The organism is Parvularcula oceani (genome assembly GCF_000733125.1).
GTDB lineage: Bacteria > Pseudomonadota > Alphaproteobacteria > Caulobacterales > Parvularculaceae > Parvularcula > Parvularcula oceani.
On sequence record NZ_JPHU01000009.1, the window covers coordinates 1 to 54,882 of the forward strand.

Genomic DNA, 54,882 nt, shown 5'->3' on the forward strand with positions numbered 1-54,882 from the left:
CGCCGCCCTCTTCGTGCTCCTCGTCCGTGCCTTGGCCGATCGCTGTCTCGGCGTCAGCTTCCGGTTCCTGGGAATTGCTGTCGCCGCAGGCGGCCAGGGCGACGAGGAGGGCGATCATGGATGCGGTTCTGAGCACGGTCATCGATCCGTCTCCTGACAGAATGTAGGTGAGAATGGCGGTAGTCCGGCCAGGGCGCTGACGTCCGCTTCAGCGTCCCTGGCAGCGAAGCCAGCAGCGATGACGGCGCGCTGAACGCCGATGAAGGTCGCCTGCGCGTCGAGGGCCGTCGTCAGGTCGAACTTGCCGGCGCGGTAGCCGGTCCGGGCCGCGTCGGCTGCGGCCCGGGCGGCAGGCAATGCCTCATCGGCCAGCGCCGCGCGCCTCCTGTCCGTCGTGCGAGCGGTGACAAGCGCCCTCTGGGCCTGACCCATCAGCCGGGCAGCCGTAGTGCCCGCACGATAGTCCGCGCCGCGGGCGCGAGCCGCTGCGGCGCGCCGGTTGCCCTGGTTCCGGTCGAAGAGCGGCAGAGGAACACTCACTCCAGCGACAAGCGCTTCCGTCCCGTCACCTTCGAAGCGCCTGACGCCAAGGGTCGCCGTCAGGTCGGGATAAGCGTTCGCCCTCGCGGCCCGCCTCTCGGTGAAGCGAGCCTCACGGTCGGCCTCAGCGAAACGCAGCTCTGGATGGTCTCGCACCCGCTCGGCTACGAGACTGGGCGAGGGCAGAGTGATCGGCGCCAGGAGGTCGGCGGTCTGGATGGCGGCGGGCTCGCTGCCGCCCCAGAAGCTCGACAGCGCAAAGGCGAGCGCCTCGGCCTGAGCCCGTGCGGCCGCTGCAGCAGCGTCTGCGTCTGCCCGAGCGGCGACAGCGCGGTCGAGCGCGGTGCCAGGGCTTTTTCCGGCCTCGACACGAGCGCCGACCGCGTCGGCAAGTTGCCCAGACAAGACAGCGGCTTCTTCGGCGAGTGCGGCTGCCTGCTCGGCAGCGGCGAGCTCGTAGAAGACGGACGCCGCCTCGCGCTCCAGAGCCCGCAACGTCGCGTCGCGGTCAGCCTCGGCAAGGGCGGCGCGAGCGAGCGCGGCACGCCGCTCTGCACGCCGCTTCCCGCCCAGACGGAAAGTCTGGCCGATCGACACCGTCGTCTCGGCGAAGTCGTAGCCCGGTAGAGGACTTGCGCCGCCGAAAGCGTCACCGGCAAAGTTCTCAGCTTCGACGGAGAGGACAGGGTTGGTCCACAGACCGGCCTGCTGAGCCTCATGGCCCTGCGCGACAGCTTCCAGGGCTGCGCTTTGCACCTCCGGTGATGCGGCGCGGACGGCTTCCAAAACCGCTGGCAGGGAATATGGCTCGTTCGCCGGCAAGAGGTTGCCGATCTGTTCCGTCGCACCGGAGCAAACCTCCTGTGCGACCGCTGGCACGGCCGTCAGGTTGGCGAGAACCGCGATCGCGGCTCCGCCAAGATAGGGGGATGGCATAGAAGTTCCTTCGCGTGAATGACCATTGGACGCGCCAGATGGCGCAGCGTCAGGTCAGACCCGCGGGGGACGGAACAGGCCGTTCGGCAGCGACAAGCGAATGCCGAAAGCATCAGTGAAGATCGTTGCAATCGAGCGCGGTGGTGAGAGCCGAACCACATGGGTTGCAGACCCTAACGCGTGCCCATGACAATGACCGCATGCGGTCTGCGCCGGATGATCGTGCCCGTCGTTGTCGCTGTGTCCACGCAGGTCGTCGATCTGCGAAGACGCAGCGCAAGCGTCATCGGTCGCACCCCTCTCAGCGGCTCCCACTCCCATTGGGGCAGCAATCATAGCGACGGCCAGAAAGGCCGACAGCCAGATCCTCAGGACCGACAGGGGCGGGCGGAAGCTCATCGGGAGGCAGTTATCCGATCTTCGTCAAAGAATGTTGACTCAATGTCTAACCCCTACAGCCGCTGGAGGGTCAACCGTTTTCTCGGTTCGGTATCACGCTCGCGGAACGATCGGTGCCGTGCGGCTGGGTGCAGTGCCGGTGATCCGTCAGGCTCTCCATGACCGTGCACGTCCCGACCGTGCCGCCCTCGCAGGTCGTGAGCATTCGTTTGAGTTCGGCCTCGAGGGCTTCGAGGCGGTTCAGGCGCTCGCGCACCGCAGCGAGCTGACGCCGCGCAATGGCGTCGACCGCGGTGCAGGCGCTGCCGGGCTTGGTCTGAAGCGCGATCAGTTCTTGGATCGCCTCCATCGAGAAGCCAAGGTCACGCGCGTGTCGGATGAAGCCCAAGCGGTCCACGGCGTCGGTGCCGTAGACTCGCTGGCCGCTCTCGGTGCGGCCCGGATCATCGATCAGGCCAATCGTCTCGTAGTAGCGGATGGTCGTGACCTTCACGCCGGTCTCGCGGGATAGGACGCCAATCGTGCGCCGTCGCGCCATGAGAACTCCGTTCCTTGCTTCTACAGCGGCTGTAGGGGTTAGGAGCTTTCCCTTCAACGCGAAGGAGTACCTTCATGAGCGATTGCTGCGGCCCGAAGACGTTCGACGGCGCCTCATCCGCCTACAAGCGCGTCCTCTTGGCGGTCATCGCCATCAACGCGGTGATGTTCGCCGTCGAGATGTCCGCGGGCTTCGCGGCGCAGTCCCAAGCGCTGAAGGCGGACGCGCTGGACTTCGCCGGCGACACCGCGACCTACGCGATCAGCCTCGCCGTCATCGGGTCGAGCCTGAAGGTCCGGGCCCGGGCCTCCTTGTTCAAGAGCGCTTCGCTCGGCGTCATGGCCGTAGTCATCCTCGCCTTCGCGATCAGTCGCTTCTTCGGCGACACGGTGCCCGAGAGCGGTACGATGGGCGTGATCGGCCTTCTGGCCCTCGTTGCGAACGTCGCGAGCCTCCTGCTCCTCCTCCGCTGGCGGCAAGGTGACGCCAACGTCCGCTCGGTCTGGTTGTGCTCGCGCAACGACGCCATCGGAAACGTCGGGGTGGTCGCCGCCGCGGGGCTGGTGGCGCTGACCGGCTCGGCGTGGCCCGACCTCGTCATGGCCGCCCTACTTGCAGGGCTCTTCCTTCGTTCCTCTTGGACGATCCTAGGGCAGGCGCGGGCAGAACTTCGCAGGGAGGAAAAGGACGAGACATCATCACGAACGTCAAGCCATGCAGCAACATCCTCAAGAGCGAGAATCGTATAAGGCCGACCTGATCCAAAAGCAGTGCGATCGCACTTGCGTCGTCGTCGCCATCGGTCGGCTCCTACTCTTCAGAGATGCACACCATTCTAGCGAAGACCGAAGAGGGGGTAGAGCCTCCTACAAAGAAGGAAAGCCGGTCCGTCAGAGGTAGAACCACGCCGACTATGGGGCCGGGAACAAGCTTGGCGACACGATTGAACGAAATGATGTGTTGTAGGGGGACGACCCCTGCTACTGGCGCGCCCGTTGGCGTGAGGTGACACGCTCAAAGTGGTCCAGATCGTAGGTTAGTTTTCGGGCGGCTCCGACGAGGAGAAGGAGGTCGCCATGAAGCGCAAGAGGTACTCGGTCGAGCAGATCGTCGCGGTGTTGAAGCAAGCGGAGATGGGGATGCCGGTGGCGGACTTGGTCCGGCAGACGGGGATCACCGAGCAGACCTTCTACCGCTGGAAGAAGAGGTACGCCGGGCTCGAGAGCGATCAGGTTCGCGAGCTGAAGCAGGTCCAGGAGGAGAACGCTCGGCTGAAGCGGCTGGTCGCGGATCTGAGCCTTGACAAGGCCGTGCTGCAGGACGTCCTGTCAAAAAAGTTCCCGGACCGGCGCTGATGAAGAAGGTCGTCGCCTACGTGGTGGAGAGCCACGGCTACAGCGAGCGTCGGGCCTGCAAGCTGACGCGGCAGCACCGGTCCACCCAGCGGAAGGTCCTGACGACCAACCCGCTTCTCGAGTTGCGGCAGCGGATGCACGAGATCGTCGCCACGAGGGTCCGCTACGGTTATCGGCGCGTCCACACACTGCTCAGGCGAGAGGGCTGGGGCGTCGGTCGCAACCGGCTCTATCGAGTGTATCGCGAAGAAGGCCTGGCGCTGCGGTCGAAGCGGCCGCGGCGCCGGAAGATGGCGATGCACCGCGAGGTGCGGTGCCAGCCGACGGCAGCGAACGAGGCATGGAGCCTGGACTTCGTCCACGACCAGCTGGTGAGCGGGCAGAAGATCAGAGCCCTCACCGTGATCGACGTCTTCACCCGCGAGTGCCTGGCGATCGGGGTTGGCTACCGGCTTCGCGGCGAGAACGTCGCCGAGGTGCTGAACCGCCTGGTTCGGCTCCGGGGTGCGCCGAAGGCTCTGTTCGCCGACAACAGCCTGCCCCGGACCTGATCCGGGGGCGCGGAGTTCACCGGTCAGATCGTCGATCTGTGGGCCTACCACCACAAGGTCCGCCTCGACTTCTCCCGCCCCGCAACGCCGACCGACAATGCCCATATCGAGTCGTTCAACGGGTCGCTCCGGGACGAGTGCCTGAACGTCCACTGGTTCGAGACACTGGTCGAAGCCCGCCAGCAGATCGAGAGCTGGCGGGTCGACTTGGGCGAGAGCCGGCCTCACATGGCGCTCGGCAACCTGGCTCCTGCACAATACGCTTTGCAGACCAGGCAACCGCGTGAGACGATGAGATCATCAGCCCCCGGAAACTAACCCTGGGACCGGACCACCAGACCCAAGCGCCTCATCCAAGCTCCATCCAAACATATCGTCCGGACCACTCAGAAGGGAGCAGGCCAGCAGGGCTGAGGAGATGAGTTCGGCCGGGGGGGTCAGCGCGCAAAGCTGAATGCGCTTCGTTGGCGCGGCGTGCGGATCACGTCGGTCTCTCGAAGCCGACTGCCTCGCCGCTTCGGCCGTCCCCCTGCCGTGAGGATCTCCACCTCGCGCTCTCCCGCGAGCGCCCAGAGTACGTCGCCGAGCTGACGCTTCGTCGCGGCGGTGCGGTTCACGCGGCCTGCCAACCACGTGCCGAGTTGAAGTCCGTCCGCGGCCCCATCCTCCCAAAGCGCTTCGGGCACTTCCTCAAAGAGGGAGGAGTGAAGCTTGTTCTCTGCGAACGGGTCGAAGCCGAAGTCGAACATGGCGAGCTGGTCGAGATCGGTCTTGTGCCCGAGCATACGAAGGGAGCCCGGACCTTGGTGCAAAACGCCGTTTCCGAGTGCCCAGTGCTGTTCCAGCATGACGTCGCGGGCTTTCGGGTGTGCCGACAGGTGGATGATCCAAATCGCGCGGTGTGCGTCATCACCATGGACGAAGAACGGCGTCGTGAAGGTCGCTCCGATCCGCTCCGTGATCAAGTCGAGGAGGACCTGCTGCATGAGAACGCGTCCGCCCGCAGCGCCCTTCAAAGCCAGCAAGCGGTCCACATCGTTACGCGTCAGCCCGACCGGTTCGACGGCCTTCAGGAAGCTTGGCGCGTCGGCGACGTAGTCGAGCAGCCAGTCCGCCGCGAAGGTCAGGATCACCTCGCTCGTCGGAAGTTCCGTCAAGATGCGGCGGACTTGATGCAGGGAGGCCTGATTGTAGCCAGTCTGGTCGAGGAGGAAGATCGACCGCCCGGTCCGGTGCTGCATCTTCGCTCGTTCGATGATGCCGTCGAGTTCGGCTTCGAACGTACCACGGATCAGTGCGCCGCACGGCCCAAGGCCGTTCGCAAGCCCGCGTATGGCCAAGGTCTGCTTGAGATGTTCGAAGGTGTCCCGCCGCTTCTCGACGAAGACGTAGCTCGCTTCGATATCGAGCGGCTTGTGCCGGCCATCGTTCAGCACGCGAGCCGCGCGTTCGATCTCCTCCATCATGATCAGCGGCGTGCCGGGCACAACCTTGCCGTGACGGGTGAAGAGGCCGCCACCTGCGAAGCCGTCGATCAAGGTCAGGCGCATCCGGTCCCGTCGCCGGTCGCCGCCCAAGACTTCCAGGTAGCGTCGAAGGTACCGACGGATCAGAGCCAGCTTCCGCTCGCTGTGATCCTGAAGGGTAGGGGGCGGGGCGTCCGGTGCCCACTCGAAGCTGTCACCCTTCACCTGAAGTGCTCCACGGGCTTGGGGGGCGCGGGCATCGCGTCGTGTAACTTTCCGTCGAGGAGCCTGCCGCCCGCTTTCGGCGTGAGGCCACCCCACTGCTTGAAGAAGAACGGGACGGACGCCGCCGAGCACTGATCGCGAACCGAGCGGACCCAACTTGCCTCGAGCGGCCTCGCCTTCGGTCCCGACTCTCCGCCGACGATGACCCAGTGGATGCCGTGGAGGTCGAGCGTTCCGACGTCTTCGAGGAGGGGTTCGACAGAGAGGAAGCGGACTGCTGCCGGTGTCCTTCGAAGCTCTGCGATCCGCGGAACGCCGTAGCGCCTGTCCTCCACGGAGACGCCAAGCCACATGTTCAGCGGGACGCTTCGCGCATCGAAGAAGTCCCGAAGCCGTTCGCCCCGCTTCGTCAGCACCTGGAACACGTCGAGCGGTTTCTGCCGGATGACATCGATCACCCGCTCGACGTATTCGTCTGGGATCGCGTCGTGGAACAGGTCAGACATCGAGTTGACGAACCACATGGTCGGCTTCTTGCGCCGGAGTGGTTGGTTCAGCCGATCCGGTTGCAGCGTGACTTCGAAGCCGTTCTCATACCCCGGCGTTCCCATGGCTGTCAGGCGCTTGGACAGGGTCAGCGCGTAGCAGTGCTTGCATCCCGGCGAGACCTTCGTGCAGCCCGTCACCGGGTTCCACGTTCGCTCCGTCCACTCGATACCGGTCGTGCCGCTCATCGCACCGTTCCGCTTCTACCTGCCTGCCGCGCTTGCCAACAGCGAGACGAACGCATATTTCACTTATTGCACTTACCCACAGTGGGGTGGGTTCGGCAAGGGAGGATGGCGTGGCGAACGCAGCGCTCGATCAGAGGACACCGACGGACGAGGAGGTTGCCGTTGCCTCGCAGGCGGCAAGCCTGATGGCATCTGCGCTCACCGCGAAGGGTCTTCCGTTCACCGTACTGCGTGACGGAGAGAACGTGCGCGTCGACCTCTCGCCTTCGGTGGGACAGCTCGTCTTAGACGTCCTCACCCACGTGGGACGAGGCCGCATGGTCACTGTCCTTCCCTACGACGCGGACCTGACGACAAAGGAGGCGGCCGACCTCCTCAACGTCTCCCGGCCGCACCTAACGAAGCTCCTGACGGACGGACACATTCCGTTCCACAAGGTCGGCTCGCACCGGCGCGTAAGGGCCGAGGACGTGATCGCGTTCCGTGAGCAGCGCGAGGCGGATCGTGCGGCGGCGCTCGACGAGCTCCAACGCCTCGGCCAGGAGTTCGACGCGAGCTGACCGCTCGCGTCGCCAAGCTGACCAGTGAGCCATGTCGCAGACCGCTTCGTCGTCGTTCTCGACGCAAACGTCCTTTGGCCGTTCCGGACACGGGACGCGCTCCTTCGCTTCGGCGCGGCGGGTCTGTTTCGTCCGCGGTGGTCCGAGGCGATCCTGGACGAGTGGGTGCGGACGTTAATTGGTGCGAAGCCGCATCTCGAAGAGTCTGTCCGGTCGCAGCGGTTCGCCATGGCTCGCGCCTTCGAGGAGGGCCTCGTCGAGGGATGGGAGCCGTTGGTCGATGGGATCGACCTGCCGGACCCAAACGATCGGCACGTTGTGGCTGCTGCCATCAGAGCGGGTGCGGAGCACATCGTGACCGAGAACGTCCGGGACTTTCCCTCTGCCACGCTCGAGCCGCTCGGGATCGAAGCCGTCCGTGCGGACGACTTCCTCGCTGCAACCTTCGAGCTCTATCCCGCCGAAGCAGTAGGCGCGCTTCGCACGATGCGGAAGGCCTACCGGAACCCCTCGATGGCATCGCTCGACTTCGTATTCGACCTTCAGAAGAGCGGCCTGCCCAAACTCGCGTCGCTCGCGAAGGAGCATGTCGACGTACTGTAGCGAGCAGGGCTCCCGGAAAAACATCACCTTCGATGTCGACCCTTGGTCCCGTGGTGTGAGCCGTTACCTGAGGGTGAGCTTCTTCGATCGAACCAGACGACCTTAAAGTCAGCGCGGCAGGGGTCTACGCTTGACCGCCTCGAATGTTCGCTTCTGCGGAAAGCGGACATTCCGTAAACGTAGCATTTGCGACAAGCTGCATTGTGCGACCGAGCTCAACGTCCTGGCCTACCGAAGCTTTTGTGCTTCGCTCGGCGCTCCGCCGACCGAGCCAGTCTAGCCTCTCGCGACCGCTGTTTCGCCGTAGGCGGAGCTGGCTCGAGCGGTTCCAACAGCACGTTCTCGGACGCAGCGGCGTCTGGGGTCGTCTGAGCCGGCTTGCTGCGGGCGTTTAGGATTTGCCGAGCCTGCTCGACCGCCGAAAGCGAAGGCTCAGACGGCGCTGCTGTTGCCGCTGCCTCGGCTTCACGCTGCCGCTTCGCCTGTTTCAACTTGAGGATCGAGGTCCCGTTGGCGTGACCCTGCCTCCGACCGTTGCTCACGTAACCATTCTTCGCCGACGGGCGATAGGTCGCCGGTGCTGGCATGTTGTCCCGCTGCGCCTTGATCCGTTCGACGGCGGCGGTGAGATGCTTGTTCTCGGTGATGGACGTATGAAGCGTCCGCCCCTGGCGTTTATCGAACTGCTTGAAGGGCAACGACGCGCCCTTCCATCGGACCTCGATCCGCCCGTCTGCGTAGTCGTGGACGTCGACCCACTTACCAGGCAGACCATCGCTGACCTCGTTGCGCTCTAGGATCACCAGTGTGTTGTCGTGGCGGAGGGTAATGTCCTTGGTCACCCGCCGTTGGGACTTTACGCAGAGAACCTCGCGGAGCCGGTACGGGGGTTGGGCGAGCGGCCGATGCAGGTCGTCGGACTTCGCAGGCGGCTTCGCAAAGCGGTCGTTGTAGGCTGTGACGAACGTCTTCGCGTAAGCGTTGCCTGCCTGCATGTCGTCGATGCCTTCCAGGCGAAGCAGCTTGACGAGCCGGTCCTGCAAAGTCCGGTTCGCGCGTTCGACACGCCCCTTCGCCTGCGGGGTGTCCGCACAGATGATCTCGATCGACAGCTCCGACATGGCCCGCCCGAACTGCGTCATCCCATGACCCGACTTCTGGCTCTTCCGGCCCAGACGGAAGACCGTATGCTTGTCCGAGTAGAACGCGAGCGGGCGACCGTGCGTCGTCAGATACGCCTCGGTCGCGTCGAAGTAGGACGCCGTGCTCTCGGACTCGCAGAAGTGCAGGTGCAGCAGGCGGCTGGTCGCGTCGTCGACGAAGACGATCAGGCTGCAGGACGGTCCCCGATCCTCGAACCACCGATGGGGCGAACCGTCGATCTGGACGAGCTCGCCCACGCGCTCACGGCGCAAGCGGGGCTGGTGGATGCGACGCCGAGCCTTGCGCGTCGTCCACATGCCTTCTGCGATCATCCACTTGCGCAGCGTCTCCTTGCTGACCGTGACGCCGTCGCGATCGGCCAGCATCTCGGCCGCGAGCGTCGGACCGAAGTCATCGTACTGCCGGCGAACCAGGCCGAGGATGTACTCGCGCTTGTCATCGTCGAGCTTCCGGTTGGACGGCCGACCGCGAAGGCCGTGTCCGAAGCTGGCGGCGCCGTGTGTCTTCAGCTTCGCCGCTAGGCGGAAGACCGTCCGCTCCGATACGCCGAGGATTGAAGCCGCGTCCGCTGGCTTCAATCGGCCGGCCTGCATCTGCCCGATGGTCTCTATGCGTTTCAGTTCTCGTTCGCTCATGATAACCAGGCCCATGTCGCTCTCCCGTGACTGGACAGGGGAGGCTGACATTTCTAAGTTGATACCTGATGACAATTCTACGTTGCTGCTACATCGACTATGCCGCACAATTCGCATTGTCGAAAATTTGCTATCGGCCGGGGTGGTCGGGCCGTGCCGCTATGACAGGCGTCGCGCGGTGATCCGCCCCGTCGCGGGAACCTCGAGCGAGAATGTCGACGAGACCACGACCTCGACGATCTTGTATGGGCGGAATGCCGCGACATTGACGCCGCCCAAGAGGCGGACGCTGTCATAGACGATGCCGTCCGCGCCATCTGCCCGGAGGCGTTCGCCCAGGCGCTGCCCAGCGGACCAGTCGCTTGGATCATAAATGGCGGGCAACTGCCCGGCGGCGCCCCTGAGATCGGCATAGCCGTCGCCCTCGAGCGTGGCGAGATAGGCGCGATAGGTCCCTCCGAGGCTGCCGAGCCCTGCCCGCCGCGCCTCCCGGCGCAGGCCCGCGGCGACTTCGGCAATCGCCGCTCTCTCCGTCAGCGAAGCGTACCATGCGCCCAGCTCCGGCCCGCTGAAGCGTCCGCCGGCAGGAGAAGCGTGCAGGAAGGCCGCCATGACGATACTCGAATTCGGGCGGCCATAGACCCGCTCGGCAGGCGGAATCCGCGCGGCACGCTCCGCCACGAGCCGGTCATTCGTCCATCCTTCGAGCTCCATCACCGCATCGAGATCCTCCGCACGGGCGACATCGTCGAATGCGGCGATGGGAGGAAACCGCGTCGGGATGAGGCGCATGGTGCGGTCCGGGACCGACGTCCGCGGGAACGCTGCCTGATCGTCATCACTCGCGGTCACGGTCGGCGCGGCTCAGACGATTTGAACATCGGCATCGGTCAGCGGCGCCTCGGCGGGCTCGCCGGCCTCGGGCGCGGCGAACATCCCGCCGCGCCAGGCATCGAGATGCCGCCGCAGGAGGAAAAGGCCTTCCTGCGTTCCGTTCGTCATCAGGGTCAGAGGCGCCTGTCCGCCGAAGAGCGGCCCGGAATTGTCGCTCCGCATCCAGCGCAAGGCCGTTTCGTCATCCGTAAAGACGATCCGGAGCGCCTTCCAGATGCCGAACAGCAAGGACAGCCGCAGCAGCGCGTCGAGCGGCAGCGTCACGGCCTCGCCGCGCCGGGCCTTGTCGAGCCAGCCATAATAGGTCGACCGGGCGGGGCTGCCGATCAGCCGCAGCCGCTCCGCCTCGTTCAGATCGAGCGCCTCCGCGATGCCGGTGAATGTCCGAAGCGCCGGACCGCTCAGTTCCCGCCGCTTGGCAGGCTTCTGAAAGGCGGGCCGAACGAGATCGGCGGCTTCCTCATGTCCCGATCCACGGGGCCTTGGGCGTACCATGACCATGGGCTGTTCCTTCCGTCCATATCTGGACTATAGGATGCGTGGCAGGATTTGTCCAGATGTGGACAGACTTTTCCACATCTGGACGTTTTCCACACCGAGCCTCGCCCGGGGCGCCTTCGCTAGACCGCGGCCGGCAATCCGCCCTTCGCCTCCTGCTCGATCAGACCCGCGAGAATCTTGTCCGGCGTCGCCGGCAGATCGCGGATGCGGACGCCGCAGGCATTGTAGATCGCATTGAGGAGCGACGCCCCTGCCCCGCAGATCCCGAGCTCGCCGATCCCCTTGCTCTGCAACGGGTTCGCCCAGTCTTCCCGCTCTTCGAGGAAGGCGATTTCGATCTCCGGCGCGTCGAGGTTCACCGGGACATGGTACTCGGCCAGGTCATGATTGACGATGTGCCCGTCGCGGGGGTCATGAACGAGGTCCTCGAGCAGCGCTTCGCCGACGCCCCAGATCATGCCGCCCAGGCATTGCGAGCGCGCGGTGCGGGCATTGAGGATGCGGCCGGCCGAAAAGACGCCGAGCATCCGCCTCACCCGGGGCTCTCCCGTGACCGCGTTCACCGCCACTTCCGCGAAATGGGCGCCATAGCTTGCGAGGATGCGCTGCTGCGAGGCCGTGCCGGGCTTGAAGTCGCCGGTCGCGGCGATCGGGCCGTCCGCCGTCAGCTCCTCGATGCGGGCGCGTTGATTGCCGGCGACCGCCTCGCCATCCTTCAGGCTCAGCTCGCCCGGCCGGACGCCCATGCGCAGGCAGATGCCTTCGCGGACCGCTTCGCAGGCGAGCAGCACCGCCGATCCCGTCGAGCCTGCGCCCCAAGACCCGCCGGAGCCCGAGCCCGGCGGAAAGTCGGTATCGCCGAGGCGCACCTCGACCCTTTCGGGCGGCAGGCCGAGCATCTCGCCGGCGATCTGGGTGAGGATCGAATAGGTGCCGGTGCCGATATCGGTCATGTCGGTCTCGACGAGGGCGGAGCCGTTCTCGCGCAGCGTCACGCGCGCCTTGGCGGGAGACGACATGTTCGTCCGCGCAGCCGTCGCGACCCCCAGGCCGATGAGCCATTCCCCCTCGCGCCGCGCTCCGCGCGCCTGCCGCGCATCCCAGCCGAAGCGTGCCGCCCCCTGTTCCAGGCATTCGGCGAGCTGCCGCGTGCCATAGGCGGTGCCGTTCTCGGGCTGGGTCTGAGGAAGGTTCCGCTTGCGGAATTCGATGGGATCGAGCCCGCACGCCTCGGCGAGCTCGTCCATGGCGCATTCGGTCGCCATGAGGCCCGGCGCCTCGCCCGGCGCGCGGACGGAGCCGGCGCATGTCCTGTTCACGCGCGCAATCTCGTGCGCCACCTGCCGGTTCTCGCCCGAATAGAGGAAGTGCGATGTCATCGCGACCGGTTCGGAGAAGCTTTCCCCGGGCAGGTTGGAGACGCGCGACTCGTGTCCGAAGCCGCTCAACCGGCCATCGGCATCCGCGCAGAGGCGGAAACGCTGCCGGGTCTCCGACCGCCGGACCGTCATCTCGAAGACGTGCTGGCGGGTCATGACGACGGCCACGGGCCGCTCCAGCTCCCGCGCGGCGAGGGCTGCCGCCACGGCTTCGGGGGCGATCCCGAGCTTGGAGCCGAAACCGCCGCCGACATAGGGCGCGAGCATGCGCACCTTGTCCGGCCCGACGCCCACGGCATCGGCCAGCTCCTTCTTGTTGAGCTGGAGCATCTGGTAGGAGCCGCGCAGGGTCAGCGTCCCCTCCTCGTCCCAGGAGGCGACCGAAGCGTGCGGCTCCATCGGGGCGCTCGAATCGGGCGTCGTCCTGTAGGTGACATCGACGCTGTGCGCCGCCGCGGACATCGCGGCGTCGAGGTTCCCCTGATCGAGCTGCTTGGCGTCGGGGCGCTCGACCGGCGTGTCCTCGGCTTCGGGATCGAAGGCCGCGTCCTGCTCCTGCGCGTAGTCGACCGCCATCGTGTAGGCGGCATGCCGCGCCTGCTCATAGGTCTCCGCCACGACGAGCGCGATCGGCTGGCCGAGATAGGAGACCTCTCCATCCGGCTGGACCGGCGCCTGGCCGGCGCCGCCCTGGGCGGGATTGCGCAGGAAGGCCTCGCCGGAGAAGACGCCGAGCACGCCCTCATTCGCCTTGGCGCCGTCTTCGTCGAGAGAGACGACCCGACCCTTCGGGATCGTGGCGCGGACGAGGACCCCGAAAGCCGCGCCTTCGGGCAGGTTCTCGGCGGCGTAGGTCGCGCGGCCGGCGACCTTGAGCGGGCCGTCGGGGCGCAGCATGGGGGTGCCGATGAGGTTCTGGCTCGTGAGGTCGAGCAGGCGCCGCTCGTCGGGGCCCGTCATCTCGAGCTGCCGGATGATCGTCTCGCTCATTGCGCAGCTCCTTCCGCCGTCAGCTCGGTCAGCACCGCCTTGAGGGTGCGCCTGAGAAGCGGGATCTTGAAATCATTCGTGCCCTGCCCCTTCGCGTCCCGAAGCAGCGTGTCGGCCGCAGCCTCGAAAAGGTCGGGCGACGGCGCCTGTCCTTCGAGCTGCCGCTCGACAGCCTCGTTGCGCCACGGCTTGTGGGCGACGCCGCCAAAGGCGAGGCGTGCAGCCGCGATCTTCCCGTCCTGCATGTCGATGACCCCGGCGACCGAGACCAGCGCGAAGGCATAGGACGCCCGGTCCCGCACCTTGCGGTACGCCTGCCGGGCTCCGCGCGGCGCAGGCAGCAGGACGGCGGTGATCAGCTCGCCCTTCCCCAGCACCGTCTCGATCTGCGGGCTGTCGCCCGGCAGCCGGTGGAAATCGAGAAGCGGCACGGTGCGGCGCTTTCCGTCCTGCCCTTCGATCTCGATCTCGGCTTCGAGCGCCTGCATGGCGACCGCCATGTCCGAGGGGTGCGTGGCGATGCATTTGTCCGACGCGCCCAGGATCGCATGGATGCGGTTATACCCGCCGATCGCGCCGCAGCCCGAACCGGGCTCGCGCTTGTTGCAGGGCATGGCGGTGTCGTAGAAATAATAGCAGCGCGTTCTCTGGAGCAGGTTGCCGCCGGTCGTCGCCATATTGCGAAGCTGCCCCGTCGCCCCCGACAGGAGCGCCCTGGACAGGACCGGATAGTCCGCCCTCACCCGCTCATCGGCGGCGAGATCGCTATTGGTGACGAGCGCGCCGATGCGCAGGCGGTCATGCGTCTTCTCGATGCCCCCGAGGTCGAGCCTGCCGATATCGACGACCCGCTCCGGCGTCATCACTTCGAGCTTCATCAGGTCGAGAAGATTGGTGCCCCCGGCCACATAGGCGGCCGCGCCCGGCGCATTGCCCGCCGCCCCCTGTCCGGTCGCATCTTCGGAAGAGGTGGCGCGGTGGTAGTCGAACGGCCTCATTCCGCGCTCCCCGCCACGTCCTCGATCGCATCGACGATATTGGGATAGGCGGCGCAGCGGCAGAGATTGCCGCTCATCCGCTCGCGGATCTCGTCACGGCTCAGCTTCGGCGCCTCGCTCATGCTGTCCGAGACATAGGACGGCCAGCCGGCCTCGGCCTCCTTGAGCATCGCCGTCGCCGAGCAGATCTGACCCGGCGTGCAATAGCCGCACTGATAGGCATCGTGCCGCACGAAGGCGTCCTGCAGATCCGAAAGGTCGCCGGGCTCTCCCAGCCCCTCGATGGTGGTGATCTCGTCCCCCTCGCACATCGCCGCCAGCGTCAGGCAGGCATTCACTCTCCGCCCGTTCGAAAGGACGGTGCAGGCGCCGCACTGGCCGTGGTCGCAGCCCTTCTTCGAGCCGGTCATGCCGAGCGTGTGGCGGAGAGCATCGAGGAGCGTGACGCGCGGGTCGAGGTCGAGCGAGTGGCTCGAGCCGTTGATCGAGAGTGTCATCTTCATCCTGCCGCAACGCATGACAGAGGCGGAAGTTCCCTGCGCGAGGGCGAAGAACGCCTGCTCCGCCCGAGGGAACGGGAGCGGCCGGCGCCTGTTCGCGGAGCTGAAACGCTTTCACGGACCGGATCATGACCAGCAGACGCACCTTTCTCGGCGGTGCCGCCGTCACGGCGGCCGCGACTCTCCTGAACGGCCCCGCAGCGGCGCGGACGCAGCGCTCGCCCGCCACATTGCCGCGCAATGAGGGGCAGAACGGACGTTTCGTGCCGGGCGGTCGGTTCGGCATGGGCGGCACCCAGGCGGGCAGCGTGCATTTCCGCACCCCGGCCGAGCAGGCCGCCGAAGCGCTCCAGGCGTCATGGGACGAAGGCGTGCGCTATTTCGACACCTCGCCCTGGTACGGGCTCGGCCTGTCCGAACGCCGCTTCGGCACCTTCTTCGACGACAAGCCGCGGGACGGCTACATCCTGTCGACCAAGGTCGGACGCGTTCTCATCCCCGACAGCTCCGTCGCGGGAACCGAGGTCAGCATCTGGGCGCAGGTCCCGCCTTTCCGGCACGAATACGACTACAGCGCGGACGGCATCCGCCGCTCCATCGAGCAGAGCCTGCAAAGGCTCGGCCTCGCGCAGCTGGACGTCGTCTTCATCCACGATCTGTCGCCGGACAATGCGGACCTCGGCGAGGACTGGACGGAGCATTTCGATGTCGCCCGGCGCGGCGCGATGCCGGAGCTGACGCGGATGCGCGAAGAGGGGATCATCAAGGCGTGGGGCATGGGCGTGAACACGCCGGAGCCGATCCTGCGGGCCCTGGAGGTCTCGGACCCGGACATCATGCTGGTGGCGACGCAATATTCGCTCGCCCTGCACGAGCCTGCGCTGAACGGCGTCATGCCCGCCATCGCGGAAAGCGGGGCCACCGCCGTGATCGGCGCGCCGCTCAATGACGGCTTCCTCGCCGGGCGCAACCGGTTCAACTACGGCCCGATCCCGCCGGACATGCGTGCCAAGCGTTCCCGGCTCGACGCCATCGCCCAGGCGCATGACACGGACCTGCGCACGGCGGCCCTGCAATTCGCCGCGGCCCACCCGGCGGTGTCCTCGATCATCCCGGGCGCCCGGTCCGCGAGCCAGGCTCATCAGAACGCGCAGTCCATGCGCAAGCGGATCGATCCTGCCCTGTGGGAAGAATTCAGGGCCGAGGGCCTGATCGCGCAGGACGCGCCGGTCCCGTCCTGAACGGCGCGCGCCGCCGCGCCTTCAGCGCCTGAAGCCGATATCGACGCGATGGCGCAGGCTGTCATCCTCAAGGGTATAGGGCGCATCGGAGAGCGGCATCGCCGCCTCGTAATGCAGCGACCAGCCGGACCGGCCGAGCAGCCGCACGCCGCCGCCCGACGACCACAGGGCCTTGCCGTCCGCGCTCAGCCCTGCGCCCTTGTTGGAGGTCACGCCGGTATCGGCGAAGACATAGGGCTCGATCGTGGACAGCTCGCCCTTCATCGGGATCGGCCGCGCCAGCTCGACGAAGCCGGCCGCGCCGTGATCGCCGAGAACCTCTCCGAAATCATAGCCTCGCCCGAACCGGCCGCCGCCGAGCGCGAACTCCTCCGCGAACAGAAGAGGCGAGTCCGAAAGCTGGCCGCTGGCGCCGAGGCGGCCGACCACCCCCCGCGGCAGACGGGCGGACAGGTCGGCGGCGAACGAGACGGTGGTGAAGACCGCCTCGCCGTCGGGACGCGATGAGCCGCCTGCATTCCCAAGGCCGAGGCCCCGCTTCAGCTTGGCCCGCCCAACGGCGAGGCCCGATCGCCCGACCTTGCGCCGCCCGAGGATCTCCGCGGTCAGGATCTGGAGTTCGTCGGCGTAGAGAGTATCCTCTTCCTCCTTCTCGACCGAGCGGGAGGCTTCCAGCCCGACTTCGAGATCGACGCGCAGGCCCTCCCGGCGCAAAAGCGGTTTCGTGATGCCGATTTCCGCCCGCCGCAACTCGCCTTCGACATCCCGCCCGTCGAGTTCGCTTCGCGGCGACGCGTTCGAGGCGGCGAGCGCGAAATAGGGCTTGAGGCCGGTCGAGAACGGCGCGGCGTCGTAGCGCATGCGCATGAAGACCAGCTCGCCGGGCGCCTCCGGCCGGGTGAGGAGGGCGAGGCTCGTCCTGTCCCCGGGCTGGAGGACCGATCCGACTTCGCCGCCGAGGAATGCCTTCCACGGCTTGTCGCGGCGCGATCCTCTATTCGTGGCGAGACCGCGGAGGCCCGACCGCTCATAGGTTCCGGCCACCTCCAGGACATAGGCATCGCCCCCTGTCCGGCGCGGCCGCACCGCCTTGATCTTCAGGCCGGGAATATCGTCCAGGAGCGCGATCGCGCGCCGGAACGTGCCCTCCTTCGCCGGGCGTTCGGCGAGCAATGGCGCGAACACCCGCTCCACGATGGGCAGCAGGCTCTCATCCGCCTCGATCGCGGCCACATAGCCTTCGGACATCCGGACTTCGAGGATTCCGTCCGAGAGGTCCTGGACCGGAATGTCTGCGCGGCAGAGGAGAAGCCCGCCGCCCTGGCAGGCTTGGGACAGGGCATCGGCCAGGGCTTGGAGATCGTTCCGCCCGAGCGGGCGGCCGGTATAGCCGTCGGCCGTTCCCGAAAGTAGGCGCATCGGTGCGGCCTCGCTTGCCGAAAGAGCGACGCGCTGGACAAGCGCCGAGCCCTGCTCCGACGAAGCGCCGGCCGCAGGGGCGCCCGTGCCGGCGAGGAGGGCGGCGGTCGCCAAGATCAGTGCCCTTATTTTCATCAGCCATCCGCGGATCGTCGGACGCTACGACCACCAGAAATTCCTAAATGAAGCGTGGAAGAGAAGCGCTATGCTTAAGGCGAGTTCACCAAGCCCTGTTTCCTGTTTTCTTCGGCTTAAGGGGCGGGCCCTAAATTCGCCCTATTCGGAGGAATTAAAATGTTCAGATTCCTGCTTTCCACCTTCGTTGCTGCGCTCGTCCTGCTCTTGTCTCCGGCCTGGGCGCAGGCGCAATGGACCGTGGCCGACGTCACGGGAACGGTCGAGATCAACGGTGAGAAAATCGCCGAGGGCGAAGTGCGGACATTCTCCGGCGGGTGGATCGCGACTGGACCGGAAGGCGCGGCTCGGATCACGCGCGGGCAGCAGCGCATCGTTGTCGGGCCGAGCGCTCGGCTCTCGCTCGCAGAAGGGAATTCGGCGCGATCGACGTCGATCCAGCAGGACAGCGGCCGCGTCGCCTATACGGTCGACCGGCGCGACAGGAAGCATTTCTCCGTGCGCACGCGCCGCGTCGCTGCGGTCGTGAAGGGCACGCAGTTCATCGTCTCCGCCGACGGGGACGCCCATCAGGTGCAGGTGACGAGCGGCCTCGTCGAAGTGACCGCGTCCCGCTCCGGGGACATGCAGCTCGTCGGGGCCGGACGCCTCGCCACGGCGGCATCCGACGGCAGGCTCGTCGTCACCGATACCCCCGCGGATCCGGGCGTCGCAGCGGCGGCCCGCCCGGCGGAGGAGAAGGCCTCGGACGAAGAGGAGAAGGAGCCGGAGCCTGCTCCCGCCGAAACCGATCCGCAAACGGATGACCCGCAAGACCAGGATGGCGGCGATCCCGTCGCAGGAGACGGCGGTCAAGGGGCGGGGCAGACGCCCTCCGAAGCGCCTGCCGGCCGGTCCGAGGACGAGGACTACGCCGATCAGGACGAGGATGGCGATGACGCCGGCGACGAGCCCGAAGCGGGCGGCACCGGCGGTGAAGAGCCCTCCGAGGACGGGATGGGCGATGGCGAGGCGGATGACGACACCGACACGGATTCCGGGCGCGAAGATGGAAAGGGCGGCGCCGGCGACCCCGCGACGAAAGGCGGCCAGGGTGAGGGCAATGGCGGCGAAGCCGGAGAAGGCAGCGGCAATGGCAACGGCGAAGGCGCCGGACCGCCCTCAGACCCCAAAGATGACGGGAATCCGGGAGAAGGCAACGGAGAGGGTCCGCCGGCCGTGAAGCCGGGCAACGGAGAAAAGGGCAATGGCGGCGATAAGCCGGAGCCCGGCAATGGCAGCTCCGAAGGCGGAGGCATTGAGCCTCCGGCGGGCAATCAAGGCGGCTCCGGAAACGAGGGAGAAGGCCGGCCTGAGGAAGACGGCGAGGAAAGCAGCGGCGAGGCGGGCGGCGGCAACATCGACCGCGGTGCCCGGAACAGCTTCAACGGCAGGGACAATACCGCCGAAGGCTATGACAACATCGTCGTGGGCGGGAACAATTCGATCCAGGGCGACAGGAACGATGTCGAGGGCAACGGGAACGAGATCCTGTTCGTAACGAACGAGGAGGCGCTCCGCGGCTCGAACGACAACACGATCCTGGGCGACGAAAACGTCCTCACCGGCTCCGGGAACGACATATTCGGCCGGAACAATGCCATCACCGGCGAGCTGAACTTCGTCACCGGCGACAGGAACACGGTCTCGGGCTTTTCCTCCATCGTGTTCGGCGAAAGCAACACGGTCTCCGGCAGCAATAACAGGATCGGCTCGACCCTCGGCGGCTTCCGGGACAACGATGTCCGCGGCACCTGGAACAACATTCAGGGGAACGGAAACACGGTCGAAGGCGACTTCAACGCGGTCACCGGCGACAGGAACACGGTGATCGGCAGCAGCAACACCGTCGAGGGCGACCAGAACCGGGTCACCGGGGACCGCAATGCCGTCATCGGAAGGCTCAACGTGATCGACGGCGACGACAATGCGGTCACCGGCGACCGCAACGCCATCGAAGGCGACCGGCAGGTCGTGATCGGCAGTGGCCGCCGGGTCGGGGCCGACTGAGCCTCATGGCGGCCTTGCGCAGACATCTCGCCGAGCAGTGGCAATGCCTGCTCGGCGCTGCGCTGGCCGTCCTCGCCGGCTGGCAATTGGCGGACCGGCCATTCCTTCACAATGCCGATCATGCGCTGAGCGAGCTCTATTTCGAGCTGACGCCGACGAGCCGCGACTTCGATTCGGTCATCGTCGGGATCGATACGGCGAGCCTGAGGGCGGATCCTGACTGGCCATGGCCGCGCGACCGCTACGCGAAGGTCCTGCGCGAACTCGAAGCCGCAGGCGCGGCGCGGGTGGCCTTCGACATCGATTTCAGCACCCGCCGGGAAAACGACGACGAGTTCCGCGACGCGATCCGCGAGGCCGGGATTCCCGTCTATCTCGCCAGCTTCCGCCAGCCTTACGAGAACATGCCCGAGGTCGTCGCGGAGGTCCGCCCCCACGCCGCTCTCGCCGAGCATGCGCGCGTCGTCTCGACGACCTTTCCCGTCGATGCCGACGGCGTGGTCCGGGCGATGAGCGCCTACGAACCCTTCTCGGACGGGCCGGTCCCCAACCTCGCCCTTGCGCTTGAGGGGCATGCCCCCTTCAGCGGATTGCGGGGCGTGGACTTTGCCCAGGATCTCGATGCGCTGCCCGTCATCCCGTTCACGGACGTTCTGGCTGGACACGTTCCCGCTTCGGTCTTCGCAGGCCGGACCGTCTTCGTCGGGGCCACCGCGCCGGAACTGGGCGACGCGTTCGCCCTGCCCCTCCTGGGTCTCCGCAGCGGCGTCGCGCTCAACGCCCTCGCCTACGAGACGCTGCGGCGGGATGCGGAAAAGTCCGTGGCGCCCGACGTCATGATGCTGCTCCTGATCGCAGTGGCAGCCGCTGCCGCGCTCCAGCCGGTCTCGCAGGTCGGCATCCGGGCCTATGCCGCTCTCGGCCTTTTCGTCTTCACGACGATCTTCCTTCTGGGACTGGCCTATCAGGCTTGGGCCGACACCCTCCTGCCCACCGCGCCTGCGCTCCTCATCCAAGCCTTCTGCACCGCGCTGATGCTCTGCGTGGCAGCCGACCGCTATGCCGCCCAGCTGTTCCGGTCCCGCATGGAAAAGCGCGGCCAGGCAGCCGTTCTCGAAGCGATGATGAAGGGCAATCATGACGGGATCCTGCTCGCCAGCCGCTCGGGCCGGATCGAGCGGTGCAATGAGCGCGCGGCGGAGCTTCTGGGAACCACGGATGTCCTCCGCCAGGACGCGCTTCTCAAGGACGCCGCGCCCGCCCTTTGCACGCTCAGCGCCGACGAGCCGCCCCGGCTCCTCGAACTCAAGCACACGGATGGCGATCGCCGCCATGTCGAGGCCAGCATCATCGACGTCGAGATCCCGCTCGGCCGGTCCCGGTATGAAAGGCGCCGGGTCCTGCGGCACGTGACGGTCTACACGCTTCACGACATGACCGCCCAGAAGCAGGCCGAGGATCTCGAACGGAAGGCCAAGGACATGCATGCCGAAGCCTCGGCGGCCAAGTCGACGCTGATCTCGACCATGGGTCACGAGCTGCGCACGCCGCTGAACGCGGTCTGCGGATTTTCCGAGATGATCGCGGACGAAGCCTTCGGCGAGCATTCCTCGCCGGAATATGCCGAGTTTGGCCGGCTGATCCGCTCCAGCGGCAATCAGCTTCTCGGCGTGGTCAACGACATGCTGCTCGCCGGGCGCCTCCAGACGAGCGGCCTCGAGCCGAAGGCGCAGCGTTTCACCTTCGGCGAGGCGGCGTCCGCGGCGCTGGACCGGGCCCGCGACAGGCAGGCCTGGACGGATCCCGACATCGTCATCCGCGGCGAGGCGGAGGCGCTCGACGCGGAGTACGACCTGATCGTCACCCTCCTCTACCACCTGATCGACAACGCCTCGAAGTTCGGCGGCGGGTCGGGCACGGTGACGATCACGGCCGAGCGGGCCGAGGCCCTGCGCATCCGGGTCGAGGACGAGGGCCCCGGCCTCGCCGGCGCCGATCCCGAAAAGCTCACCCAGCTCTTCGAGCAGGGCGACGGATCGAAGAGCCGCAGCTATGAGGGATGCGGCCTCGGCCTGTTCCTCGTCGAGCGCATCGCGCTGCTGCATGGCGGCACGCTGGTTCTGCGCGACCGCGAAGGCGGCGGGTGTGCGGCCGAGGTGTCCCTGGCTTCCGCCGAGGCCGTCACCGCGCCTCCCGCGCTGGTCGCGTGACCCTCGCCGCTCTCGAGGGCAGCGGCACGAAGACGAAGAGCAGGGGCAGGATCCACGGCACGAAACGCTCGAAGGGGTCGCCGTCGAGATGGCCGAGCGCGATCAGCCACCCCTCTCCCTCCAGCGTCCCCATCGCATAGAAGAACACCGTGACGAGGAAGCCCGAGGCGACGGCGAGGCCGCTGCGCAGGGCATCCGGCCTGCGCCCCGCGATGCGGGCGAACATCAGCGGCCCGAAGGCCGCGCCCAGCGCCGACCATGCGAAGAGCACCCGGTTGAAGATCGTGTCGGGCAGGGTCAGCGTGAGGATGACGGCGAAGGCGGCGATTCCGACCATCACCCCGCGCGAGATCAGCAGCGCCCGTTTCGGATGCCGCCGCGTATAGCCGAGATCGTGCGCGACGGCGGCCGCGGCGCTCAGCAGGATGGAATCGACCGTGGACATGACCGCCGACAGGACGGCTGCGATGACGATGCCCGCGAGGACCGCGGGCAGGACATCGGCCGCGACGCGGTAGAACAGGACTTCTCCGTCCACGAGCGCACCGCCCGTGAGCGCCCGGCCCGCCAGTGCCAGGGCCGCCATGCCGAGAAAGACCAGCACGCCCCAGCCGATCGCCATCGCGAAGCCCAGACGCCGCGCCCGCTCATCCTTGAGCGACATGAGCCGCGCGTGAAGGTGGGGCTGGCCGAACGTGCCGAGCCCGATCGAGGCGACGCCGAGGATGAAGCCCAGAAGGGCGAAGAGCCCTCGCCCGCCGCTCGCAGAGAGATAGCCCTCCGGCGCATTCCGCAGCGCCTCGGCGATGCCCGAGGGTCCGCCCGCCGCGATCACGGCGATGAGCGGCAGGCCCACGGCGACGAAGACCATGACGAGGCCCTGGAGCGTGTCGGTGACGCTGACCGCCCAGAACCCGCCCATCAGCGCGTAGATCACGATGATCGCCGCGCCGAGCAGCACCGCCTCGGCCCAGCCCATGCCGAACTGGTCCGCGAAGGCCTTGGCCGCCGCGTCGAACTGCGCCGCGATGTAGAAGACGAAGCAGAGAAGGATCAGCGCCGTCGAGAGCAGCGCCAAGGCCCGCTTTCCGCTCTCGCCGAGCCCGTCGGTCAGAAAGTCCGTCAGCGTGACCTGCCGCTTCGCCCGCGCCTCCTCGCTGAGGCGCGGCGCGACGACGGCCCACATGACGATATACCCCGCCCATGTGCCCGGCAGCATCCACAGGGCGGACACGCCGACAGCGTAGACGAAGCCCGAATAGCCGAGCAGCACCCAAGCCGAGGACGTGCTCGCCGCATAAGACAGCCCCGACACGACACCGCCCACCCCGCGCCCGCCGACGAAGAAATCGTCCTCGTCCCGAATGCGCCTCTGCGCCCAGACGCCGATGCCGATCAGCACGACCTTGTAGGCGATCAGGGTGACAAGGACGGCAGCTTGCTGGGACATGGCGCGACGCTAGCAGCAGCCGGCGCGGCACCGCCAGCCGCCTGGGCCCTTCAGGCCTCGACGATCATGCCGTCATAGGCGGGTTCGACCCCCTCCGGCGTTTCCTCGGCGACGGTGCGGTAATCCATGTCGACATGCAGATTGGTCAGCACGCCGCGCGGGATGCGCAGCCGCTCCAGCCAGTCGAGCGCGCGGCCCAGATGGACATGGCTCGGATGGGGCCTGTAGCGCAGCGCGTCGAGGATCCAGACCTCCGACCCTGCCACGATCTCGAAGCTTTCCGGCGGAAGATCGTTGAGGTCGCTCGAATAGCTGATCGGCCCCGTGCGGAAGCCGAGCGAGGGCACCGTTCCGTGCTCTTGCAGGAAGGGCGTGACGGGAACGGGTCCTGTCGGCCCGTCAACTTCGACCGTCTCGCCCGGGGCAGGCATGCGGCGCGCGTCGAGAATGGCCGGATAGGGGCTGTCCTGCGCCTGTTCGAAGCAATAGGCGAAGCGGTCCATGAGGTCCGGACAGGTCAGCGGGTCGACATGGACCGGCACCCGCTTGCCGGTGTTGAGCGCGAGGGCGCGGAGGTCGTCGATGCCGTGGGTCTGGTCGGCGTGATCATGGGTGAAGAAGACCGCATCCACCCTGCCGCAGCCGACGGAGGTCAGCTGGAGGCGGAGTTCGGGGGCCGTGTCGATGAGGACCGTCGTCAGCGCCTCCGCGTTCCAGCCCCGCTCCTCGCAGGCGCGCTGGACGAGAATCGAGCAGCGCGTGCGCCGGTTCTTCGGCTCCTGCGGGTCGCATTCGCCCCAATTGCCGCGCCCGTCGGCCCCGCCGATGCGCGGCACGCCGCCCGACGAACCGGATCCGAGAATGACCGCGCGAAGCTTCATGAGGCCAGCTTGGCGCGGCGGAACAGGCGGAAGAAATTCTCGGTCGTCGCCGCGTCCAGCGTTTCCCGGTCCACGCCCTGAAGCTCGGCCAGCCTGTCGGCGACACGGGGCAGGTAAGCCGGCTCGTTGCGCCGCCCCCGGTGCGGAACGGGCGCGAGGAAGGGGCAGTCGGTCTCGACCAGCAGGCGGTCCAGCGGCACGCGCCGCGCGACCTCCCGCACGGCTTCGGCCTTGTTGAAGGTCACGATGCCGGAAAAGGCGACATAGCCGCCCATAGAGAGCGCCGTCTCCGCGAGCGGCCACTCGCCGGTATAGCAATGAAGAAGCGGCGTGAAGGCTCCCTCCTCCGCCTCCTCGCGCAGGATCGCGGCCACCGCGTCGTCGGCATTGCGCGCATGGATGATGACCGGCAGGCCCGTCTTTCGCGCGGCGGCGATATGCGCCCGGAAGACGGGCTCCTGCATTTCGCGCTCCGAATATTCGTAGTGGAAGTCGAGCCCGCACTCGCCGATGCCGACGACCTCTTCGGGTTCCGCGAGTTCGACGAGCGTCTCGGCGGCAAGACCGGGATAGTCCTTGGCATGGTGCGGATGGACGCCGACGCTGCGCCAGAGATTGGGCCGCCCGCGCACGATGTCGGCGATCTCCTCCGTCAAGGACAGCCGGTCGGAAATCGCCAGCATGGCGCCGACGCCTGCCGCCTCGGCCCGGGCGAAGACCTCCTCCAGGTCTTCTTCATAGCGTTCGCCGTGCAGATTGACGTGGCTATCGACCAGCATCGGTCCTCCGCATTCCTTTCGCCAGAAGCCGCCCGAGCACGAGAGCGGTCTGCGTCCTGTCGCCGTTCAGCGCCTCGGAGCGCGCACTGAGCGCCCGCGCCTCGTCCAGCGCCTCGAGAAGCACCGGCCCGGCCGCATTCGAGAAGACCGGATCGCTCTGGCCGCGCAGCGCGCCGCCGATCCGGTCGAGCACGATCTGGCGGGCCTCGGGCCAGGCCGCATCATTGGCCTTGGCGCCGGCCGCCTCCGCGACAGCCAGCAGATCCTCCTGCCCCGCCACTGCCGCAGCGAACCGTTCGGCCAGTTCCCGCGCCGCCTCGGCCTCTCCGTCCAGAAGCGACAGCGCCCGTCCGGGCGCGCCGGCCGACAGCCGCGCCGCATCGCGGCCTTCCGCTTCACCTATGCCGGTCTTTCCCGAAAGCCAGCCCGCCAGCGCGTCTTCGTGAAGCGGCGGCAGGGGCAGGAGGCGGCAGCGGGAGCGGATCGTCGGCAGGAGGCGGCCCGGCGTCCGGGACAGGAGGAGGAATGCCGTTCCCGCAGGTGGCTCCTCCAGCGACTTGAGAAGCGCGTTCGCCCCGGCCCGGCCGAGCTCGTCGGCCGTGTCCACCACCACGACCCTGCGGCCCGAACTCGCCTTGGTCGAAAGGCGCGCCGTCGCGGCGCGCACATCATCGACCGCGATTTCGGTCTTGAGGCGGCCCGTGCGCTCGTTCTCGCGCCGCTCGAGGATGACGAGGTCGGGATGGCTCCGCTGCGCCACGAGGCGCGCCGTGGTCTCATCCGCTTCGCCCAGCCGCTCTGCCTTCGAAAGAAAGGCCCGCGCGATCGCGAATGCGAGGGTCGCCTTGCCGACGCTGCGCGGTCCCGTCAGCAGCCAGCCGCCTGCCAGCGCGCCGGCGCCGAGCGCGGCATCCACCCGCTCGCGCACTCGCGGGGCTATGAGGATGTCCTGTGTCTGCTCGGGCGCGTCCATCAGGACGCAGCTAGCAGGTCCGGCAGCCGGTCGGAAACCGCGGAAAGGATTCGGTTCTGCACCGCCTCAGGGCTGCCGCTCGCATCGATCAGCACGGCATTGTCCCGCTGCGCGATCCGCAGGAACCGGGCCCTGACCTTCTCGTGATAGGAAAGCCCCTTGGCCTCGAACCGGTCGGCGGCCCCGCGGGCGGCGGCGCGTTCCAGCCCCGTCTTCACGTCGATGTCGAAGACCAGAACCAGATCGGGTTCGACCGGACAGACCCATCGCCGCAGGGCGTCCACGATGTCCTGATCGAGGCCCCCGCCGCCGCCCTGATAGGCGTCGGTCGAGTCCGCATAGCGGTCGCACAGAACGCTCGTGCCGGCCCGCAGCGCCGGCAGGATCACTTCCTGCACATGGGCGTCGCGCGCGGCGTTCATCAGCAGCGCTTCGGCGAGCGGCGTCCATGCGGCATCGGGGTTGAGGAGCGCGCTGCGCACGGCCTCTCCGCCCTTCGTGCCGCCCGGTTCGCGCGTGGTGAGAAGCGCGCCCGGCAGCGTTTCGGCCAGCCGCGCGATCTGCGTCGTCTTCCCCGCGCCCTCAGGCCCCTCGAAGGTGAGAAAGCGTCCGCTCATTGGAAGGCGTCCGCTTCGGGCGGCGTCAGCAGCGCCTGAAGGCCGAGGCCGATCTTGGACCATGCGCTGAGGCCCTTCACCCGCTTCGCCGTATAGAGCGGATATTCGCGCGGCTCCTCGCCCGGCATGGTCAGGTGCAGGATCGCCACCTGCGCCCCCGCCTTCACCGGCGCGGGCAGCGGCCCCTGATAGGTGATATGGGCCTTGGCGCCATCGAGCGAGCGCTCGTGCAGGGTGAAGCGGATATCGGTGTCGAGCGCGAGCGGCACGGTCTCTTCCTGCCCGGCGAAGACCTCCGCCTCGCCCACCACGTCGCCCTTCTCGAAGAAGGTGCGGGTATCGAACTCCTCGAAGGCGATGCGCATGATCCTGTCGGCTTCGCTGCGGCGGGCGCGTTCGTTCGCAAGCCCGTGCAGGACGATGATCCGTGTCTCCCCGTCCCGCTCTGCGAGGCCCACCACGCCATAACCCGACTCATCGGTGTGCCCCGTCTTCATGCCCTTGGCGCCCTCGAAGACGCCGAGCAGCGGGTTGCGGTTGCGCTGCGTGATCTCTGACCAGGTATAGTCGGGCAGGCCGAAGATGTAGCGATAGTCCGGATGCCGCTCCCAGATGCGCTGCGCGAGTTTGGCGAGGTCGTGCGGGCTCATCCACTGCTGAGGGTCCGGCAGGCCGGTGGGATTGGCGAAGTGGCTTTCCGTCAGCCCCCACTCCTCTGCCTTGGCGTTCATCAGCTTGGCGAAGGCCTCTTCCGATCCTGCGATATTCTCGGCGACGACCACGCTCGCATCGTTCCCGGACAGGACGATGATGCCCTTGAGAAGCTCGATGACCGGGATCTCGGTGTCGACCAGCACGAACATCTTCGAGCCGCCCCGCCGCCAGGCGTTCTCCGACACCTCGAAAAGCGTGTCAGGCCCGATCGTGCCACGCTCGATCAGGTCGAGCACCACGGCCGCCGTCATCAGCTTGCTCATCGAAGCGGGCGGCATGGGCTCGTCCGCTTCCTTGCCGAAGAGGACCTGCCCCGTTTCGTAGTCGAGGATGATCGCCTGATCGGCCTGCGTGCGCACGAACTCCTCTGCGGCGAACGCAGGAGCGGCCGCCGAGAGGATGACCCCCGCCAGAATGCCCAGCAGTCGCCCCGTCATCGCGCGCTCACGATATGCGCGTCCGGAAACCCTGCCTTCTGCGCCACGCGCAGCGCCTCCCGCGCCGGGAATTCGTGCTCATAGGGGCCGATGCGCAGGCGGTGCAGCGGCACGGAGGACTGCTCGTCCGTGCTCAGCGAGATCGGCACGGCGCGCGGCAGGCGGGCGCTCGCGCTGGCGGCATTCTCCGGCGAGGTGAAGGCGCCGATCTGAACGTAGTATTGCTGCGGCTCCGGTTCCGGCGCGGGGGCGACCGGCACTTCGACCACCGCTTCCTCCGCCTCCGCGACGACCACCGCGATGCCCCGCACGGTCTCTCCTTCGAACTCGCCGCCCTCCTCGATACGGGTCTCCACCGTCTGAGGGATGGCGCCGACCTTGGGCTCTTTCACCATGGCGTAGCGGCCGTCGCGATAGGCCTCGGGTTCTCCCACCCGGGTGATCGCCTCGCGCATCGAGCCGGGGCCGAGATACTGAACGCGGACACGGGCCAGGCCTGCCTGCCGGCTGCCGAGCTCGTCCGCGGCGGCTCGCGAGAGGTCGAGGATCCGGTCGCTGGCGAATGGCCCGCGATCATTCACCCTGACGACGACCTGCCGCCCATTGTCGAGATTGGTGACGCGCACGAGCGAGGGCAGCGGCAGGGTCGGATGCGCCGCCGTCAACCGGTTCATGTCGAATACTTCGCCATTCGCGGTCAGCTTGCCATGAAATTTCGGCCCGTACCAAGACGCGACGCCCATGCGGTCATAGCCGGGGTCGTGTTCGGGCCGGTACCAGACGCCGTTGATCTTATAGGGCTTGCCGATCTTCTGATGCGGGTTCGCCGCGACGTCCGGAAGGCTGGAACGGCTGCCACCGCCCCCGGCGCAGGCGGCGAGCGCGAGCAGAACCGAAGCGGCAGCGAAGCGGCGGAGCATGGCCTGTTCCCGATCTATGCAGGATCAGACCCTTGCACCCCTTATCCTTAATCGCCGCTTAAGCGCCCCGGACCTCGCCCGGATCAGCGGTCGATTTCGCCGAAGACGACGTCGAGCGTGCCGATGATGGCCGAGACGTCGGCCAGCAGGTGACCCTTGTTCATCCAGTCCATCGCCTGGAGGTGCGCATAGCCCGGCGCTCGGATCTTGCAGCGATAGGGCCGGTTCGAACCGTCCGAGACGAGATAGACGCCGAATTCGCCCTTGGGCGCTTCGACCGCCGTATAGACCTCGCCCGCCGGGACCTTGGGCCCTTCGGTATAGAGCTTGAAGTGGTGGATCAGCGCTTCCATCGACGATTTCATCGTCGCGCGCGGCGGCGGCGCGATCTTGCCGTCCTGGATCGCGATGGGCCCGGGCTCGAGCAGTTCCGCGCATTGCAGGATGATGCGCAGGGACTGCTTCATCTCCTCGATGCGGAGGAGATAGCGGTCATAGCAGTCGCCGTTCTTGCCGAGCGCGATGTCGAAATCGAGTTCGTCATAGATCTCGTAGGGCTCGGCCTTGCGCAGGTCCCAGGGCACGCCGGAACCGCGCAGCATCGGGCCCGAAAAGCCCCAGGCGAAGGCGTCTTCCTTGGTGACGATGCCGATATCGACATTGCGCTGCTTGAAGATGCGGTTGTTCGTGATCAGGCCTTCGATCTCGTCGAGCACCTTCGGGAAGGTGCCGCACCACGTGACGATGTCCTCGATCAGCTCGGGCGGGCAGTCCTGGTGGATGCCGCCGACGCGGAAATAGGCCGCGTGCATGCGCGCGCCCGAGGCCCGCTCATAGAAGGTCATCAGCTTCTCGCGCTCCTCGAAGCCCCAGAGCGGCGGGGTCAGCGCGCCGACATCCATGGCCTGGGTCGTCACGTTGAGGAGGTGGCTGAGAATGCGTCCGATCTCGGACCACAGCGTGCGCAGGATTCGCGCCCGCCGCGGCGGCTCGATGCCCAGAAGCTTCTCCGCCGCGAGGACGAAGGCGTGCTCCTGGTTCATCGGCGCGACATAGTCGAGCCGGTCGAAATAAGGAATCGCCTGCAGGTAGGTCTTGTGCTCGATCAGCTTTTCGGTGCCCCGGTGCAGGAGCCCGATATGCGGGTCGACCCGCTCCACGACCTCTCCGTCCAGTTCCAGCACCAGGCGCAGAACGCCGTGCGCGGCCGGGTGCTGGGGGCCGAAATTGATCGTGAAGGGGCGATCGGAGGACGCGTCGGAGAAACTGTCCTCAACTGTGAGAGTCCGGGTGCTGCCGTCGGCCATGCCTGCGTGTTCCTAGCGCAATCGATCTTTGGGGCTATCTCCCCGGAGATAACGCTCGGCGCAAGGCCTTCCAACGGATCGAGGAGAGAAGATCGCGTCCCGGACCCGTTGTCGCAGGCATCAGGACCGGTTCTGCGGCTCCGCCGTGCCGCGCACCGGCAGGAGCCTGTGATCGGTGATGCGCGGCGCGAGTTCGGCCTCCAGGATCTCGAGGAGGTCCTGTTTGAGGTCGGGAGGCAGTGGCCGCGGCAGGCGGCTGAGCGGGCTGTGAAGGTGCGGTTTCATCATGCGCCTCCCCGATCAGCTGAGCGCCGGTGCGGCGATGCCGGGATCGGCGAGAAGAGAGGCGACCTGCGGAAACGCGTCATAGGCCGTCCAGCCCGCCATCGCCGTCAGCACGAACACCAGTCCGAAGACGAGGCGCTCGAGCTGCCGGGCCTGGCGCCGCGCGGGCGCCATCGCGCCGCGTGCCTTCTTGGCGAAAGCCCCGGCGGCGTAGGACTGAGAGTTTCTGTGGCTCATCATGGCAGTCATCGGCTTGTTCCTTCATCCGGTACATGGCCCCCCGGATGATGCCGTTGTGCTGCCTGTGCTTGTCGAATTTGCGCTGCGGCTGAGGAGTCTTTGCGACAGCGTCAGCGGGAGCTTACGACGATCGGTAGAATTCGACCGATAGGCGCGAGGCTCAGGCCTTGTCCGTCCCGGTATCGCTCTTCTCGTCTCCGGGAAGGTCGTACTGGCTGCCCTCCCACGGCGAGAGGTAGTCGAAATTGCGGTATTCCTGCTCGAGCTTGACCGGCTCGTAGACCACGCGGCTCTGCTCGTCGTCCCAGCGCACCTGCGTGAAGCCCGTCAGCGGGAAGTCCTTGCGCAGCGGGTGCCCCTCGAATCCGTAATCGGTGAGGATGCGGCGCAGGTCGGGATGGCCTTCGAAGACGATCCCGTAGAGGTCGAAGGCCTCGCGCTCATACCAGTCGGCATTCGGGAAGGCGTCGATCACCGAGGGCACGCTGTCGCCGTCGGCGACGGAAATCTTGACCCGGATGCGCTGCACGTCCTGCAGTGACAGCAGGTGATAGACCACGTCGAACCGCTTGCGCCGTTCGGGATAGTCGACGCCCGCGAGGTCCTGGAGCTGGATGAACCGGCACAGCGGATCGTCGCGCAGGAACCGGAGGACCTCGACGATCTTCGCCGCCGTCACCGTCACCGTGAGTTCGCCATAGGCGATCTGCGAGGCGACCAGGGTTTCGCCCAGGGTCGCGTCGATGTGCTCTTTCAACTCCTGGAGGTTGTCGGTGGTGGCGGTGAGGGACATCGGCTTTCTCTCAAAGGCGGCGCAGGACGGAGGCCTCCGTCCCGACGGCTTTCGCGACTGCGATGCCGCGCGGCGGCGGCGGGGTCAAGGCCCCGCCCCGCCCGCAAGGCCCGGTCAGCCATCCAGGAGGTCGGTCTTCACATCCATCAGCACTTCGGCGAGTTCGGTCTCGACGCAGTCCTGAAGCTGCTTGGCTTCGTCGCGCTGACTCTCGGGGCCGAGCCAGCATTTCTCGCGGGATTCCTTGTCGGGCCACAGCGCATAGGCCGCGTAGCTGCCGTCGTCGCATTTGTGCAGCGTCGCGCCATGGGCGCCGCAGCGCTCTTTTCCGTCCTTGGTGACCTGCTCCCAGGCGGCCTCGAAATCCTGCTCCCGGCCGGACTTGATTTTCCAGTGATAGAAGACGGCATGCTTCATGGGGTGCTCCTAGTTCATCGTGTCGAAACGCATGACCACGGGAACACCCGTCGCGGTCACGCGTTCGCCGCCGACCAGCGCAGGGCGGTAGCGCCACTGGCTGAGGGCGCGCACGCTGTAGGGCACGAAACAGTCATGGCTGGCCGAGGCGACCGCGATATTCGCGGGGACGCCGGATGCCAGCAGATCGAAGGTCAGGTCCACGCTCTGCCCTCCGCCGCCAGCAGTCCTGTAGCAGTGCTCGAAGCCCTCGGGCGGGACCCAGCGGGTCACCCGCTGCGGCCATGCGTCGCTGATCTCGGAGGCCGGCACGGTGGGCCCGCGAAGCGCGACCGGATTCATCCAGTCGCTGGCCACCACCGCCTCGGGCGCCTCGCGGCGCGTCTCGGTGGTGGCGCAGGCCGCGAGGAGCGCGAGCGGCACAAGGGCGCAGAGACCCTTTCTCACCGCTCGATCGTTCCCTCGCGGCGAATCTTCTTCTGAAGCTGGAGCAGGCCGTAGACCAGGGCTTCGGCGGTCGGCGGGCAGCCCGGCACATAGACGTCGACCGGCACGATCCGGTCGCAGCCGCGCACCACCGAATAGGAATAGTGGTAATAGCCGCCGCCATTCGCGCAGGAGCCCATGGACACCACATAGCGCGGCTCGGGCATCTGGTCGTAGACCTTGCGCAGAGCCGGCGCCATCTTATTGGTGAGCGTGCCGGCGACGATCATCAGGTCGGATTGCCGCGGAGAGGCTCGCGGCGCCATGCCGAACCGCTCCATGTCGTAGCGCGGCATGGAGGCCTGCATCATCTCGACCGCGCAGCAGGCGAGGCCGAAGGTCATCCACATCAAGGATCCGGTGCGGGCCCAGTTGATGACGGCGTCGGCGGGCGCCGTGAAGAAGCCCTTATCCGCCAGCTCGTCCGAGACGTGGCGGAAGAAGGGATCTTCGGCGGTCGGGTTGTAGCCCTCGACGCCGGCGCGCCCTTGCGTGCCGTAGCCGACATCGCTCGGGCCGACCGTCGTCGGCGGAATGCCGGGCTGGATCTTGCCGGGAATCGTTTCCGCAGGGCCGCCGGTCTTGCCGATATCGGGCGAGGCCAGAACCCGCTTCTTGCCCTCTAGCGCCATTCCAGCGCTCCTTTCTTCCATTCATAGGCGAAGCCGATGAAGAATACGCCCAGGAATACGAACATCGACCAGAAGGAGAAGATCTGGAAATCACGGTCCAGACCGAGCTCCGGATTGAACAGCGTCACCGCCCAGGGAAACAGGAAGGCGACGTCGAGGTCGACGATGATGAACAGGATGGCGACGATGTAGAACTGCACGTCGAACTTCATCCGCGCATCCTCGAAAGGCTCAAAGCCGCACTCATAGGTCGAGGTCTTCTCCGGATCGGGATTGGAAGGCGCCAGCACCATGGGCAGCACCATGAAGGCGAGCCCCAGCACGGCCGCCAGGCCGGTGAAGATCAGGATCGGAAGATAGTTCAGCAGGAACTCAGAGGAGGCCATGAGGGTCCTTCGGGATATGTCTGCCACATAAGGCTGCGCCGCGTGCGCACCAAGAAGGCGATGCGCCGCACGCTGCGGGGTCTAGAGGGTTTGCGCCCGAAAGGGAAACCCTTCCGGGACGCCTGTCAGCCGTTGAGGCCCTGGCGGCCGATCTTGAGGAACTTCTCGCGCCGCGCAGCGACGAGGTCCTCGCCCGACAGTCCGCCCAGCGCGTCCAGCGCATTCACGATCGCGTCGCCCAGCGCCTCGACCATGGCGGCCGGATCGCGATGCGCGCCGCCCTCGGGCTCCTCGACCACCTCGTCGATCACGCCGAGCGCGAGAAGATCCTGCGCCGAGATGCGCATGGATTCGGCCGCGTCCGGCGCCTTGTTCTCGCCCTTGCCCTGCGCGTCCTTCCACAGGATCGACGCGCAGCCCTCGGGCGAGATCACCGAATAGACCGAATGTTCGAGCATCAGCACGCGATTGCCCGCGGCCAGAGCCACCGCGCCGCCGGAGCCCCCCTCGCCCACGATGACCGAGACGATGGGCACCCGCGCGCCGAGGAACTTCGCCGTAGAGCTTGCGATGGCTTCGGCCTGGCCGCGTTCTTCGGCCCCCAGGCCCGGATAGGCGCCGGGCGTGTCGACCAGGGTGACGACCGGCAGGCCGAAGCGTTCGGCCATGTCCACGAGGCGGATCGCCTTCCGATAGCCCTCGGGCCTGGCCATGCCGAAATTGTGCGCGATGCGGCTCTGCGTGTCCGTGCCCTTCTCGTGGCCGATCAGCATGACCGGGCGGCCGCGCAGGCGGGCCGGCCCGCCGAGGATCGCCGCGTCCTCGCCGAATGCGCGGTCTCCCGCCAGCGGCGTGAAGTCCGTCGTCAGCCGGTCGGTATAGTCGCGGAAATGCGGCCGGTGCTGGTGGCGGGCGACCTGCGTCTTCTGCCAGCGGCTGAGATTGGCATAGGTCGTGTTGAGCAGCTTCCCGGCCTTCTCCTCCAGCTTGGTGATCTCGTCATTGACGCCGAGCTGCTCGTCGCCTTCCAGCGCGCGCAGCTCGTCGATCTGGCCTTCGAGCTCTGCGAGCGGCTTCTCGAAATCGAGGTAGGTTCTCATGGCGAATCCGTTAGCCGAGCGGGGCGCGCGTGACAAATGCTCACGCTCACGCGGCATTGAGTGGGTGCTTCTCTTCGAGAACGCGCGCCAGCCGTTCTCTCGTGACATGGGTGTAGATCTGGGTCGTCGTGATATCGGCGTGGCCGAGCAGCTGCTGGACCGCGCGAAGGTCCGCGCCCCCTTCGAGGAGGTGAGTCGCGAAGGCGTGGCGAAGGACATGCGGGGAGACCCGCTCGCGCGCGATGCCTGCGCGGCTCGCCGCGTCCTTGAGGAGCTGGGCGAAGCGCGCGGCCGTCAGGTGCCCGTCCTTCCCGTTCGAAGCGAAGAGGAAGGGATTGTCCGGCGCCTTGGTGAAGCGCGCCCGCCCCTCTGCGAGATAGAGCGCGGCCGCCGAGATGGCCTCGTCGGTCAGGGGGACGAGGCGTTCCTTGTCGCCCTTGCCCACCACGCGCAGCCAGGGCTCGCCGTCGCGCAAGGCGACCCTCGGGAGCGAGACGAGTTCCGAGACCCTGAGGCCCGTCGCGTAGAGGATCGTCATCAGCGCATGAAAGCGCAGAGCGCCCGGCTCGCCGCCCGCCGCCTCGGCCTCAGAGAGGTCGAGAAGGCGGCCGACCTCTTCGGGCGACAGCGTCTTGGGCAGGGGGCGGCGCGTCTTGGGCGCCTCGATCGTCAGCGTCGGGTTCTCGCTCGTCGCGCCGTCTTCGAAGGCGAAGGCATAGAACTGGCGCAGGGCCGACAGGCAGAGCGCCGCCGTCGCGGCGCTGCGGCCGGTGTCGTGGAGATGCGCGAGATAGCCGGCGACATCGTCCCGCCCGGCTTTCGTCAGCGATGTCTTCTTCTTCGAGAGCCAGGCGCCGAAGCGGCCCACATCGCGGCCGTAATTCCGCACGGTGCGTTCGGAGGCGCCGCGCTCGACCAGCAGCATCTCGCAGAAACTCTCGGCGAGAGCTTCATCGGGGGAAGGCTTGGTGCGGCTCACTGCCCCTCCGGCTTGAGGCGGGGCACCGGCTCGCCGGTCTCGGCCTCGGCGGGATCGTCCTGCGTCTCGTCCGTCCCCTGCCCGACCGCGGCGGCGGCCAGCTCGTCGAAGGACAGGCGGCGGGCAATGCTGTCGGCATGGCCGGACTGGCGCAGCATGACCTCGACCAGGGTCGTGCGGAAGGCCTCGGTCTCCTCGGTCGCCTCAGTGCCGAGCCCGGTCAGCGCGGCCAGGGCCGCGGCGCCGCTGCTGCCGGAATGCGCGGCGGAAAGAGCAAGCTCCAGAAGGCCCGCCAGATCGGTGCCCGCCTGCGCGGCCTCGTCCGCGAAGAGGAGGGTCGGCGGCACGGGCTCGACCGTCAGCTGCGCCCGCTCTGCAAGGCGCTCCGCCGCATCGGGGTCGAGCACGGAATAGAGCCGCAGGAGATCCTCTGGCGGCAGGGGCGTCGTGCTGTCGGTCCCGTCGGCGAGGACCGCCCGCAGCCAGCGCTGCGCGGCCCCTCCTTGTCCGTTCGCCATGGCGGCGAGGGCGAATTCGCCCGCGAAGGGCGCATAGCCGAGCGTCGGCCGCGTCTCCTCGACGATATCCGCGAACAGCGCCGCCCGCGCCCTGTAGGCGTCCCAGCCGCTCGCCGCGCGCAGCGATTCGGCCAGCGCCGTCGCCTGGTCGAGCGAGCCTTGATCGCGTTCGATGACCGTCGCGACTTCCTCGGCGAGAGCATTGTTGCCGAGCTGGCTGACCAGAGTCCGCGCCTCCTCGCCTTGCAGGAGGCCCAGAGCGAGGGCCCGCTCTATGGCATCGGCGCGCAGCGAGGACGTCGCCGCCGCATCGCGCGCGATCGCCGTGACGAGCGCGCCGGGCGCCTCGCCGAGCGCGGCTGGGGCCACGGGCATCCCGGCCATGCGCGCGGCGGCGTATTGGAAGGCATTGGCGGGCGAGACGGCCGTCTGCGCGCCGCCCCCGGCGAGAAGCGCGGTGAACAGGCGGTCATCGCCTTCAGTCAGCGCATCCTGATCACGCAGGAGCCCGAGCGTCAGATCGGCAGCGGGTCCTTCGTCGTTCTCCACATAGCAAAGAAAGCGCAGCTTGAGCCAGAACGGGTCCTGCCGCCCCACGCGCAGATTGGCTCCGCGCGCGCAGGCCTCTGCCATGTCGCCGTCCAGAAGCGCGGCATAGGCGACGACTTCGGACAGGGCGGCCTCGGTCCTGAGGCCGGGCGCGATTTCCGCGAGGCCCGCGGCGTCGCGGTAGAAGCCGAGCCGCGCCGCAGCCAGCAGCTTCGCGCCCGCAAGCGCATTGCCGGCTCCTTCCGGTCCCTCTCCGGGCGAAAGCAGCACCCGGCGCGCCAGATCGAGATAAGCGGGTTCGGCGAAACGGTCCGGCAGCGCCGCGAGCAGCCCGGCGACCGTATCCGCGTCCGCCCCCTCCCACAGATCGGCCGGCAGGGCGCCGGTGCGGGGCGTCAGGGCGCCGAGGGCGAAGGCGCTGTCGTCGAGATCCACCGTCTCGATCTGCGCGGCGGCGCTGCCGAGCGACAACGCGGCCGTCGCCGCGAGCGTTGCGAGTGATTTCATGGACTGACCTCCCGAGCCTGCAGCTCGACCTCCTGCTCGATCACGCGTTGGCTCGGCTGCCGGCGATCCCCCAGAACGTAGAGCATGACGAGGGTCAGAACGAGCAGCACGAGGAGGAACAAGAAGAACCGCAAATGACGCCTCTTTCCAGCCCGGCTGCGGGCTTCGCCTACCGCGCCAGGGTTAACGTTCCGATAGCGGCGGCCCGGTCCGCCGTCACTCCGTGGTTTCCACCGCACGCGCGCCGGTCTGCACGCCCAAGGCCTTGAGCTTGCGGTGCAGCGCTGACCGCTCCATGCCGATGAAGGCCGCGGTGCGCGAGATGTTCCCGCCGAAGCGGCCGATCTGCGCGACGAGATATTCCCGCTCGAAGCGCTCCCGCGCCTCGCGCAGCGGCAGGGCGATCACCTGTTCGAGGCTCTCCCCGGTGGGCAGGGCCGGTCCCGAGCCCATCACCTCTTCGGGCAGCTGCTCGACGCCGATCGAGCTTCCGTCGCGTCCGGCCAGGATCAGCGTCCGCTCCAGCACGTTGCGCAGCTGGCGGACATTTCCCGGCCAGCCATAGGTCTGCAGCGCCGCGATCGCCTCGTCGGTCAGGCGCCGCCTTTTCATGCCGCTCGCCGAGAGGGAGGCGAGGAAGTGCTCGGCCAAAGCGGGCACGTCCTCCCGCCGCGAAGACAGGGACGGGGTCGTCATCTTCACCACGGCGAGGCGGTGATAGAGGTCCTTGCGGAACCGCCCCTCCTCCGAGGCGACGAGAAGGTCCTCCGAAGTGGTCGAGACGACGCGCACGTCGACCTCGACCGGCTGCGTGCCGCCGAGGCGGCGAAAGCGCTGGTCGACCAGCACGCGCAGGATCTTGCTCTGCGTCTCGGGAGGCATGTCTCCGACCTCGTCGAAGAGCAGCGTGCCGCCATGGGCCTGCTCCATCAGCCCGATGGTGCGCGGATGGCCGTCCTCGCCCTCCACGCCGAACAGCGCCTCCTCCATGCGGTCGGGCTCGATCGAGGCGGCGGAGACGATGACGAAGGGCCGGTGCGCCCGCCGCGACTGCGCGTGAAGGCTGCGCGCCACCATCTCCTTGCCGGATCCGACGGGCCCGTCGATCATCACCCGGCTGCGCGCATCGGCGACCCGGTCGATCATGCCGCGAAGCTGCACCATGGCATGCGAGTTTCCGATCAGCGCGATATCCGCCGAGCGCGTCTTGAGGACGGAGTTCTCCCGCCGCAGCTCCGCCGTCTCGAGGGCCCGCTCCGCCGTCACCAGCAGCTTGTCCGCGCTCAGCGGCTTTTCGATGAAGTCGTAGGCGCCCTTCCGGATCGCGGCGATGGCGGTTTCGACATTGCCGTGGCCGGAAATGATCAGGACCGGCAGGTCGGGATGCAGCGTCTTCAGCTCGTCGAGGATCTCCAGCCCGTCGAGCTTTGAGCCCTGCAACCAGATATCGAGCACCACCAGCGCCGGCAGCCGGTCGCGCACGGCTGCGAAGACCGCGTCCGAATTGGCCGCCGTGCGCGGCGCATAGCCTTCATCCTCGAGAATGCCGGCGATCAGCTCCCGGATGTCTTCCTCGTCGTCCACGACGAGCACGTCGATAGGCATGGGTCAGGCACCCTCCCGTTCTTTTCGCGGCGCGTCCTCGGCGCCATCGCTTCCGTCGTTTTCGGTCGTATCGAGCGCGGGCAGGACGATGATCGCGGCCGCGCCGCCGCCTGCGGCATCGCCGAGCGAGAAGCGGCCGCCATGGTCCTCGACCGCCTTGCGCACGATGGCGAGGCCGAGGCCCGTCCCCTTGGCCCGCGTCGTCATATAGGGCTCGGTCAGCCTGTGCCGCTGCTCGCGCGGCAGGCCGGGGCCGTTATCCTCGATCGCGATGACCGCTTCGCCCCCCTCACGCCGCACGGTCAGCGTGATGCGCGGCTTCCCCTGGGCCCCCTGCTCGGTCACCGCCTCCGCCGCGTTCTTGACGAGATTGCCGACGGCCTGACCCAGAAGCCGCCCGTCGCACAGCGCGCGGACCGGCTCCTCTCCGAGCCGCGTCTCGAAGCGCACATTCGGGAAGGCCACGGTCAGCGGGAAGGCCGCCTCGCGCACCACCTCGCGCAGGTCTTCCTCGTCCATGATCGGCGCGGGCATCCGGGCGAAGGAGGAGAACTCGTTCACCATGCGGCCGATATCGCCGACATGGCGGACGATGGTGTCGGTGCAGCGGTCGAAGACCTCGCGGTCCTCCTCGGGGATCTGGCGTCCGTAGCGGCGGCGCAGCCTTTCGGCGGAGAGCTGGATCGGGGTCAGCGGGTTCTTGATCTCGTGCGCGATCCGCCGCGCGACATCGCCCCATGCGGCATTGCGCTGCGCCGAGACCAGCTCGGTGATGTCGTCGAGCAGCACGATGCTTCCCGACCCGTTCGGCTCTTCGGGCACGATGCGGACATTGAGGATGCGGGTGCCCCGCTTGCGCTCGACCTCGATCTGATCGCGGAGTTCGCCATCGACCGCGCCGCGCGCACGCTGCAGGAGCGGCGCGAGCTCGGGCGCGACGCTGCCGAGCTCCGCACCGGCCAAGCGTCGCCGGTCATGGCCGAGGATCACCGCCGCCGAGGGGTTGGCGAAGACCAGCCGCCCGTCCTCGCCGACGTTCAGAACGCCTGCGGGCACGCCCGACAGCACGGTCTCGATGAAGCGGCGGCGCGAATCCGCCCGGTCATTCGCCGCAATGAGGTCGTCGCGCTGGGCAGAGAGCTGCTCGGTCATGTCGTTGAAGGCGCGGCCCAGATCGCCGAGTTCGTCGTCGCGCGGCCGCACCTCCACCCGCGAGGTCAGGTCGCCTTCCGAGACGAGGCCCGCCGCCGTCGCCAGCCTGCGCACGGGATCGACGATGTTCCCCGCCACCAGGAGGCCGATCAGCACCGCCGCGAGCAGCAGGATGACCAGCAGGAGGCCGTAGCCGATCGCGAAGGTCACGGTGAGGTCGGACAGGCGCTCGCGCACCGTCGCCGTCTCGTCGCGGTAATCCCGCACGGCGATCAGCTGGCGGCTGAGGGCGGGCACTTCGGGCCGGTAGGCGATCAGCGTTCCGCCGCCCGCCGATTCCACGCGCAGCGCGGCGTAATAGGTGTCGAGCGTCGCCGGATCGAGCACGTTGAAGCGGTAGTCGTTCACCTGATCGAGCTGCGCCAGCACGTCGGCGGGCGGCAGGGCGAAGACCTCCTCGGGCACTTGGCTGACCGCGGCCACGACCCGGCCGTCACCGTCAAGAAGCGTAAGCCCCGCGAATTCGCGCAGGACGGCCTGCCCCAGGAGATAGCTGCGGAAACCGATAGGCGCCGCTTCGGGTCCCGCCCCTGCGCGCTCGAGCGCCGCCAGATCGGTCGCGAGCTGGATCAGCTTCAGGCCGGTCCGCCGCGATTCGGCGTCGAAATATCCGTTGGCGAGGTCGCGGGCGACGAGGTTGGACTCCTCGACCCGCTCGAGGAAATAGTTCTGCGAGAAGGCCTGGAGCACGGCCCCTGACAGCACGAAGGCCACGACGGCGGGGATGACGGTCACGAGCGACAGGACCCCGACCAGCCGCCCATGCAGCTTGGCGCCGCGCAGGCCCATCTTGCTCGACCGGTAGAGGTCGAGGAGCCGTCCGGCCACCAGCGACGCCAGAATGCCGGCCACGATGGTGAACAGGGCGAAGACCACCGGCACGAAGCGCGGCGCATCCTCGGTCAGGTGCGTCAGGACATAGGCGGTCGTGAAGAAGACGATGCTGGCCAGAGCCGCCAGAGCCAGCAGCACCGCGCGCCCGGACCGGACCGAGGCCGGTCGAGCCGCTCCCCCGCCGGGAGTTCTCCGCCTGAGCAATGCCGCGCTCCTTCCAGAAGGACGGCACGCTGCCCCACCTGTGGCAGGAAATCAACATTCCGTTGCGCAAGAAACACGATCCGGGTTCAGGCCGCCGCCCGCGCCTCCTCCTCGCGCAGAAGCGCCGCTTCCAGTCCCGCGGCCACCCGCTCGGCATCCGCCTCCCGGCAGAGGCGGCTGGCGATGGCGCGCCCGGTTTGCGGATCGTCTGCATAGGCCGCGCGCAGATAGGCAGCGACATGCTTGCGGGCGGTCCTGAGGCCGAGCAGGCGCCCCTTTTCGGGTCCCTGCCGGTGGCCCGCCTCGTAATGTCCGACCGCTTCCCGGTAATGCGCGACGGCGATTCGCGCCTGCACCTCGCGGGTCGGCGCGACAGCCTCTCCGCCCGTCTCGAGCGCCTTCGCCACGGCGCCGAGAAGCCAGGGCTGGCCCTCCGCCGCGCGTCCGATCATCACGCCGTCCGCGCCGGAGCGGCGCAGCGCCTCGCGCGCATCCGCGGCGCCATGGATATCGCCATTGACGACGAGCGGGATCGAAACCGCGTCCTTCACGGCCCGCACCGCATCCCAGTCCGCCTCGCCCTTGTAGAACTGGCAGCGCGTGCGGCCGTGGACGGTGACGAGCCGAACGCCCGCCGCCTCGGCCCTGCGCGCAAGCTCCGGCGCGTTCAGGCTGTCATGGTCCCAGCCGAGCCGCATCTTGAGGGTGACGGGGATGGAGACCGCTCCCACCGTCGCCTCGATCAGGGTCAGCGCATGGTCGAGGTCCCGCATCAGGGCGGAGCCCGAAAGCTGGCCCGTCACCTGCCGCGCCGGGCAGCCCATATTGATGTCGACGATCTCGGCGCCCCGCGCCTCCGCGATCCGCGCCCCCTCCGCCATCCAATGGGCCTCGCGTCCGGCGATCTGCACGACGCGCGGCCCCGGCACGTCCTCGTCCAGCGCCGCGCGAAGGACCACGTCCGGCCGCGCCCGCGCCAGCTCTTCGGAGGCCACCATTTCGGACACTACCATGCCCGCCCCGCCCTGCGCGACAGCGCGGCGGAAGGGCAGGTCGCTGATCCCGGACATGGGCGCGAGGATGACCGGGTTGGTCAGCGTATGGGGGCCGATTGCGATCATGGGGACGGCGTCTAAACCAATCGGCGTCAATTCTGGAACATCGTCCTTTGAACCATGATCGCGAAATAGGCGATCGTGGTCACCGTCGTGCCTGAACAGACGGTGCGGCTGATGCCGTCCATCTGGGACCATCGCAGCGTCGGCACTTCGAGCTTGCGCCGCAGCTTGGCTGTGCGCGCCAGATCCCCAAGGGCCAGAAGCAGAACCGCGAAGAACGCATAGAACACCCATGGCGGCGCTTCGAATTTCGGGGGGAGGATGGCGCCGATGGCAATCCCGATGCCGACGCATACCAGCGCCTGTACCGTTTGGCGGCGCCGGTCTTCGGGAGAGCCCGCCCGCCTGTTCCCATAGACCGGGTTCTCGTACTCCGCCCGCATGCGAGCCGTCATACCCGGCCGGAACGCACCGTTTTCTCCAAACCGTTCTTCCCGCTTCAACCCCGCTGCTCCTCCAGGCTCCGCGTCCGCTCGGTGACCTCCTCGCCCGTATGGGCCGTGGTCATGGGCTCGACGAGGGCGACGAGGCACTCCTCTTCGGCGACCGGGTTGTGGCGCACGCCCGCCGGGACGACGTGGAGGTCGCCCTCCCGCAGCGTCACGGCGGGGCGGTCTTCGTATTCGATCCGCAGGGTGCCTTTGAGGACGAGGAAGGCTTCGTCCTCTCCCGCATGGTCGTGCCAGACGAACTCGCCGTGCAGGCGCGCGACCTTGATCGCCGTGCCGTTCACCTCGCCGACAATGCGGGGCGACCAGGTTTCCGGGCGGTCGGCGGCGATGGCCGCCAGGTTCAGGACGCTGTTCTCGGGCATGGCGCTCCCTAGCACGCCGCAGTGGGAGTTGACACAGTTCGACGATTAGCGAACTATCGAATTGTGAGCACCGTTCTGAAAGCCCTTTCCGACCCGACGCGCCGCGAGGTCCTCGAACTCCTCAAGCGCGGACCGATGTCCGCGGGCGAGCTGTCCGAGCATTTCGCGGTGTCCAAGCCGACCATGTCGGCGCATTTCGCGGTCCTGAAGGAAGCGGACCTCGTTCACGCGGAGAAGTCCGGCCGCAGAGTCATCTACCACCTCAAACTGTCCGTTCTCGAAGAGGCGCTTCTCGCTCTGGCGGGTCAGTTCGGGATTTCGCTTTCGGCCCCTACCCGTCCCAAAGGAGAGACGTCATGAACCCTCGCATCCGGTCCGCCCTGTTCTTCGCAGGCCTCATCATCGCAGCGGCCTTCGCGCTCCGCTGGGCGGAGGGCGCGAGCCTCGTCGATGCGAGCTCCGACCGCGCCTCGGGCGTGATGATGGGCCTCGTCCTCGCCTGGTTCGGCAATCTGACCCCCAAGCAGGTGACCGGCGGCTGCGGCGCCCCCGCCGTGGGACAGTGCAGCGAGTTCCGGCGCTTTGCGGGCAAGATGTTCGTCCTTGCGGGCTCCGCCTATGCGATCGTCTGGATCGTCACGCCCATCGCCTTCGCCTCCGAACTGGCGATCGCGACGATCATGATCCCGTTCCTGATCGTCCTCTTCCGCGGCCTGCGCCGCCGGTTCGCGGGCTGATCCTCACGCGCCGAGCTTCGCCTCGAGCTGGCGGCGTGCATCGGGCAGGCTCCGGCCCGCCGGAGCCAGAAGGCGGTCTTCGAGAAAATACCCTGTCATCCGCAGCGCGGCGCGAACATCGCCCAGCACCGGCTCGCCCCGGTCGATGAGGAAGGGCGGCAGGGGCAGAAGCTTGTCCTTGTACGGCATCCCCGCCTCCTGGCTGACGGCGGTCCCGCTCTTGGGACTGACGAAGACGAGGTCGGCGCCGTCCTCGCCGAGGCGCCCCGTCGCCGCGCAGCGGTCGAGCGTCAGGCCGAAGCCGAGCGCATCGAGCAGCCCCAGCTCCCATTTGGCGAGAACGATGGGGAAGATCGCCTTCTCCTCGATCAGGTCGAGAAGCACGCTGGTCGCATCGTAGAGCTGCGTCTGCTGCTCGCCCTCGGGCAGCACCGCCGATAGCGTTTCCGTCACGGCCGTCAGGCTCAACAGCGTCCGCCTGTCGGCGAATGCCCCCGCCGCGCGCGCTCTTTGCAGCTCGAGGTCGAAATAGCCGAGCGCCCGCTCGCCCTTGCCGTGCCAGGTGACGGCGACGCCGTTGCCGGGTTGCAGGAGCGGCCGCTTCGTCCTGCCCTGCCCGCCATAGACGAAGGCGCCCTGGCGGCCATGCAGCCTCGTGAAGAGATCGCCGATCACGTTCGCCTCGCCATGGGAGCGGGCCTGCAGGACGATCCCCTCGTCTGACCAGTTCATCGGCTAGGCTCCTGCGAAGTGGCGGACCAGAACGGTCGTCGAAAGAAAGATCCACAGCGTGTTGAACATGACCAGCGTCGGCAAGAGCTTCCGCATGGACGCCCAGATCAGCGCGATGGACGTTCCCAGCGTCGCAAGATGCAGCCACCAGATTTCCAGCCCGAAAACCAGTCCCGGCACGATCACGCCCGCCTTCGCGCCCCAGGCCAGGAACTCCACCGTGTTGTAGCTGGTCCAGTAGTCGCGCCGCGTCCACATGCGCAGGCAGCCGAGGATCGGCCGCCACCCGACGGCCGAATAGACCACGACCGTCAGCACCGAAGCGAGGAGCACTGCGAGCAGATAAGGCTGGTTCGTCATGGAAAGATCGTTCCCGCGGGCCGGCATGTCGGCCGACCATAGCTGCGGATGCGCAGCTTCCCAGCCTTCGGGGACCGGATGTGACGCCGCAGGCGGCGGGCGGCGGCCTCTTGCGGTTTATATCTCAAACCGGCATCGTCCGGGTGTCGCTTGGGATTCGGGGAGGGCGCACCATGCTCATAGAAGATGCGCAGGCGGAACTGCGCCGGGGCTTTGCAGGCGGCGGGGTCGGGGCCCTCTGGTCCGCTCTCGTCTGGGCGCTCGCGGGCGCCTTTACGCATTTGAACGGACTGTCGGCGGGCTATGCCGTCCTCTTCTTCGGCGGGATGACGATCTTTCCGGCCGCGACCGTCATCTGCCGGCACGTCCTGCGCCTGCCTGGCGTGTCGAAGGGCAATCCCTTCGGCCGCACCGTTGTCGAATGCACGATCGGCATGATCGCGCTCCTGCTCATCGCCTATGCGCTGCTGCCGACGCGGCCCGAACTCGTCCTGCCGATCGCGGCGATCGCTGTGGGTGTGCACTATTTCGTCTTCGCGACCGCTTATGGCGACATGACCTATTGGGTATTCGGCGGCGTCCTGACGGTTTTGGGGGCCGCGGCCTTTGCCGGATTGCTGCCCGCTTACGCGGCACTCGCCTATGCCGTGGCGGCAACCGAAGCGGCCTTCGGCGCCTGGCTGTGGCGGCGCGCCTCGGCCGCGCGTCCGGCCTAGCTTTTCGGCAGGCCCTCTAGGCCCATGCCGCGGAACCGTTCCGCATCCTGCGCCCAGTCCTCGCGGACCTTCACGAACAAGAAGAGGTGCACGGTCTCGCCGAGAAGCTCTGTCATCTCCTCGCGCGCGGCCTTGCCGATGGCGGCGATGGTGCGCCCCTTCTGGCCCAGGACGAGCGCCTTCTGGCTGTCCCGCTCGACATAGACGACCTGCTCGACGCGCAGCTCGCCCTTCTTGGTGCGGGTCCAGCCCTCGGTCTCGACGGTCAGCGAATAGGGCACTTCCTGGTGCAGGCGCAGGAACAGCTTTTCGCGCGTGACCTCGGCCGCCATCAGCCGGTCCGAGATGTCCGACAGCTGATCCTCGGGATAGAGGAAGGGCCCCTCCGGCATTTCCGCGAGAAGATGCTTCTCCAGATCCTCCGTCCCCCTGCCCTTGTCGGCGGAGATCATGAAGGTATCCGAGAAGACGCCCGTCTCGTTGAGGCGCTGCGCCAACTCGAGGAGCGGCGGGGCCGGCATGGTGTCGATCTTGTTGAGGACCAGCACCGCCTTGCGCCCCTGTTCTTTCAGCGCATCGATGATCCTGTCCGTGTCCTCGGCCGAGCGGCGGGCCGCGCCTTTCGCGCCCTCCTGCGATGCGGACACATAGGCCGGCGCGTCGACCAGCAGCAGGGTCGCGTCCGCGCCCTCCGCGCCTTCCCAGGCGGCCTGCACCATCGCCCGGTCGAGCGTGCGGCGCGGCGCGAAGATGCCGGGCGTGTCGATATAGACGAGCTGGGTCTCGCCCTTCACCGCGATGCCGCGCACGCGGGCGCGCGTCGTCTGCACCTTCTGGGTGACGATGGAGACCTTGGCGCCGACCAGGCGGTTCACCAGGGTCGACTTGCCTGCGTTCGGCGCGCCGAGCACGGCGACGACCCCGCAGCGGGTTTGTTTCGGTTCAGCCTCGGCCATCGGCCCGTTCCTTCGTCCAGACGCCTTCGCGGATCAGCAGCTTGAGCGCAGCCTCGGTCTGGGCGGCGCGCTTCGCGCTGCCCTGAGCCTGTTCCGGCGACAATTTCCCGACCCGCACCTCGACCGTGAAGAGCGGCGCATGGTCGGGTCCCTTGCGGTCGATATCGGCATAGGAGGGCGTGCCGAACCCCTTGTCCTGCGCCCATTCCTGGAGCGCGGTCTTCGCGTCCTCATGGCCGCCGGCGATCTCGTCGAAATTCTTCAGCCAATAGCCGTCATAGGCCGTCCGGGCGGCATCGAGCCCCCCATCGACGTAAAGCGCGCCCAGAAGCGCCTCGCAGGCATCGCCGAGGATCGCCGTGCGGTCCCGCCCGCCATTGCGCTCCTCGCCGGGCGAGAGGCGCAGGGCCGGCCCCAGCCCCCATGCGCGGGCGGCCTCGGCGCAGGTCTCCTTGCGGACGAGCGCGTTGAGCCGCGGGGCGAGTTCGCCCTCGGACATCTGCGGATAGCGCCGCCACAGCTCTTCGGCGGTCAGAAGGCCGAGAACCCGGTCGCCGAGGAATTCCAGCCGTTCGAGATCGCGCACATCGGCCTTGCCGCCCGTCACGCTGGCATGGGTCAGCGCCCGCTCGAAGAGGTCCCGCCGCTCGAACTCGTGTCCGAGCGCGGCTTCGACCTTCCGGGCTGCCTCCCGCCGCTCTTTGCCGTTGCGCGCCACTATTCGACGCGGTCGGTGATCCGGCCGTATCGGATGGCGCCGGGCCATTTCCAGATCTGCCACAGCCGCGCCTCCGAGCCGTCCACCGAGAAGGCGACGCGGGTCGCGCGGCCGACGATCTGGTCATAAGGCACGAAGCGGACGGTCGAGGTCCGGCTGTCGAGCGAATTGTCCCTGTTATCGCCCATCATGAAGTAATGCCCCTCGGGCACCTCGATGAGCGGCGTGTTGTCGTAGATGTAGTTGTCGCCCTGGCATTCCTGGATGACATAGCTCGGACCGCCATCGGGCATGGTCTCGCGATAGACCCGCGCCGCCGGCGCATAGCCGTCGCAGAGGGCCGGCACGTCGAGCGCCTCGCGCTGCACCGGTTCGCCATTGATGTGCAGGAGGCCGGAGATGACCTGGATCTCGTCGCCGGGCAGGCCGACCACCCGCTTGATGTAGTCGCGATTGCCGTGGTTCTGGTTCTTGAAGACCACGACCTCGCCCCGCTCCGGCGTGTCGCCGAACAGGCGGCCCTCGATGGGCATGCGGGTCAGCGGATAGATCAGCGAGGCGCGCGAATAGCCGTAGTCGATCTTGTCGACCAGGATGAAGTCGCCGACCAGCAAGGTCGGCTTCATCGAGCCGGACGGGATGTTGAAGGGCTGGATCAGGAAGAAACGCAGAAGCAGCGTCACAGCGACGGCGATCAGCACCGTCTTGATGATGTCCCAGGCTTCCTCAGCGGCCGTCATGGACCCCTCGTCGGAAAGGGTCTCGTTCTCCATGCCGACGCTGCGGCTCGTCTCTGCCATGTCGTTCGCTCAGCTCCGCTCGGCGCCCTGGGCGCCTGCCGGCACCGCGTAGAGGATGACGAAGGCCTGCGCCAGCGGGCCGTCATCCGTGATGGTCAGGTGGATTTCCGTCACATGGCCATCGGGGGTGAGGCTGTGAAGGCGCGCGGCTGCGCCATTCGTCAGGTTCATGGTCGGTTTGCCCGACGGCATGTTGACGACCCCCATATCGCGCCAGAAGACGCCCTGGCTGAGCCCGGTGCCGAGCGCCTTCGCCGTGGCCTCCTTGGCGGCGAAGCGCTTGGCATAGGAGGCGGCGCGCATGCGGCGGCGGTCGGACTTGCTTCGCTCGACCTCGGTGAAGACGCGATGGGTGAAGCGCTCGCCATGGCGCTCCAGCGTCCGCTCGATCCGGCGGATGTCGATGAGGTCGGAGCCGAGGCCGAGGATCATACGAGCAGCCCCGTGCGCGCATCGTCGATCAGGCGGCGCATCTCGCGCACCGCGCCGTCAAGGCCCATGAAGACCGCCTCCCCGACGAGGAAATGGCCGATATTGAGTTCGCGGATGACCGGGATCGCCGCGATGTTCTGGACGTTGTGAAAGGTCAGGCCGTGGCCGGCATGCACCTCCAGCCCCGCCTCATGCGCGGTGCGCGCGCCCGCCTCGATCGCATCATAGGCCGCCTGGATCCGCACCGGCGTCGTCGATTGCGCGGCCTCGTGATATTCGCCGGTATGCAGTTCCACGACCGGCGCGCCGATTTCGGCGGCGGCATGGATATGCGCTTCCTCGGGATCGACGAAGAGCGAGACGCGGATGCCCGCATCGGCGAGACGCGCGATCATCGGCTCCAGCGTCTCGCGCTGCCCGACCACGTCGAGCCCGCCTTCCGTCGTCCGCTCCGAGCGGTTCTCGGGCACGATGCAGCAGGCATGGGGCCGCGTGTTCAGGCAGATGTTCATCATCTCCGCCGTGGCGGCCATCTCGAAATTGAGCGGCGCGTCGAGCCCGGCGAGGCGCGCCATGTCCTCGTCGCGGATATGGCGGCGGTCCTCGCGCAGATGGGCGGTGATGCCGTCCGCCCCGGAAGCGAGCGCCAGCTGCGCGGCGCGCACGGGGTCGGGGTGATCGCCGCCGCGCGCATTCCTCAGCGTCGCGACATGATCGATGTTCACGCCGAGGCGGCAGCGGGGCGCATTGGCTGCCGGGTTGCCGCCGCTCATTTGAGCCCCCGGCTGCCCGGCTTGACCGCCTTCAGGCCTTCGAGGTGCGGCGGCAGCGCATCGGCGGGCCAGGCCTCGACCTCGAGCCGGGCCAGGGGCACCATCGGGACACCGACATCCGCCTCCCCGCCCGAACGGTCGATGAGGCAGCCGAGGCCAAGGACCTCAGCGCCCGCAGCCTTCGCCGCCGCGATGCATTCCCGCGCCGACAGGCCGGTCGAGACGATGTCCTCGACCACCACCACCTTCGCGCCTTCCGGCAGAGGGAAGCGGCGAAAGGCGAATTCGCCCTCCACCCTTTCCGCGAAGACGAAGGGCAGCCCCATCTGGCGAGCGGTCTCATAGCCGTAGATGATCGCGCCCATGGCCGGGGCGATCACGAAATCCGGCGCGCCGCCGATCTCCTCGCGCATCTTCCCGGCCAGCGCCGCGCAGAGGGTCTCGGCGGCCTCCGGGTAGGTGCTGACCACCGACTTGTCGAGATAGGTGTCCGAGTGCAGCCCCGAGGACAGGATGAAGTGTCCCCGCTTCAGCGCGCCATAGCGCTCGAAGATCGCCAGGACGTCTTCGGTGTTCATGCCTGTTCCCTCTGCTCCGCCTCGCGCCGCTCGGCGCTGACGACATAATCCGATGCGCGCAGGCCTGTCAGCACGTTGGCGAGGTGCCGGGCATCCGTCACCGCGATGTCGAAGCAGAGATCGGAAAACTCCACCTCCCGATGCGCCAGCGTCATGTCGACGATGTCCGCGCCATACCGGGCGAGCATGGAGCCGATATGGCCGATGGCGCCGGTCCGGTTGTTCACCGTGACGACGATGGGCGCGACAAAGGCCTCCGAGACCCCCTCGGACCAGGAGAGGTTCAGCCATTCCTTGTCGTCTGCGAGCGCGAGGCGCGGGCAGTCTATCCTATGCACGCGGACCGTGCCCGCCTCTCCCTTGATGCCGACGATCCGTTCGCCCGGAAGCGGCCCGCAGCATTCGGCCAGGCGGATCGCGGCGCCGCGGCTGACGCCCTCGATCGAGACGGAAATAGCGGGGATCGCCGTTTCGGCTCCGATCGCCTTGTGCGGCATGGTCTTCGGGCTGCCGTCGAGATTGGGAAAGACTTCGTCCACGATCTGCTGGCCCGACAGCTCCAGCCGGCCGGCCGCCTCGAGAAGCGGCTTCAGGCCGCGGAAGCCGAGCCGCTTCGCCGCTTCGCGCACGGCAGCTTCGCTGTAAGGCAGGTCGCGCGCGGCGAAGGCGGAGGTGACGATGCGCTCGCCGAGCTTGTGCTGCTCGCGCTTCTCGAGCTGCTTGATGCGGCGGCGGATGCCGGTCTTGGCCGAGCCCGTGACCACCAGGCGGTCCCAATCCGCCGGTATCGGCGCGTCGTCCGCGCGCAGGATCTCCACGACGTCGCCCGAGCGCAGCGGCGTCCGGTTCGGGCGGACCACGCCATTGATCCGCACGCCAGCATAGGTGTCGCCGATCTGCGTATGCAGCGCATAAGCGAAGTCGAGCCCCGTCGCCCCGTGCGGCAGCGGGATCACCCGCCCGCGCGGCGTGAAGGGAAAGACCTGATCGCGATAGAGGTCGATCTTGGCCTGCTTGAGGAACTCCGAGGCGTCTCCGCCTTCCTGCAGGGCGTCCACCGCGCCGCGCAGCCATTCATAGGTGTCGTAGCGGCCATTGGGCGCGATCTCGACCGTGCGGCCCGTCGCCTGGCGGGCGGCGGCATCCTTGTAGCGCCAATGCGCCGCGATGCCCCGCTCGGCCGTATCGTGCATGCGTTTCGAGCGGATCTGCACCTCGACCCGCGTGCCCGCGCGCCCTTCGCCCGTGACCAGCACCGCCGTGTGGATGGACTGGTAGTTGTTGGGCTTGGGCGTCGAGATGTAATCGTCGAACTCGCCCGGGATCATCGGAAAGCTGCGATGGATGACGCCGAGGGCGCGGTAGCAGTCCTCGGTCGCCGGAACGATCACGCGGAAGGCGTAGATGTCGGCCAGCTCCTCGAACAGGCTCTTCTTGCGCTGCATCTTCCGCCAGATCGAGAAAGCGCGCTTTTCGCGGCTATAGACTTCCGCCTCGATCGAGGCCTCCGCGAGCGCGGCGCGCAGCGTATGCGCGAGGGCGACCACATCGTGCACCGCCTCGTCGGCCAGGCGCTGCAGGCCTTCCGTGATGGCGGCATAGGCATCCGGATAGAGGTGGCGGAAGGACAGATCCTCCAGCTCCTCCTTGATCTGCTGCACGCCGATACGCCCGGCGAGCGGGGCGTAGATCTCCATCGTCTCGCGAGAGATGCGCTGGCGCTTTTCCTCGCGGACGAAATCCAGCGTGCGCATGTTGTGCAGGCGGTCGGCAAGCTTGACGAGAAGGACGCGGACATCCTTGGCGGTGGCCAGGATGAACTTGGCGAAGCTCTCCGCCTTGCCGTCGACATCGGGCGACAGCTCGCGCGCGGAGATCTTGGTCACGCCGTCGACCAGCCCCGCCACCTCCTCGCCGAAGCGCTCGGCGATCTCCTCGACGCTGACCTCGGTGTCCTCCACCACGTCATGCAGGAGCGCCGTCGCGATGGTGGCGGGATCGAGCTTCAGCTCTGTGAGGATGCTCGCCACGGCGAGCGGGTGGCTGAAATAGGGATCGCCGGAGCTGCGCATCTGCCCGCCATGGGCGCGCATCGCGAAGACATAGGCGCGGTCGAGCAGCGCGGCGTCGGCGTCCGGATCGTAGGCCTTGACCTTCTCGACCAGCTCATACTGGCGGATGAGGCCGGGCGGCCTCGATTTGCCGGTCAGCGGCGGCGCAGCGCCCTGCGGCGCAGCGCCCGGAAGATCCGCAGCCGCTTCTCCAGCCTCCGGCCGCGCAGGAAGGCCCGCTTGCGGCGCACCCGCTGCACCCGGTTCCGCAGACCCAGGCGCCGCTGGGTCTGCCTGCGCCGCACGATCCGTCGCCGCAAGGGAAGAGCCGCCTTCCGCCACCGCGCCTCCCTTTACTTGTTGGAGGGCGAGATCGGCGCCATGCCGGTCTGCTGCAGGGCCTTGAGGAGGTCTTCCTCGGACACGGTGTCGTGCTCGGGCAGGTCGGCTTTCTCCGCCGCCAGGCCTTCGGCTTCCTCCGGCTCGTCCATGTCGAGCTGGGTCTGGAGCGAGGTGACGAGATCGTCGGCGATTTCCTTCGCGGTGATCTTGTCGTCCGCGATCTCGCGCAGCGCCACGACGGGGTTCTTGTCACGGTCGCGGTCGACGGTCAGCGGCGAGCCGGCCGCGATCAGCCGCGCACGGTGGGCGGCGAGCAGCACGAGATCGAAGCGGTTGTCGACCTTGTCGATGCAGTCCTCGACGGTGACGCGAGCCATAGAGTACTCCGGAGTTGAATATAGAGCGAAGACCGCACCTAAGCGTCCTCGCGCTCTTGCGCAAGCTCAGAGCGGACGGGCCGACCCCTCCGGCAGCGCTGCGATCATCGCCTCCACGGGCGTCTTCGTGACCGGATGAAACCATGCAGGCGCCAGATCGGCAAGCGGGCGCAGGACGAAGTCCCGTTCGGCCAGCCGCGGATGCGGCAGAGTGAGCTCGGCCGTGTCCCGCACCTCCCCGTCCTGCGCGAGGAGATCGAGGTCGAGCGTCCGCGCACCGTAGCGCTCGGCCGGATCGCGCCGGCGGGCGAAGCCTGCCTCGATCGCCAGAAGGCCGGCGAGCATGGCCTCGGGCGCCAGTGTCGTTCGGACCATGGCGACGGCGTTGACATAAGGCGGTGCCGAAGGATCCGGCCAGGCGAGGCTCGAATAGAGCGGCGAGAGGCGCGCCTCGCCCAAAGATGAGAGCGCGGCCGCGGCCCGCTCCACGATCGCGCGCGGCGGCAATCCGCCGAAGCTCCTGTTCGATCCGAGAGCGACCAGCGCCGTTTGCGTCACGTCCGATTCCCGCTACACGACATGAATCATAATCAACCCACATAATGGAGAGGGCGATGAATGACTGGATGGGCCTGGACCCCGACGACAAGACTGCAATCCTGATCGACGGGGCCAATCTCTACAAGGCCGCGAAGACACTGGGCTTCGACATCGATTACAAGAGCCTCCTCGCCCGCGCCCGACGCGAGACCCGCCTGGTCCGCGCCTCCTATTATACGGCCATGCAGGAAGACCCCGACGGCGATTATTCTCCTCTTCGCCCGCTCGTCGACTGGCTCGACTATAACGGCTTCAACATGGTGACGAAGCCGGCGCGGTCCTTCATCGGCCAGGACGGGCAGCGCCGCTATCGCGGCACGACCGATGTCGAGCTGGCCGTCGACATGGTGCTGATGGCGCCCCGTCTCGACTGCATCGTGCTGTTCACCGGAAACGGCGATTTCCGCCACGCCATCGCCAAGGCGCAGGAGGCAGGCTGCCGCGTGGTCTGCGTCTCGACGGTCAAGTCGCAGCCGCCGCTCGCCTCTGACGATATCCGCCGCCAGGCCGACCTCTTCGTCGACCTCACCGACCTCGAGGACGTCATCGCGAGAAAAGGCGCCCCGCGCCGCGATACGCGCGACCTCGACGAGGAAGAGTGAGCGCCGCCGCTTCGCCCGAGGCCCCGCATGACTGCCCCCTCTGCCCCCGCCTCGTCGCCTTCCGCGAGGCGAACGAGGCGCGCGAGCCGCACTGGTTCAACGGCGCGGTGCCGAGCTTCGGCCCGCCCGAAGGCGACGCGGCCGTCCGCCTCCTGATCGTCGGCCTCGCCCCCGGCATGCAGGGCGCGAACAGGACCGGGCGGCCCTTCACCGGCGACTGGGCAGGCGACCTCCTCTACGGCACCATGCTCAAGCTCGGCCTCGCCGAAGGCGAGTACGAGAAGCGGCCCGACGACAGCCTCACCTTGCGCGGCGCGATGATCACCAATGCGGTGCGCTGCGTGCCGCCCGAGAACAAGCCGACTGCGGCAGAGACCAATACCTGCCGCCAGTTCCTCCGCACCCGGATCGGAAGCCTGCCCAAGCTCGAGGCGATCCTGACTTTGGGCAAGATCAGCCATGATTCCACTCTGCGCGCTCTCGGCCTTCGGGTCGCCGCCCACCCCTTCGCGCACGAGGCGGAATACGAAATGGAGGGGCCGAACGGCTCCTTGCGCCTCGTCGCGAGCTATCACTGCTCCCGCTACAACACGAATACCGGCCGGCTGACGCCGGAGATGTTCGAAGCGGCGATGGTGAAGGCCGCGAGCGGGTCTCTTTCCTGACGCCTGAGTGCATTCCTGGTGCTGACGCGCTGCGCGCGACGGGCCGTTGGCCCGGCTCGCTCCTGGATGTCGCGCATTCTTGGTGCTGACGCCTGCGGCGACGGCAGCGGAGCTGCCGGCTCGCTCCTGGACGTCGCTCGCTCCGCGGGAGCGGAGTGCGCGGGTGGCGGGCGCGTAGCGGCCTGTAGGGTGGATCGTGATCCACCATGACGCCGGTGCCGTCGGCGCTGCTCTCTGCGCTCCGCGCAGCCGCCATCGCCCGTCCGTGCCGGTCTTGCAGAAGATGAGGGTCCCGCGCGCGGCTTCCGTGCCGACGGAGGGTCTTGTGTTACTGTGTCGGCTCGGTTCGGGCTTCCCACACCCTCGCCGCGCGCGGCGCGGAACCCTTTTCGCTGTCTCCAGCGTCCCGCCGGGGCCCCTCCGGAGCTCGCCCGGCGCGTGCCATCCCTGCCGTGAGGCAGGCACGCAGGCTCCGCGGCACCGGGCAGAGCGGTGATGGATCCCGCACAGCCCTCTCCCGGCGCGAGGGAGGAGTATGGGTCATGGGGAGGCGGCGGGGATAAGCGTAGGGTGGACCCGCGATCCACCATGACACCGGTGCCGCTTACGCGCCGCCCGCCGCATCGCGCGCAGCGCCCGCTGTTCCGAGATGGGCCCCGGCGCT

57 protein-coding genes and 2 pseudogenes are annotated in these 54,882 nt (G+C 67.7%); 12 read left to right on the forward strand and 47 right to left on the reverse strand.

Annotated features, from left to right (window positions below; translation table 11 throughout):
* Positions 1–138: 138 nt before the first annotated feature.
* The 3 genes from IE88_RS0110335 to IE88_RS0110340 form a co-directional block, all read right to left on the reverse strand.
* Positions 139–1,419, reverse strand: a complete 1,281-nt coding sequence (locus IE88_RS0110335; protein ID WP_162178333.1) for a TolC family protein — start codon at positions 1,417–1,419, stop codon at positions 139–141.
* Between the two features lie 111 nt (positions 1,420–1,530).
* Entirely contained in the window at positions 1,531–1,875 is a 345-nt protein-coding gene (locus IE88_RS18970) for a DUF2946 family protein (RefSeq protein ID WP_420330135.1), read from the reverse strand.
* 70 nt (positions 1,876–1,945) lie between these two features.
* Positions 1,946–2,413, reverse strand: coding sequence for a MerR family transcriptional regulator (locus IE88_RS0110340; RefSeq protein WP_036767041.1), 468 nt, complete (start codon positions 2,411–2,413; stop codon positions 1,946–1,948).
* A 74-nt stretch (positions 2,414–2,487) separates the two neighbouring features.
* On the opposite strand from IE88_RS0110340, the gene IE88_RS0110345 reads away from it, so the two are divergent.
* Both IE88_RS0110345 and IE88_RS17870 read left to right on the forward strand, forming a co-directional pair.
* Positions 2,488–3,162 (forward strand): cation efflux transmembrane domain-containing protein, encoded by a 675-nt coding sequence (locus tag IE88_RS0110345; RefSeq protein ID WP_051881908.1) that lies wholly within the window; start codon positions 2,488–2,490, stop codon positions 3,160–3,162.
* Positions 3,163–3,489: 327 nt separating this feature from the next.
* Positions 3,490–4,637, forward strand: a pseudogene (locus tag IE88_RS17870) (IS3 family transposase).
* A 119-nt stretch (positions 4,638–4,756) separates the two neighbouring features.
* Here IE88_RS17870 and IE88_RS0110360 read toward each other — a convergent pair.
* Together IE88_RS0110360 and IE88_RS0110365 are read right to left on the reverse strand one after the other, a co-directional pair.
* Positions 4,757–6,010: a three-Cys-motif partner protein TcmP gene (locus IE88_RS0110360; protein WP_162178334.1), complete on the reverse strand. Its 1,254-nt coding sequence runs from the start codon at positions 6,008–6,010 to the stop codon at positions 4,757–4,759.
* Positions 6,007–6,744, reverse strand: a complete 738-nt coding sequence (locus tag IE88_RS0110365; RefSeq protein ID WP_031554077.1) for a DUF5131 family protein — start codon at positions 6,742–6,744, stop codon at positions 6,007–6,009. Before IE88_RS0110365 ends, IE88_RS0110360 begins: the two co-directional genes overlap by 4 nt.
* 110 nt (positions 6,745–6,854) lie before the next feature.
* Here IE88_RS0110365 and IE88_RS0110370 point away from each other — a divergent pair, with 110 nt between their 5' ends.
* On the forward strand, positions 6,855–7,304 hold the full coding sequence (locus IE88_RS0110370; protein WP_031554079.1) for a helix-turn-helix domain-containing protein: 450 nt from the start codon (positions 6,855–6,857) through the stop codon (positions 7,302–7,304).
* A gap of 24 nt (positions 7,305–7,328) precedes the next feature.
* Positions 7,329–7,907, forward strand: a complete 579-nt coding sequence (locus IE88_RS0110375) for a PIN domain-containing protein (RefSeq protein ID WP_031554081.1) — start codon at positions 7,329–7,331, stop codon at positions 7,905–7,907.
* 458 nt (positions 7,908–8,365) lie between these two features.
* Here IE88_RS0110375 and IE88_RS0110380 read toward each other — a convergent pair.
* The 6 genes and pseudogenes from IE88_RS0110380 to IE88_RS0110405 all read right to left on the reverse strand — a co-directional run.
* Positions 8,366–9,721: pseudogene (locus IE88_RS0110380) on the reverse strand (ISNCY family transposase); the annotation flags it as partial.
* 144 nt (positions 9,722–9,865) lie between these two features.
* Positions 9,866–10,498 carry an RES family NAD+ phosphorylase gene (locus IE88_RS0110385; RefSeq protein ID WP_036767044.1) on the reverse strand — a complete coding sequence of 211 codons (633 nt, stop codon included), beginning with the start codon at positions 10,496–10,498 and terminating at the stop codon, positions 9,866–9,868.
* A 72-nt stretch (positions 10,499–10,570) separates the two neighbouring features.
* Entirely contained in the window at positions 10,571–11,101 is a 531-nt protein-coding gene (locus IE88_RS0110390; RefSeq protein WP_051881914.1) for an MbcA/ParS/Xre antitoxin family protein, read from the reverse strand.
* 119 nt (positions 11,102–11,220) lie between these two features.
* Positions 11,221–13,470, reverse strand: coding sequence for a xanthine dehydrogenase family protein molybdopterin-binding subunit (locus tag IE88_RS0110395; RefSeq protein WP_031554087.1), 2,250 nt, complete (start codon positions 13,468–13,470; stop codon positions 11,221–11,223).
* Complete coding sequence (locus tag IE88_RS0110400; RefSeq protein ID WP_031554089.1) at positions 13,467–14,468, reverse strand: FAD binding domain-containing protein; 1,002 nt, start codon at positions 14,466–14,468, stop codon at positions 13,467–13,469. The genes IE88_RS0110395 and IE88_RS0110400 overlap by 4 nt, the downstream gene beginning before the upstream one ends.
* Positions 14,465–14,971, reverse strand: a complete 507-nt coding sequence (locus IE88_RS0110405; protein WP_031554091.1) for a 2Fe-2S iron-sulfur cluster-binding protein — start codon at positions 14,969–14,971, stop codon at positions 14,465–14,467. Before IE88_RS0110405 ends, IE88_RS0110400 begins: the two co-directional genes overlap by 4 nt.
* A gap of 125 nt (positions 14,972–15,096) precedes the next feature.
* Between IE88_RS0110405 and IE88_RS0110410 the strand changes: the two genes are divergently transcribed.
* Positions 15,097–16,209 (forward strand): aldo/keto reductase, encoded by a 1,113-nt coding sequence (locus tag IE88_RS0110410; protein WP_031554095.1) that lies wholly within the window; start codon positions 15,097–15,099, stop codon positions 16,207–16,209.
* A 21-nt stretch (positions 16,210–16,230) separates the two neighbouring features.
* On the opposite strand, the gene IE88_RS0110415 is transcribed toward IE88_RS0110410, so the two are convergent.
* Positions 16,231–17,763 carry a ShlB/FhaC/HecB family hemolysin secretion/activation protein gene (locus IE88_RS0110415; protein WP_081871602.1) on the reverse strand — a complete coding sequence of 511 codons (1,533 nt, stop codon included), beginning with the start codon at positions 17,761–17,763 and terminating at the stop codon, positions 16,231–16,233.
* A gap of 159 nt (positions 17,764–17,922) precedes the next feature.
* On the opposite strand from IE88_RS0110415, the gene IE88_RS18850 reads away from it, so the two are divergent.
* The gene (locus tag IE88_RS18850; RefSeq protein WP_031554100.1) at positions 17,923–19,812 is read left to right on the forward strand and encodes a FecR domain-containing protein; all 1,890 of its coding nucleotides are present in this window, start codon (positions 17,923–17,925) and stop codon (positions 19,810–19,812) included.
* Between the two features lie 14 nt (positions 19,813–19,826).
* Positions 19,827–22,022: a CHASE2 domain-containing protein gene (locus IE88_RS0110425; RefSeq protein ID WP_162178335.1), complete on the forward strand. Its 2,196-nt coding sequence runs from the start codon at positions 19,827–19,829 to the stop codon at positions 22,020–22,022.
* On the opposite strand, the gene IE88_RS0110430 is transcribed toward IE88_RS0110425, so the two are convergent.
* The 24 genes from IE88_RS0110430 to IE88_RS0110545 form a co-directional block, all read right to left on the reverse strand.
* Positions 21,994–23,472, reverse strand: a complete 1,479-nt coding sequence (locus IE88_RS0110430) for a sodium/proline symporter (protein WP_051881916.1) — start codon at positions 23,470–23,472, stop codon at positions 21,994–21,996. The two genes, IE88_RS0110425 and IE88_RS0110430, sit on opposite strands and share 29 nt — an antisense overlap.
* A 50-nt stretch (positions 23,473–23,522) precedes the next feature.
* On the reverse strand, positions 23,523–24,353 hold the full coding sequence (locus IE88_RS0110435) for an MBL fold metallo-hydrolase (protein ID WP_031554108.1): 831 nt from the start codon (positions 24,351–24,353) through the stop codon (positions 23,523–23,525).
* Positions 24,350–25,132: a TatD family hydrolase gene (locus tag IE88_RS0110440; protein WP_031554110.1), complete on the reverse strand. Its 783-nt coding sequence runs from the start codon at positions 25,130–25,132 to the stop codon at positions 24,350–24,352. Before IE88_RS0110440 ends, IE88_RS0110435 begins: the two co-directional genes overlap by 4 nt.
* Complete coding sequence (locus IE88_RS16595) at positions 25,119–26,105, reverse strand: AAA family ATPase (RefSeq protein ID WP_051881918.1); 987 nt, start codon at positions 26,103–26,105, stop codon at positions 25,119–25,121. The genes IE88_RS0110440 and IE88_RS16595 overlap by 14 nt, the downstream gene beginning before the upstream one ends.
* Positions 26,105–26,722, reverse strand: a complete 618-nt coding sequence (tmk, locus tag IE88_RS0110450) for a dTMP kinase (RefSeq protein WP_031554116.1) — start codon at positions 26,720–26,722, stop codon at positions 26,105–26,107. Before tmk ends, IE88_RS16595 begins: the two co-directional genes overlap by 1 nt.
* A complete protein-coding gene (locus IE88_RS0110455) occupies positions 26,719–27,873 on the reverse strand; it encodes a D-alanyl-D-alanine carboxypeptidase family protein (RefSeq protein WP_051881920.1) in 1,155 nt (384 codons plus the stop codon). Before IE88_RS0110455 ends, tmk begins: the two co-directional genes overlap by 4 nt.
* Entirely contained in the window at positions 27,870–28,793 is a 924-nt protein-coding gene (locus tag IE88_RS18855; protein WP_051881922.1) for a septal ring lytic transglycosylase RlpA family protein, read from the reverse strand. Before IE88_RS18855 ends, IE88_RS0110455 begins: the two co-directional genes overlap by 4 nt.
* 83 nt (positions 28,794–28,876) lie before the next feature.
* The gene (locus IE88_RS0110465; RefSeq protein ID WP_031554124.1) at positions 28,877–30,100 is read right to left on the reverse strand and encodes an NADH-quinone oxidoreductase subunit D; all 1,224 of its coding nucleotides are present in this window, start codon (positions 30,098–30,100) and stop codon (positions 28,877–28,879) included.
* 120 nt (positions 30,101–30,220) lie between these two features.
* Positions 30,221–30,388, reverse strand: a complete 168-nt coding sequence (locus tag IE88_RS18175) for a hypothetical protein (protein ID WP_156032562.1) — start codon at positions 30,386–30,388, stop codon at positions 30,221–30,223.
* 12 nt (positions 30,389–30,400) lie between these two features.
* Positions 30,401–30,634, reverse strand: coding sequence for a hypothetical protein (locus IE88_RS0110475; RefSeq protein ID WP_031554127.1), 234 nt, complete (start codon positions 30,632–30,634; stop codon positions 30,401–30,403).
* 151 nt (positions 30,635–30,785) lie between these two features.
* Positions 30,786–31,418 carry an NADH-quinone oxidoreductase subunit C gene (locus IE88_RS0110480; protein ID WP_031554130.1) on the reverse strand — a complete coding sequence of 211 codons (633 nt, stop codon included), beginning with the start codon at positions 31,416–31,418 and terminating at the stop codon, positions 30,786–30,788.
* 114 nt (positions 31,419–31,532) lie between these two features.
* On the reverse strand, positions 31,533–31,835 hold the full coding sequence (locus IE88_RS17390; RefSeq protein WP_051881924.1) for a hypothetical protein: 303 nt from the start codon (positions 31,833–31,835) through the stop codon (positions 31,533–31,535).
* 9 nt (positions 31,836–31,844) lie between these two features.
* Entirely contained in the window at positions 31,845–32,282 is a 438-nt protein-coding gene (locus IE88_RS0110490) for an energy transducer TonB (protein WP_031554135.1), read from the reverse strand.
* Positions 32,279–32,953, reverse strand: a complete 675-nt coding sequence (locus tag IE88_RS0110495; protein ID WP_081871604.1) for an NADH-quinone oxidoreductase subunit NuoB — start codon at positions 32,951–32,953, stop codon at positions 32,279–32,281. Before IE88_RS0110495 ends, IE88_RS0110490 begins: the two co-directional genes overlap by 4 nt.
* On the reverse strand, positions 32,944–33,339 hold the full coding sequence (locus tag IE88_RS0110500; RefSeq protein WP_031554141.1) for an NADH-quinone oxidoreductase subunit A: 396 nt from the start codon (positions 33,337–33,339) through the stop codon (positions 32,944–32,946). Before IE88_RS0110500 ends, IE88_RS0110495 begins: the two co-directional genes overlap by 10 nt.
* A 125-nt stretch (positions 33,340–33,464) precedes the next feature.
* Complete coding sequence (locus IE88_RS0110505) at positions 33,465–34,439, reverse strand: acetyl-CoA carboxylase carboxyltransferase subunit alpha (RefSeq protein ID WP_031554144.1); 975 nt, start codon at positions 34,437–34,439, stop codon at positions 33,465–33,467.
* 46 nt (positions 34,440–34,485) lie between these two features.
* The gene (locus IE88_RS0110510; RefSeq protein WP_036767049.1) at positions 34,486–35,418 is read right to left on the reverse strand and encodes a site-specific tyrosine recombinase XerD; all 933 of its coding nucleotides are present in this window, start codon (positions 35,416–35,418) and stop codon (positions 34,486–34,488) included.
* The gene (locus tag IE88_RS0110515) at positions 35,415–36,992 is read right to left on the reverse strand and encodes a hypothetical protein (protein WP_031554150.1); all 1,578 of its coding nucleotides are present in this window, start codon (positions 36,990–36,992) and stop codon (positions 35,415–35,417) included. The genes IE88_RS0110510 and IE88_RS0110515 overlap by 4 nt, the downstream gene beginning before the upstream one ends.
* Positions 36,989–37,126: a hypothetical protein gene (locus tag IE88_RS18180; RefSeq protein ID WP_156032564.1), complete on the reverse strand. Its 138-nt coding sequence runs from the start codon at positions 37,124–37,126 to the stop codon at positions 36,989–36,991. Before IE88_RS18180 ends, IE88_RS0110515 begins: the two co-directional genes overlap by 4 nt.
* An 82-nt stretch (positions 37,127–37,208) precedes the next feature.
* The gene (gene ntrX / locus IE88_RS0110525; RefSeq protein ID WP_031554151.1) at positions 37,209–38,597 is read right to left on the reverse strand and encodes a nitrogen assimilation response regulator NtrX; all 1,389 of its coding nucleotides are present in this window, start codon (positions 38,595–38,597) and stop codon (positions 37,209–37,211) included.
* 3 nt (positions 38,598–38,600) lie between these two features.
* A complete protein-coding gene (locus tag IE88_RS0110530) occupies positions 38,601–40,781 on the reverse strand; it encodes a sensor histidine kinase (protein WP_051881926.1) in 2,181 nt (726 codons plus the stop codon).
* A 152-nt stretch (positions 40,782–40,933) separates the two neighbouring features.
* Entirely contained in the window at positions 40,934–41,968 is a 1,035-nt protein-coding gene (dusB, locus tag IE88_RS0110535) for a tRNA dihydrouridine synthase DusB (RefSeq protein WP_051881928.1), read from the reverse strand.
* A gap of 26 nt (positions 41,969–41,994) precedes the next feature.
* Complete coding sequence (locus IE88_RS0110540; protein WP_156032565.1) at positions 41,995–42,408, reverse strand: hypothetical protein; 414 nt, start codon at positions 42,406–42,408, stop codon at positions 41,995–41,997.
* Positions 42,405–42,779 (reverse strand): cupin domain-containing protein, encoded by a 375-nt coding sequence (locus IE88_RS0110545; RefSeq protein WP_051881930.1) that lies wholly within the window; start codon positions 42,777–42,779, stop codon positions 42,405–42,407. The genes IE88_RS0110540 and IE88_RS0110545 overlap by 4 nt, the downstream gene beginning before the upstream one ends.
* Before the next feature lie 63 nt (positions 42,780–42,842).
* Between IE88_RS0110545 and IE88_RS0110550 the strand changes: the two genes are divergently transcribed.
* The gene (locus tag IE88_RS0110550) at positions 42,843–43,139 is read left to right on the forward strand and encodes an autorepressor SdpR family transcription factor (protein WP_031554167.1); all 297 of its coding nucleotides are present in this window, start codon (positions 42,843–42,845) and stop codon (positions 43,137–43,139) included.
* On the forward strand, positions 43,136–43,516 hold the full coding sequence (locus tag IE88_RS0110555; protein WP_031554170.1) for a hypothetical protein: 381 nt from the start codon (positions 43,136–43,138) through the stop codon (positions 43,514–43,516). Before IE88_RS0110550 ends, IE88_RS0110555 begins: the two co-directional genes overlap by 4 nt.
* Before the next feature lie 3 nt (positions 43,517–43,519).
* Here IE88_RS0110555 and recO read toward each other — a convergent pair whose 3' ends face one another.
* Positions 43,520–44,248, reverse strand: a complete 729-nt coding sequence (gene recO / locus IE88_RS0110560; protein WP_031554172.1) for a DNA repair protein RecO — start codon at positions 44,246–44,248, stop codon at positions 43,520–43,522.
* Between the two features lie 3 nt (positions 44,249–44,251).
* Entirely contained in the window at positions 44,252–44,608 is a 357-nt protein-coding gene (locus IE88_RS0110565; RefSeq protein WP_031554174.1) for a hypothetical protein, read from the reverse strand.
* A gap of 173 nt (positions 44,609–44,781) precedes the next feature.
* Between IE88_RS0110565 and IE88_RS17395 the strand changes: the two genes are divergently transcribed.
* A complete protein-coding gene (locus tag IE88_RS17395) occupies positions 44,782–45,324 on the forward strand; it encodes a DUF7010 family protein (RefSeq protein WP_031554177.1) in 543 nt (180 codons plus the stop codon).
* On the opposite strand, the gene era is transcribed toward IE88_RS17395, so the two are convergent.
* The 9 genes from era to folK form a co-directional block, all read right to left on the reverse strand.
* Positions 45,321–46,280 carry a GTPase Era gene (era, locus tag IE88_RS0110575; protein WP_031554180.1) on the reverse strand — a complete coding sequence of 320 codons (960 nt, stop codon included), beginning with the start codon at positions 46,278–46,280 and terminating at the stop codon, positions 45,321–45,323. The genes IE88_RS17395 and era overlap by 4 nt on opposite strands.
* A complete protein-coding gene (gene rnc / locus IE88_RS0110580; protein WP_031554183.1) occupies positions 46,267–46,998 on the reverse strand; it encodes a ribonuclease III in 732 nt (243 codons plus the stop codon). Before rnc ends, era begins: the two co-directional genes overlap by 14 nt.
* Positions 46,998–47,798 (reverse strand): signal peptidase I, encoded by an 801-nt coding sequence (lepB, locus tag IE88_RS0110585; protein ID WP_202900491.1) that lies wholly within the window; start codon positions 47,796–47,798, stop codon positions 46,998–47,000. The genes rnc and lepB overlap by 1 nt, the downstream gene beginning before the upstream one ends.
* A 9-nt stretch (positions 47,799–47,807) precedes the next feature.
* Positions 47,808–48,230 (reverse strand): holo-ACP synthase, encoded by a 423-nt coding sequence (acpS, locus tag IE88_RS0110590; protein ID WP_031554189.1) that lies wholly within the window; start codon positions 48,228–48,230, stop codon positions 47,808–47,810.
* Entirely contained in the window at positions 48,227–49,003 is a 777-nt protein-coding gene (locus tag IE88_RS0110595) for a pyridoxine 5'-phosphate synthase (protein ID WP_031554191.1), read from the reverse strand. The genes acpS and IE88_RS0110595 overlap by 4 nt, the downstream gene beginning before the upstream one ends.
* On the reverse strand, positions 49,000–49,581 hold the full coding sequence (gene pyrE, locus IE88_RS0110600) for an orotate phosphoribosyltransferase (RefSeq protein ID WP_031554194.1): 582 nt from the start codon (positions 49,579–49,581) through the stop codon (positions 49,000–49,002). The genes IE88_RS0110595 and pyrE overlap by 4 nt, the downstream gene beginning before the upstream one ends.
* Positions 49,578–51,974, reverse strand: a complete 2,397-nt coding sequence (locus IE88_RS0110605; protein WP_051881932.1) for a RelA/SpoT family protein — start codon at positions 51,972–51,974, stop codon at positions 49,578–49,580. The genes pyrE and IE88_RS0110605 overlap by 4 nt, the downstream gene beginning before the upstream one ends.
* An 11-nt stretch (positions 51,975–51,985) precedes the next feature.
* Positions 51,986–52,351: a DNA-directed RNA polymerase subunit omega gene (gene rpoZ / locus IE88_RS18975; protein ID WP_031554201.1), complete on the reverse strand. Its 366-nt coding sequence runs from the start codon at positions 52,349–52,351 to the stop codon at positions 51,986–51,988.
* A 66-nt stretch (positions 52,352–52,417) separates the two neighbouring features.
* On the reverse strand, positions 52,418–52,909 hold the full coding sequence (gene folK / locus IE88_RS0110615) for a 2-amino-4-hydroxy-6-hydroxymethyldihydropteridine diphosphokinase (RefSeq protein ID WP_031554203.1): 492 nt from the start codon (positions 52,907–52,909) through the stop codon (positions 52,418–52,420).
* Between the two features lie 56 nt (positions 52,910–52,965).
* On the opposite strand from folK, the gene IE88_RS0110620 reads away from it, so the two are divergent.
* Together IE88_RS0110620 and IE88_RS0110625 are read left to right on the forward strand one after the other, a co-directional pair.
* A complete protein-coding gene (locus tag IE88_RS0110620; RefSeq protein WP_238319295.1) occupies positions 52,966–53,553 on the forward strand; it encodes a LabA-like NYN domain-containing protein in 588 nt (195 codons plus the stop codon).
* Positions 53,550–54,218 (forward strand): uracil-DNA glycosylase, encoded by a 669-nt coding sequence (locus IE88_RS0110625; protein WP_031554208.1) that lies wholly within the window; start codon positions 53,550–53,552, stop codon positions 54,216–54,218. Before IE88_RS0110620 ends, IE88_RS0110625 begins: the two co-directional genes overlap by 4 nt.
* Positions 54,219–54,882 lie beyond the last annotated feature (664 nt).

Excerpts from the sequence above, each read along its gene's own strand:
- IE88_RS18970 (WP_420330135.1), bottom strand. The coding sequence starts at position 1,875 with ATGAGCTTCCGCCCGCCCCTGTCGGTCCTGAGGATCTGGCTGTCGGCC.
- IE88_RS0110340 (WP_036767041.1), bottom strand. The coding sequence starts at position 2,413 with ATGGCGCGACGGCGCACGATTGGCGTCCTATCCCGCGAGACCGGCGTG.
- IE88_RS0110345 (WP_051881908.1), top strand. The coding sequence starts at position 2,488 with ATGAGCGATTGCTGCGGCCCGAAGACGTTCGACGGCGCCTCATCCGCC.
- IE88_RS0110365 (WP_031554077.1), bottom strand. The coding sequence starts at position 6,744 with ATGAGCGGCACGACCGGTATCGAGTGGACGGAGCGAACGTGGAACCCG.
- IE88_RS0110385 (WP_036767044.1), bottom strand. The coding sequence starts at position 10,498 with ATGCGCCTCATCCCGACGCGGTTTCCTCCCATCGCCGCATTCGACGAT.
- IE88_RS0110390 (WP_051881914.1), bottom strand. The coding sequence starts at position 11,101 with ATGGTCATGGTACGCCCAAGGCCCCGTGGATCGGGACATGAGGAAGCC.
- IE88_RS0110395 (WP_031554087.1), bottom strand. The coding sequence starts at position 13,470 with ATGAGCGAGACGATCATCCGGCAGCTCGAGATGACGGGCCCCGACGAG.
- IE88_RS0110400 (WP_031554089.1), bottom strand. The coding sequence starts at position 14,468 with ATGAGGCCGTTCGACTACCACCGCGCCACCTCTTCCGAAGATGCGACC.
- IE88_RS0110405 (WP_031554091.1), bottom strand. The coding sequence starts at position 14,971 with ATGAAGATGACACTCTCGATCAACGGCTCGAGCCACTCGCTCGACCTC.
- IE88_RS0110410 (WP_031554095.1), top strand. The coding sequence starts at position 15,097 with ATGACCAGCAGACGCACCTTTCTCGGCGGTGCCGCCGTCACGGCGGCC.
- IE88_RS0110415 (WP_081871602.1), bottom strand. The coding sequence starts at position 17,763 with ATGAAAATAAGGGCACTGATCTTGGCGACCGCCGCCCTCCTCGCCGGC.
- IE88_RS18850 (WP_031554100.1), top strand. The coding sequence starts at position 17,923 with ATGTTCAGATTCCTGCTTTCCACCTTCGTTGCTGCGCTCGTCCTGCTC.
- IE88_RS0110430 (WP_051881916.1), bottom strand. The coding sequence starts at position 23,472 with ATGTCCCAGCAAGCTGCCGTCCTTGTCACCCTGATCGCCTACAAGGTC.
- IE88_RS0110435 (WP_031554108.1), bottom strand. The coding sequence starts at position 24,353 with ATGAAGCTTCGCGCGGTCATTCTCGGATCCGGTTCGTCGGGCGGCGTG.
- IE88_RS0110440 (WP_031554110.1), bottom strand. The coding sequence starts at position 25,132 with ATGCTGGTCGATAGCCACGTCAATCTGCACGGCGAACGCTATGAAGAA.
- IE88_RS16595 (WP_051881918.1), bottom strand. The coding sequence starts at position 26,105 with ATGGACGCGCCCGAGCAGACACAGGACATCCTCATAGCCCCGCGAGTG.
- tmk (WP_031554116.1), bottom strand. The coding sequence starts at position 26,722 with ATGAGCGGACGCTTTCTCACCTTCGAGGGGCCTGAGGGCGCGGGGAAG.
- IE88_RS0110455 (WP_051881920.1), bottom strand. The coding sequence starts at position 27,873 with ATGACGGGGCGACTGCTGGGCATTCTGGCGGGGGTCATCCTCTCGGCG.
- IE88_RS18855 (WP_051881922.1), bottom strand. The coding sequence starts at position 28,793 with ATGCTCCGCCGCTTCGCTGCCGCTTCGGTTCTGCTCGCGCTCGCCGCC.
- IE88_RS0110465 (WP_031554124.1), bottom strand. The coding sequence starts at position 30,100 with ATGGCCGACGGCAGCACCCGGACTCTCACAGTTGAGGACAGTTTCTCC.
- IE88_RS18175 (WP_156032562.1), bottom strand. The coding sequence starts at position 30,388 with ATGATGAAACCGCACCTTCACAGCCCGCTCAGCCGCCTGCCGCGGCCA.
- IE88_RS0110475 (WP_031554127.1), bottom strand. The coding sequence starts at position 30,634 with ATGACTGCCATGATGAGCCACAGAAACTCTCAGTCCTACGCCGCCGGG.
- IE88_RS0110480 (WP_031554130.1), bottom strand. The coding sequence starts at position 31,418 with ATGTCCCTCACCGCCACCACCGACAACCTCCAGGAGTTGAAAGAGCAC.
- IE88_RS17390 (WP_051881924.1), bottom strand. The coding sequence starts at position 31,835 with ATGAAGCATGCCGTCTTCTATCACTGGAAAATCAAGTCCGGCCGGGAG.
- IE88_RS0110495 (WP_081871604.1), bottom strand. The coding sequence starts at position 32,953 with ATGGCGCTAGAGGGCAAGAAGCGGGTTCTGGCCTCGCCCGATATCGGC.
- IE88_RS0110500 (WP_031554141.1), bottom strand. The coding sequence starts at position 33,339 with ATGGCCTCCTCTGAGTTCCTGCTGAACTATCTTCCGATCCTGATCTTC.
- IE88_RS0110505 (WP_031554144.1), bottom strand. The coding sequence starts at position 34,439 with ATGAGAACCTACCTCGATTTCGAGAAGCCGCTCGCAGAGCTCGAAGGC.
- IE88_RS0110515 (WP_031554150.1), bottom strand. The coding sequence starts at position 36,992 with ATGAAATCACTCGCAACGCTCGCGGCGACGGCCGCGTTGTCGCTCGGC.
- ntrX (WP_031554151.1), bottom strand. The coding sequence starts at position 38,597 with ATGCCTATCGACGTGCTCGTCGTGGACGACGAGGAAGACATCCGGGAG.
- dusB (WP_051881928.1), bottom strand. The coding sequence starts at position 41,968 with ATGATCGCAATCGGCCCCCATACGCTGACCAACCCGGTCATCCTCGCG.
- IE88_RS0110545 (WP_051881930.1), bottom strand. The coding sequence starts at position 42,779 with ATGCCCGAGAACAGCGTCCTGAACCTGGCGGCCATCGCCGCCGACCGC.
- IE88_RS0110555 (WP_031554170.1), top strand. The coding sequence starts at position 43,136 with ATGAACCCTCGCATCCGGTCCGCCCTGTTCTTCGCAGGCCTCATCATC.
- recO (WP_031554172.1), bottom strand. The coding sequence starts at position 44,248 with ATGAACTGGTCAGACGAGGGGATCGTCCTGCAGGCCCGCTCCCATGGC.
- IE88_RS0110565 (WP_031554174.1), bottom strand. The coding sequence starts at position 44,608 with ATGACGAACCAGCCTTATCTGCTCGCAGTGCTCCTCGCTTCGGTGCTG.
- IE88_RS17395 (WP_031554177.1), top strand. The coding sequence starts at position 44,782 with ATGCTCATAGAAGATGCGCAGGCGGAACTGCGCCGGGGCTTTGCAGGC.
- era (WP_031554180.1), bottom strand. The coding sequence starts at position 46,280 with ATGGCCGAGGCTGAACCGAAACAAACCCGCTGCGGGGTCGTCGCCGTG.
- lepB (WP_202900491.1), bottom strand. The coding sequence starts at position 47,798 with ATGGCAGAGACGAGCCGCAGCGTCGGCATGGAGAACGAGACCCTTTCC.
- acpS (WP_031554189.1), bottom strand. The coding sequence starts at position 48,230 with ATGATCCTCGGCCTCGGCTCCGACCTCATCGACATCCGCCGGATCGAG.
- IE88_RS0110595 (WP_031554191.1), bottom strand. The coding sequence starts at position 49,003 with ATGAGCGGCGGCAACCCGGCAGCCAATGCGCCCCGCTGCCGCCTCGGC.
- pyrE (WP_031554194.1), bottom strand. The coding sequence starts at position 49,581 with ATGAACACCGAAGACGTCCTGGCGATCTTCGAGCGCTATGGCGCGCTG.
- rpoZ (WP_031554201.1), bottom strand. The coding sequence starts at position 52,351 with ATGGCTCGCGTCACCGTCGAGGACTGCATCGACAAGGTCGACAACCGC.
- IE88_RS0110620 (WP_238319295.1), top strand. The coding sequence starts at position 52,966 with ATGAATGACTGGATGGGCCTGGACCCCGACGACAAGACTGCAATCCTG.